Annotated in this window: 55 protein-coding genes and 4 pseudogenes (1 of these 59 running past the window's edge); 38 read left to right on the top strand and 21 right to left on the bottom strand. The window is 63.4% G+C overall.

The features are described from left to right. The 5 genes from J2T23_RS14600 to J2T23_RS14580 form a co-directional block, all read right to left on the bottom strand. On the bottom strand, positions 1-163 hold the beginning of the coding sequence (locus J2T23_RS14600) for an ABC transporter ATP-binding protein (RefSeq protein WP_141182806.1). It extends 548 nt beyond the left edge of the window; 163 of the gene's 711 nt are visible here — the first part of the coding sequence; the start codon lies at positions 161-163; its stop codon lies beyond the left edge, outside the window. Next, a complete protein-coding gene (locus J2T23_RS14595; RefSeq protein ID WP_141182807.1) occupies positions 150-932 on the bottom strand; it encodes an ABC transporter ATP-binding protein in 783 nt (260 codons plus the stop codon). The genes J2T23_RS14600 and J2T23_RS14595 overlap by 14 nt, the downstream gene beginning before the upstream one ends. A 134-nt stretch (positions 933-1,066) precedes the next feature. Next, the gene (locus tag J2T23_RS14590) at positions 1,067-1,354 is read right to left on the bottom strand and encodes a MoaD/ThiS family protein (RefSeq protein WP_141182808.1); all 288 of its coding nucleotides are present in this window, start codon (positions 1,352-1,354) and stop codon (positions 1,067-1,069) included. Next, complete coding sequence (locus J2T23_RS14585) at positions 1,347-2,456, bottom strand: WD40/YVTN/BNR-like repeat-containing protein (protein WP_307361070.1); 1,110 nt, start codon at positions 2,454-2,456, stop codon at positions 1,347-1,349. The genes J2T23_RS14590 and J2T23_RS14585 overlap by 8 nt, the downstream gene beginning before the upstream one ends. Before the next feature lie 71 nt (positions 2,457-2,527). Further along, positions 2,528-2,728, bottom strand: a complete 201-nt coding sequence (locus J2T23_RS14580; RefSeq protein ID WP_141158870.1) for a hypothetical protein — start codon at positions 2,726-2,728, stop codon at positions 2,528-2,530. Positions 2,729-3,008: 280 nt separating this feature from the next. On the opposite strand from J2T23_RS14580, the gene J2T23_RS14575 reads away from it, so the two are divergent. From J2T23_RS14575 to J2T23_RS14550, 6 genes are all read left to right on the top strand, one after another. After that, positions 3,009-3,815, top strand: a complete 807-nt coding sequence (locus tag J2T23_RS14575) for a hypothetical protein (RefSeq protein ID WP_307361066.1) — start codon at positions 3,009-3,011, stop codon at positions 3,813-3,815. Positions 3,816-3,923: 108 nt separating this feature from the next. Beyond that, positions 3,924-4,697, top strand: coding sequence for a class F sortase (locus J2T23_RS14570; RefSeq protein WP_307361063.1), 774 nt, complete (start codon positions 3,924-3,926; stop codon positions 4,695-4,697). Between the two features lie 81 nt (positions 4,698-4,778). Beyond that, complete coding sequence (locus J2T23_RS14565; protein ID WP_307361061.1) at positions 4,779-5,291, top strand: universal stress protein; 513 nt, start codon at positions 4,779-4,781, stop codon at positions 5,289-5,291. Between the two features lie 330 nt (positions 5,292-5,621). After that, entirely contained in the window at positions 5,622-5,936 is a 315-nt protein-coding gene (locus tag J2T23_RS14560; RefSeq protein WP_141183485.1) for a metal-sensitive transcriptional regulator, read from the top strand. A gap of 53 nt (positions 5,937-5,989) precedes the next feature. Next, on the top strand, positions 5,990-6,229 hold the full coding sequence (locus tag J2T23_RS14555) for a heavy-metal-associated domain-containing protein (RefSeq protein WP_141158866.1): 240 nt from the start codon (positions 5,990-5,992) through the stop codon (positions 6,227-6,229). A gap of 27 nt (positions 6,230-6,256) precedes the next feature. Beyond that, positions 6,257-8,533 (top strand): heavy metal translocating P-type ATPase, encoded by a 2,277-nt coding sequence (locus J2T23_RS14550; RefSeq protein ID WP_307361055.1) that lies wholly within the window; start codon positions 6,257-6,259, stop codon positions 8,531-8,533. Between the two features lie 23 nt (positions 8,534-8,556). On the opposite strand, the gene J2T23_RS14545 is transcribed toward J2T23_RS14550, so the two are convergent. Then, the gene (locus J2T23_RS14545; RefSeq protein ID WP_307361053.1) at positions 8,557-8,829 is read right to left on the bottom strand and encodes a DUF2277 domain-containing protein; all 273 of its coding nucleotides are present in this window, start codon (positions 8,827-8,829) and stop codon (positions 8,557-8,559) included. A gap of 212 nt (positions 8,830-9,041) precedes the next feature. On the opposite strand from J2T23_RS14545, the gene J2T23_RS14540 reads away from it, so the two are divergent. Next, positions 9,042-9,305, top strand: a complete 264-nt coding sequence (locus J2T23_RS14540; protein ID WP_307361051.1) for a WXG100 family type VII secretion target — start codon at positions 9,042-9,044, stop codon at positions 9,303-9,305. Positions 9,306-9,390: 85 nt separating this feature from the next. Here the strand turns inward: J2T23_RS14540 and J2T23_RS14535 are convergent, their stop codons facing one another. Then, on the bottom strand, positions 9,391-10,419 hold the full coding sequence (locus J2T23_RS14535) for an EamA family transporter (protein ID WP_307361048.1): 1,029 nt from the start codon (positions 10,417-10,419) through the stop codon (positions 9,391-9,393). A gap of 71 nt (positions 10,420-10,490) precedes the next feature. Between J2T23_RS14535 and J2T23_RS14530 the strand changes: the two genes are divergently transcribed. Then, positions 10,491-11,036 carry a CGNR zinc finger domain-containing protein gene (locus J2T23_RS14530; protein WP_141182815.1) on the top strand — a complete coding sequence of 182 codons (546 nt, stop codon included), beginning with the start codon at positions 10,491-10,493 and terminating at the stop codon, positions 11,034-11,036. A 38-nt stretch (positions 11,037-11,074) separates the two neighbouring features. Here the strand turns inward: J2T23_RS14530 and J2T23_RS14525 are convergent, their stop codons facing one another. The 3 genes from J2T23_RS14525 to J2T23_RS14515 form a co-directional block, all read right to left on the bottom strand. After that, entirely contained in the window at positions 11,075-11,431 is a 357-nt protein-coding gene (locus tag J2T23_RS14525) for a hypothetical protein (protein ID WP_307361046.1), read from the bottom strand. A 100-nt stretch (positions 11,432-11,531) separates the two neighbouring features. Then, a complete protein-coding gene (locus J2T23_RS14520; protein ID WP_307361044.1) occupies positions 11,532-12,122 on the bottom strand; it encodes a hypothetical protein in 591 nt (196 codons plus the stop codon). 69 nt (positions 12,123-12,191) lie between these two features. Further along, on the bottom strand, positions 12,192-13,544 hold the full coding sequence (locus J2T23_RS14515; protein ID WP_307361042.1) for an MATE family efflux transporter: 1,353 nt from the start codon (positions 13,542-13,544) through the stop codon (positions 12,192-12,194). A gap of 108 nt (positions 13,545-13,652) precedes the next feature. Between J2T23_RS14515 and J2T23_RS14510 the strand changes: the two genes are divergently transcribed. Further along, the gene (locus tag J2T23_RS14510) at positions 13,653-14,090 is read left to right on the top strand and encodes a DoxX family protein (protein ID WP_141158859.1); all 438 of its coding nucleotides are present in this window, start codon (positions 13,653-13,655) and stop codon (positions 14,088-14,090) included. 126 nt (positions 14,091-14,216) lie between these two features. Continuing rightward, the gene (locus J2T23_RS14505) at positions 14,217-15,233 is read left to right on the top strand and encodes an acyl-CoA thioesterase (RefSeq protein ID WP_141182819.1); all 1,017 of its coding nucleotides are present in this window, start codon (positions 14,217-14,219) and stop codon (positions 15,231-15,233) included. Here J2T23_RS14505 and dnaB read toward each other — a convergent pair. Then, entirely contained in the window at positions 15,230-16,612 is a 1,383-nt protein-coding gene (dnaB, locus tag J2T23_RS14500; protein ID WP_141158857.1) for a replicative DNA helicase, read from the bottom strand. The two genes, J2T23_RS14505 and dnaB, sit on opposite strands and share 4 nt — an antisense overlap. Positions 16,613-17,252: 640 nt before the next feature. On the opposite strand from dnaB, the gene J2T23_RS14495 reads away from it, so the two are divergent. From J2T23_RS14495 to J2T23_RS14485, 3 genes and pseudogenes are all read left to right on the top strand, one after another. After that, the gene (locus tag J2T23_RS14495) at positions 17,253-17,417 is read left to right on the top strand and encodes a hypothetical protein (protein ID WP_307361038.1); all 165 of its coding nucleotides are present in this window, start codon (positions 17,253-17,255) and stop codon (positions 17,415-17,417) included. A gap of 155 nt (positions 17,418-17,572) precedes the next feature. Continuing rightward, positions 17,573-18,139: a hypothetical protein gene (locus J2T23_RS14490; RefSeq protein ID WP_141183487.1), complete on the top strand. Its 567-nt coding sequence runs from the start codon at positions 17,573-17,575 to the stop codon at positions 18,137-18,139. A 46-nt stretch (positions 18,140-18,185) separates the two neighbouring features. Next, positions 18,186-19,082 (top strand): annotated as a pseudogene (locus tag J2T23_RS14485) (IS5 family transposase). A gap of 115 nt (positions 19,083-19,197) precedes the next feature. Here the strand turns inward: J2T23_RS14485 and J2T23_RS14480 are convergent. The 7 genes from J2T23_RS14480 to rpsF all read right to left on the bottom strand — a co-directional run bounded on the left by J2T23_RS14480 (position 19,198) and on the right by rpsF (position 25,059). Further along, positions 19,198-21,006: an Ig-like domain-containing protein gene (locus tag J2T23_RS14480; RefSeq protein ID WP_307361035.1), complete on the bottom strand. Its 1,809-nt coding sequence runs from the start codon at positions 21,004-21,006 to the stop codon at positions 19,198-19,200. A gap of 600 nt (positions 21,007-21,606) precedes the next feature. Further along, positions 21,607-22,233: an FMN reductase gene (locus J2T23_RS14475; protein WP_141183488.1), complete on the bottom strand. Its 627-nt coding sequence runs from the start codon at positions 22,231-22,233 to the stop codon at positions 21,607-21,609. A gap of 108 nt (positions 22,234-22,341) precedes the next feature. Beyond that, entirely contained in the window at positions 22,342-23,190 is an 849-nt protein-coding gene (locus J2T23_RS14470; RefSeq protein WP_141158854.1) for a PhzF family phenazine biosynthesis protein, read from the bottom strand. A gap of 80 nt (positions 23,191-23,270) precedes the next feature. Next, positions 23,271-23,723, bottom strand: coding sequence for a 50S ribosomal protein L9 (rplI, locus tag J2T23_RS14465; RefSeq protein ID WP_141158853.1), 453 nt, complete (start codon positions 23,721-23,723; stop codon positions 23,271-23,273). Positions 23,724-23,740: 17 nt separating this feature from the next. After that, the gene (gene rpsR, locus J2T23_RS14460; protein ID WP_003800144.1) at positions 23,741-23,980 is read right to left on the bottom strand and encodes a 30S ribosomal protein S18; all 240 of its coding nucleotides are present in this window, start codon (positions 23,978-23,980) and stop codon (positions 23,741-23,743) included. 124 nt (positions 23,981-24,104) lie between these two features. Next, on the bottom strand, positions 24,105-24,680 hold the full coding sequence (locus J2T23_RS14455) for a single-stranded DNA-binding protein (protein WP_141158852.1): 576 nt from the start codon (positions 24,678-24,680) through the stop codon (positions 24,105-24,107). 73 nt (positions 24,681-24,753) lie between these two features. Beyond that, on the bottom strand, positions 24,754-25,059 hold the full coding sequence (gene rpsF, locus J2T23_RS14450) for a 30S ribosomal protein S6 (RefSeq protein WP_015939036.1): 306 nt from the start codon (positions 25,057-25,059) through the stop codon (positions 24,754-24,756). Positions 25,060-25,341: 282 nt separating this feature from the next. Between rpsF and J2T23_RS14445 the strand changes: the two genes are divergently transcribed. The 8 genes from J2T23_RS14445 (at position 25,342) to J2T23_RS14410 (ending at position 33,031) form a co-directional block, all read left to right on the top strand. Then, entirely contained in the window at positions 25,342-26,130 is a 789-nt protein-coding gene (locus J2T23_RS14445) for a glycoside hydrolase family 16 protein (RefSeq protein WP_307361031.1), read from the top strand. 320 nt (positions 26,131-26,450) lie between these two features. Further along, positions 26,451-27,542, top strand: coding sequence for a hypothetical protein (locus tag J2T23_RS14440; protein WP_141182822.1), 1,092 nt, complete (start codon positions 26,451-26,453; stop codon positions 27,540-27,542). Positions 27,543-27,556: 14 nt separating this feature from the next. Continuing rightward, a complete protein-coding gene (locus J2T23_RS14435; RefSeq protein WP_307361029.1) occupies positions 27,557-28,375 on the top strand; it encodes a glycosyltransferase in 819 nt (272 codons plus the stop codon). Further along, positions 28,365-29,654: a lipopolysaccharide biosynthesis protein gene (locus J2T23_RS14430; RefSeq protein WP_141182824.1), complete on the top strand. Its 1,290-nt coding sequence runs from the start codon at positions 28,365-28,367 to the stop codon at positions 29,652-29,654. The genes J2T23_RS14435 and J2T23_RS14430 overlap by 11 nt, the downstream gene beginning before the upstream one ends. Next, the gene (locus J2T23_RS14425; protein WP_307361017.1) at positions 29,651-31,432 is read left to right on the top strand and encodes a glycosyltransferase; all 1,782 of its coding nucleotides are present in this window, start codon (positions 29,651-29,653) and stop codon (positions 31,430-31,432) included. Before J2T23_RS14430 ends, J2T23_RS14425 begins: the two co-directional genes overlap by 4 nt. Continuing rightward, complete coding sequence (locus J2T23_RS14420) at positions 31,429-31,770, top strand: hypothetical protein (protein ID WP_307361014.1); 342 nt, start codon at positions 31,429-31,431, stop codon at positions 31,768-31,770. Before J2T23_RS14425 ends, J2T23_RS14420 begins: the two co-directional genes overlap by 4 nt. Beyond that, complete coding sequence (locus J2T23_RS14415; RefSeq protein WP_307361012.1) at positions 31,767-31,973, top strand: hypothetical protein; 207 nt, start codon at positions 31,767-31,769, stop codon at positions 31,971-31,973. The genes J2T23_RS14420 and J2T23_RS14415 overlap by 4 nt, the downstream gene beginning before the upstream one ends. After that, on the top strand, positions 31,970-33,031 hold the full coding sequence (locus J2T23_RS14410) for a metallophosphoesterase family protein (protein WP_307361009.1): 1,062 nt from the start codon (positions 31,970-31,972) through the stop codon (positions 33,029-33,031). Before J2T23_RS14415 ends, J2T23_RS14410 begins: the two co-directional genes overlap by 4 nt. A 136-nt stretch (positions 33,032-33,167) precedes the next feature. On the opposite strand, the gene J2T23_RS14405 is transcribed toward J2T23_RS14410, so the two are convergent. Together J2T23_RS14405 and J2T23_RS14400 are read right to left on the bottom strand one after the other, a co-directional pair. Further along, the gene (locus tag J2T23_RS14405) at positions 33,168-34,154 is read right to left on the bottom strand and encodes a glycosyltransferase family 2 protein (RefSeq protein ID WP_307361006.1); all 987 of its coding nucleotides are present in this window, start codon (positions 34,152-34,154) and stop codon (positions 33,168-33,170) included. Between the two features lie 4 nt (positions 34,155-34,158). After that, entirely contained in the window at positions 34,159-34,971 is an 813-nt protein-coding gene (locus tag J2T23_RS14400) for a glycosyltransferase family 2 protein (protein ID WP_141182830.1), read from the bottom strand. Between the two features lie 550 nt (positions 34,972-35,521). On the opposite strand from J2T23_RS14400, the gene J2T23_RS14395 reads away from it, so the two are divergent. The 14 genes from J2T23_RS14395 to J2T23_RS14335 all read left to right on the top strand — a co-directional run bounded on the left by J2T23_RS14395 (position 35,522) and on the right by J2T23_RS14335 (position 52,901). After that, a complete protein-coding gene (locus tag J2T23_RS14395) occupies positions 35,522-38,209 on the top strand; it encodes a helix-turn-helix transcriptional regulator (RefSeq protein ID WP_307361002.1) in 2,688 nt (895 codons plus the stop codon). A 155-nt stretch (positions 38,210-38,364) separates the two neighbouring features. Further along, positions 38,365-39,960, top strand: a complete 1,596-nt coding sequence (locus J2T23_RS14390) for a sugar transferase (protein WP_307360999.1) — start codon at positions 38,365-38,367, stop codon at positions 39,958-39,960. A gap of 28 nt (positions 39,961-39,988) precedes the next feature. After that, positions 39,989-41,113 carry a Gfo/Idh/MocA family protein gene (locus tag J2T23_RS14385; RefSeq protein ID WP_141158840.1) on the top strand — a complete coding sequence of 375 codons (1,125 nt, stop codon included), beginning with the start codon at positions 39,989-39,991 and terminating at the stop codon, positions 41,111-41,113. Further along, positions 41,110-42,105 (top strand): NAD-dependent epimerase/dehydratase family protein, encoded by a 996-nt coding sequence (locus tag J2T23_RS14380; protein WP_307360996.1) that lies wholly within the window; start codon positions 41,110-41,112, stop codon positions 42,103-42,105. The genes J2T23_RS14385 and J2T23_RS14380 overlap by 4 nt, the downstream gene beginning before the upstream one ends. Then, positions 42,102-43,268, top strand: coding sequence for a DegT/DnrJ/EryC1/StrS family aminotransferase (locus J2T23_RS14375; RefSeq protein WP_307360993.1), 1,167 nt, complete (start codon positions 42,102-42,104; stop codon positions 43,266-43,268). The genes J2T23_RS14380 and J2T23_RS14375 overlap by 4 nt, the downstream gene beginning before the upstream one ends. Next, a complete protein-coding gene (locus J2T23_RS14370; protein ID WP_141158837.1) occupies positions 43,265-43,924 on the top strand; it encodes an acetyltransferase in 660 nt (219 codons plus the stop codon). The genes J2T23_RS14375 and J2T23_RS14370 overlap by 4 nt, the downstream gene beginning before the upstream one ends. Continuing rightward, positions 43,921-44,964, top strand: a complete 1,044-nt coding sequence (locus J2T23_RS14365; protein WP_307360991.1) for a glycosyltransferase family 2 protein — start codon at positions 43,921-43,923, stop codon at positions 44,962-44,964. The genes J2T23_RS14370 and J2T23_RS14365 overlap by 4 nt, the downstream gene beginning before the upstream one ends. After that, positions 44,961-46,043, top strand: a complete 1,083-nt coding sequence (locus J2T23_RS19895; RefSeq protein WP_370871462.1) for a glycosyltransferase — start codon at positions 44,961-44,963, stop codon at positions 46,041-46,043. Before J2T23_RS14365 ends, J2T23_RS19895 begins: the two co-directional genes overlap by 4 nt. Then, the gene (locus tag J2T23_RS14360) at positions 46,040-47,560 is read left to right on the top strand and encodes a lipopolysaccharide biosynthesis protein (protein WP_307360988.1); all 1,521 of its coding nucleotides are present in this window, start codon (positions 46,040-46,042) and stop codon (positions 47,558-47,560) included. Before J2T23_RS19895 ends, J2T23_RS14360 begins: the two co-directional genes overlap by 4 nt. Further along, complete coding sequence (locus tag J2T23_RS14355; RefSeq protein WP_307360986.1) at positions 47,535-48,641, top strand: DegT/DnrJ/EryC1/StrS family aminotransferase; 1,107 nt, start codon at positions 47,535-47,537, stop codon at positions 48,639-48,641. Before J2T23_RS14360 ends, J2T23_RS14355 begins: the two co-directional genes overlap by 26 nt. 3 nt (positions 48,642-48,644) lie before the next feature. Continuing rightward, positions 48,645-49,748, top strand: a complete 1,104-nt coding sequence (locus J2T23_RS14350; RefSeq protein ID WP_307360985.1) for a glycosyltransferase family 2 protein — start codon at positions 48,645-48,647, stop codon at positions 49,746-49,748. Next, positions 49,745-50,995, top strand: coding sequence for a rhamnosyltransferase WsaF family glycosyltransferase (locus J2T23_RS14345; protein ID WP_307360983.1), 1,251 nt, complete (start codon positions 49,745-49,747; stop codon positions 50,993-50,995). Before J2T23_RS14350 ends, J2T23_RS14345 begins: the two co-directional genes overlap by 4 nt. Beyond that, entirely contained in the window at positions 50,992-51,864 is an 873-nt protein-coding gene (locus J2T23_RS14340; RefSeq protein ID WP_307360981.1) for a glycosyltransferase, read from the top strand. Before J2T23_RS14345 ends, J2T23_RS14340 begins: the two co-directional genes overlap by 4 nt. A gap of 536 nt (positions 51,865-52,400) precedes the next feature. Then, a complete protein-coding gene (locus J2T23_RS14335; RefSeq protein WP_307360979.1) occupies positions 52,401-52,901 on the top strand; it encodes a glycosyltransferase family 4 protein in 501 nt (166 codons plus the stop codon). A gap of 254 nt (positions 52,902-53,155) precedes the next feature. Here J2T23_RS14335 and J2T23_RS14330 read toward each other — a convergent pair whose 3' ends face one another. After that, positions 53,156-54,445 carry an ISL3 family transposase gene (locus tag J2T23_RS14330; RefSeq protein ID WP_307360976.1) on the bottom strand — a complete coding sequence of 430 codons (1,290 nt, stop codon included), beginning with the start codon at positions 54,443-54,445 and terminating at the stop codon, positions 53,156-53,158. A gap of 214 nt (positions 54,446-54,659) precedes the next feature. On the opposite strand from J2T23_RS14330, the pseudogene J2T23_RS19945 reads away from it, so the two are divergent. From J2T23_RS19945 to J2T23_RS14315, 3 pseudogenes are all read left to right on the top strand, one after another. Next, a pseudogene (locus J2T23_RS19945) lies at positions 54,660-54,878 on the top strand (transposase family protein); the annotation flags it as partial. A gap of 154 nt (positions 54,879-55,032) precedes the next feature. Beyond that, positions 55,033-56,200 (top strand): annotated as a pseudogene (locus J2T23_RS19940) (IS30 family transposase). A 65-nt stretch (positions 56,201-56,265) separates the two neighbouring features. Beyond that, positions 56,266-56,671, top strand: a pseudogene (locus J2T23_RS14315) (helix-turn-helix domain-containing protein); the annotation flags it as partial. Positions 56,672-56,756: the final 85 nt, after the last annotated feature.

Genomic DNA, 56,756 nt, shown 5'->3' with positions numbered 1-56,756 from the left:
TCCGGACGCTGCCGCTGATGGCCCGGAGCGTGGTGGTTTTGCCCGCCCCGTTCGCGCCCAGGATCCCCACGGATCCGCCCTCCGGGACGCTGAGGGAGACCCCCTCCAGGACCTGCACGGGGCCGTAGGACGCTGTGACGCCGGTCAGTTCAAGCAGCGTCATCCGCGGCGTCCTTTCCGATGTAGGCCTCAATGACGCGGGGATCGGACTGGGCTTCCGCCGCGGTTCCCGACATCAGCTTCCGCCCGTGGTCCAGGACCACCACCTGGTCCGTCAGAGCGGAAATAAGTCCCATGTGGTGCTCCACGATGATGATGGTGAGGTCCTGCTCAGCGCGGAGGCGCTTCACGGTGGCGATGAGCTGTTCAACCTCCCCATGCGACAGGCCGGCTGCCGGTTCATCGAGAAGGAGCAACGTGGGCCTGGAAAGCAGCGCCCGCCACAGCTCGATGCCCTTGTGGAGCCCGTGGGACAGTTCGTCGGCAGGCACGTCCGCCGCCCATCCCAGCCCGGCGTTGGCCAGGAGGTCGAGTGCCTCGGCGCGGACGGCGCGCTCGGCGCGGACGGTGTACGGCATCCGCAGCGCCCACGAGACCGGGCCGCCTGGCAGCCGCGTGTGGCCCCCGAGGAGCACGTTCTGCAGGACTGTGGCATTCAGCTGGAGCGCCGGGTGCTGGAAGGTGCGGGCAAGTCCAAGGCGTGCCATCCGGGACGGGGCACTGCCGGACACCTCGGTCCCGTCGATGGAAACTGAACCGGAACTGGGCTTGTAGTGGCCGCTGATGCAATTGAACAGGGATGTCTTGCCGGCACCGTTCGGGCCCACCAGGCCGAAGATCACGCCGGGCTCGACGTCGAAACTGACGTCCTGCAGCACCTTGACCCCGCCGAAGTGCAGGCTGACGTCCTTGAGGCTCAGGCTCGCGGCCACCCTGTACCTTCCTGTTGCATCATCGCTAGGAATGGATGCAGTTGATCACCACTGCACGAAACCGACGCTACGGATCGCGGACGAAATTGTCAACGATTTTGCACTCGGTTTGCGCCAACGACTCCAGCCGCCGCTCAGCCGCCCGCAACAGACTGGATAACCAGCACTTCCTGGCCCGGCGCTACCTCGGTTTCCAGGCCCTGAAGCCGCCGCACCTCGTCACCGCCGACGTAGATGTTGACGAATCTGCGCAGCGCCCCGGTCTCGTCCCGGAGCCGGCGTCCCAGCACGGCATAGTCGGCGGCGACGGCATCGAGCAGGTGCCCCACCGTTACCGGCCCGTCGGCCGGTGTGGAGAGCACGGGTTGTCCGCCGGCCAGGGGTTGCAGGACACTGGGCAACAGCAGCGAAATCTCAGGCACTGGCTACCACTGCCGCCCGGACGCAGAGGACGTCCGGCAGGTGGGACGCTACCTCCGTGAACGTCTCCCCTTCATCGGCACTCGCGTAGACGGTCCCGCCCCGTGTGCCGAAGTAGACGCCGGCCGGTTCCGCCGTGTCCACCGAGGCAGCGTCCCTGAGCACACTGTTGTATTCCTGCTCGGGGAGGCCGGCGCTGAGCCCCGTCCAGGTGTTCCCGGCGTCGTCCGTGCGATGGACGGCGAGCTTTCCGTCCGGGGGGATGCGTTCGCCGTCGGCCTTCAGCGGTATCACCCAGGCGGTGCCGTCCCGGCGCGGATGCGTCAGCATGACGAAGCCGAAGTCGGCCGGTAGGCCCTCCGCGATGGAGTTCCAGCTGTCGGCATTGTCGTCGGTCCGGTAGACCCCGTGGTGGTTCTGTGCGTAGAGGCGTCCTTCGACGGCGGCATCCGCGGCGATCTTGTGCACGCATTGGCCGAACTCCGGGTTGGGATCCGGCATGAAGTAGGCCGAGATGCCCTTGTTGCGCGCTTCCCAGGACAACCCGCCGTCCAGCGAGCGGTACACACCTCCGGTGCTCATGGCGACGTGCACGGTTTCGCCCGCCGGGTCCACCACGATCGAATGTGCCGCCGCACCGCCGTAGCCTGCTCCCCACTCACTGCGGTGCGGGTGGTCCCACAGGCCTCGGTTCAACTCGAAGTGCTCGCCGCCGTCGGTCGATTTCCATACGGAGATGGGCTCCGCCCCCGCCCACACCACCCCGGGCCGGGACTCGGCGTCCGGGTAGATCTGCCATACGCGCTCCACGGCGGCGCCGGTGTCGCCCGGAAAGGTGATGGCGCCATGTTCCGGCTCGGACCAGGTGGCACCAAGGTCATCGGAGTGTGCAACGGTGGGTCCCCAGTGCGGGCTGCGGACTCCCACCAGAATCCTGGTGCGGCCCTCGCGGGTATCGATTCCGATGCTGGGGATTTCGGCCATGAGGAAGTGGGGGCCGCTGAAGGACCATTCCCGCCGGTCCCGGCTGGTGGCGAGCCACAGCCCTTTCTTGGTGCCGATTGCCAGGATGAAGGATTCTGCCGCCGTTGCCATGCGGACCATGCAACCACCGTCAGGGGCAACGCGCAACGGTTTTGAGCCCGCCACCGGTGGGACAGCGGGCGGACAAGGGGTTAGTCCACGAATTCCGACTGCGTTTCGATGAAGTCCCAGTCAGCGGCGGTCAGCACGGCGGCGGGATTGCCCGGATGCGGGCCGCCGGCTTCCGCAATCCCCTGGAGTACCGGAAGCGGCAGCTCCAGTGCGCGGAGGTTCTGCCGCAGCCACTCTTTGCTGGCCAGGTCCAGGTCCAGCCACCACATGTAGATTTCCACGATTCCCCCTCCCTGCTTCAGTTAAAACGGTAGGCGCGGCCCGCACTGCGGACAAGGTCCCGCCGCGGAAGCAGGTGGCGCTGGCCGGCTTTAGGGTACTGGCAGGTAACTTGGGCCGCCAGCCCCGCAGAAAGACGAGTACCCCCTACTGGCGACTGCCCCAGGCGGCGCCCCTAGCCTGAAATCTCAAAGCAAGCTGACCGTGCTGCTGGGGCATACGGCGCAACCGCTGGCCGTCCCCCGCCATGGTCCGTTTGACGCACACATATGGGGAGAAGACATGAAACGCACCTTAGCCACACTGGGGGTGGTTGGGCTCGGCCTGATCAGCCTCACAGCGCCTGCCATGGCGGGCTCTGACCAGGTGGTGGTCTGCCACTGGGACGGAACTGCGCTCAAACAAATTGGATTTAGCTCCAACGGTGTCGGCGGGCACGACCAGCACCCCGAGGACATCATTCCCCCCACCGACAAACTGCCGGCGGGCAAGAACTGGACTAACGCCGGGAAAATCCGTTACGTCAACGAATGCGGCGCGACGCTGCCGCCAGGCGAGGTGATCGACCCGCCCGTTGTCGTCGACCCTCCCGTTACCCCGCCGGTCGTAACCCCGCCCGCCGTGGTCGACCCTCCCGTTACCCCGCCGGTCGTAACCCCGCCCGCCGTGGTCGACCCTCCCGTTACCCCGCCGGTCGTAACCCCGCCCGTGGTCACGCCGCCTGCTGAGCAACCGCCAGCGGTGACTCCTCCGGCCAACGAGACGCCCGTCGTCGTGAACCAGCCTGTGGAACAACCCGCGGTGCAGCCACCGGCGGAAAACCCTGCCAAGCAAACACCGGCGCAGGAGTCACCCGCCGGCGTAGCCCCGGCAGCCGTACCGGCCAAGCAGGCCGCCGCGAAGCCTGCCCCGCAGGCCGCTCCGGCTGCAGCCCCGGTCAGCGTGGGAACCAACCAGGGCTACAACGCCCAGACGGCCGTTGGGGCTGACAGCACACCCGGCTGGCTTGCTGGCCTGGGAGCACTGGCCGCCGCAGGAGCGATGGTGGGGGTACGCCGTCGGCCACGTCCGCTGCACACCACCCGCTAGCCCACAATCCGCCACCCCGGTGGCTTAGAGACAAGGAAGGCGCCCTGCCAGTGCCCGGCAGGGCGCCTTCCTTCCTTCCTTTCCCCAGGCCACCCGTGAGGAGATGCCATGCCACAGGACCGACGCCGGCACGCTGCGCCCGGGCGGGGCCTCACGAGGTGGCAGTCCCGGCAGCGGTGGACCAAAGGCGACCTGGCCATCCTTGGCTGCGGCGTCCTCACCTTCCTGTCCTTCACGGCTGGCGCACCCCTCTTCCACGAGGCCCCCCTGCTGACGGTCCCCGGCATCCACGCGTCGGCTCCCGGCGTACGCGCCGCCGCTGCGCCTGCGGGGGCGGCAGCCCCGATGGCGGAGACTGGCATTCCGCAAGCCACCGGAACAGCGGCCGCCCAGCCCCAGCCCGTGGTGAATCCAGCGCCTGAAGCCGCCGTCCTGCCGCCGGCTGCCCAGCCGATCCACATCCGGTACCCGGCCGCCGCCTTCGATGTGCCCCTCCATCCGCTGGACCTGGACGGCGAAGCACAATCCAGCCGCACCATTGAGCCGCCCGCTACGAAGGACGGCTACTGGCTGTCAGCTTTCGGCACGCCGGGCAAGGGATCCGGCAACACCACGTACGTCATAGGCCACAGCTGGGAGGGTGCGGACGCTCCCTTTAACCATTTGAGCTCGGCGGCCGCCGTTGGTGACCGGTTTGATCTGGAAACCGCCGCCGGGTCCATCAGCTACCAGGTGGACAGCGTTACCACCTACCTGAAGTCCGGCCTCAAGGACAGCGCCGTCTGGGACATGGTGCCCAACCGCCTGGTCCTCATCAGCTGCTTTACCGAGGACCCGTGGGGCAAGAACGTTGTGGTCACCGCTTCCCCAGCTGCCCCGTAGCATCCGCCCGGCAACGCCTGAAACGTGCCCGGGCCTAACGTACCTGTTCACAAGGTCTTTGACTGGCGCACAATGGGCAGCATGACATGGGAAAACTTCGATGGAGCTCCCCTGCTGGTGGGCATCATGCCGAAACAGCACCCGGAGGTCATCCAGACTGCGGCCACCCTCGCTGCCCGGCTGGCGGCACCCCTGGTCTGTGCGTATGTAGACGAAGCCAGCTACCTGGTCGAGTGGGATCCGGCCCGTTCCGCCCACCGCCTGTCCCGGCACCCGGGAGTGGATGACGACATGCTGGCACTGACAACCGAGCTGAAAGCGCTGGTCCAGTCCACCCTGGACCAGCTGCCGGCGGGCGGTGGACCACCGGAGTGGTCCTTCCGCACCCTCACCGGCGACCCGGCCCGGGCACTCGGGCAGCTGGCCGCCGAAATGGACGCACCCTTGATCATTGTGGGTACCCCGGAACGGGGATTTAGCCATCGCCTCTCGGAAGCCCTCAGCGGCGCCGTGGGCACATGGCTCAGCCACCATCAGAGCCGGCCCGTGCTGGTGGTTCCCTACCGGATGCCCGCCCACGAGGACCGGCCGTGATGGGTGCTCCCGGGGGCAAAACCCCTTCTTCGGGGCCCCGCTAAAGTAAAGCGAAAGTAGTTATTCGGGGTGCTGGCGCGGTGCCGTACCAGCCAGTAGGCTGATTCAAGCAAGGCCGATCCACCTACCGTGGAAGCAGGAATTGCCCAAGAGCTGCTCCGGAGTGCGTATCCCCCAATAACGCCCTCCGGAGCTTTTTTGTGCCCCGAGGGGGTGCCATCGGCACCTCTAAATTACCCCCGGGGGTACTTGTGCATATACCCCCAAGGGGTATATGTTGACTGTATGAACGCTACCGGGGAAGCCATTGCGGCCGCCGAACATCCGGCTATGGAGGAAGGCGCTGCCCCTCAGCACGGGTACACGGGAAACAAGGACGCCTACCTCCGCCGCCTGAAGCGCATCGAAGGCCAGGTGCGGGGCATAGCCCGGATGGTGGACGAGGACAAATACTGCATCGACATCCTGACCCAGGTTGCCGCCGTCACCAAGGCCCTGCACGCCGTCAGCCTGGGGCTGGTCGAGGAACACATCGGCCACTGTGTGGTGGGGGCCGCCTCCGAACCAGACCCCGACGTACGGGCAGAAGCCATCGATGCCAAGGTCAAGGAAGCTGCCGACGCAATCGGCCGCCTGCTTCGCTGACGCCACCACCATCCCAACCCGGCCACCGCCGGCACCACAAGAAGGAGCAAGCCATGAGCACCACCGCCCCCACCACCACGACCATCAGCGTCTCCGGCATGACCTGCGGACACTGCGTATCGGCCGTCAGCGAAGAACTCGAAGCCCTTGAGGGCGTTGAAGCAGTGAACGTGGACCTGAACGCCGGCGGCATCTCCACCGTGACCATCACCTCCGGCAAGGAACTGTCCCCCGCGGAAATCGGCGAAGCCGTGGCCGAGGCCGGCTACCTGGTGGTTGCCAACGAAGCCTGATCACCCTCCCACTACCGGAAAGCTGCCATGAGCCACCAGGAACTGCTGCACCCACCGGGCACCCGCGTCGTCGAACTCGACATCGAAGGGATGACCTGTGCGTCCTGCGTCAACCGGGTGGAAAAGAAGCTCGGCAAACTCGACGGCGTGGCTGCAACGGTCAACCTGCCCCTGGAGTCCGCGTACGTCACGGTCCCTGCAGGCATCACCGACGAGCAACTGGTGGAGACCGTCAACGCGGCCGGCTACCAGGCGAAGGTGCGCCGGCAGCAGCCGACGGGCGGCGAAAATACAGCTGCTGAACCTGCCGCAATGCCCGCCGCCGAGCTCCGTCCGCGGCTCATCCTGGCAGCCATCCTGACGGTTCCGGTATTCCTGGTCAGCATGGTCCCGGCGTTCCAGTTCCCCAACTGGGGGTGGGTTGCGGCGGCTTTGGCCCTTCCAGTCGTCACGTGGGCGGCGTGGCCCTTCCACCGCGCAGCGGCCGTCAATGCACGGCACCTGGCATCCACCATGGACACCCTGGTATCGCTTGGGGTGGCAGCGGCCTACCTGTTTTCGGCCTGGCAGCTGCTGGCAGATCCGCGCATGACCGAACACCCTGGCATGGAGGGCATGGCCGGCGGCCTGTACTTCGAGGTGGCGGCCGTCGTCACCACCTTCCTGCTCCTGGGCCGGTACCTGGAGGCCAATGCCAAGCAGAAGGCCGGCGATGCCCTCAAGGCCCTGCTGAATTTGGGTGCCAAGGATGCCACGGTCCTGCGCGACGGCACAGAGCAGAAGATTTCCGCCGACCTGCTCCAGGTGGGCGACCTCCTGGTGGTCCGGCCAGGAGAGAAAATCGCCACAGACGGCGTGGTGGTGGACGGCGCCTCGGCCGTTGACGCGTCCCTGGTCACGGGTGAATCAGTCCCCGTCGAGGTAGGCCCGGACAGCCGCGTGACAGGTGCCACCATCAACACGTCCGGCCGCCTGCTGGTCAGGGCTACCCGGGTGGGCGCCGAAACCACCCTTGCCCAGATGGCGCGGCTGGTGTCACAAGCCCAGACCGGGAAGGCGCCCATCGCCCGGCTCGCAGACCGGATCAGCAGCGTCTTCGTGCCGGTGGTCCTGGCGCTGGCGGTGCTGACATTCGTACTCTGGCTGCTCTTCGCCGGGCCGGCCGCGGACGGGGACCACCTGCGGCAGGCGTTCACCGCCGCCGTCGCCGTCCTGGTCATTGCCTGCCCCTGCGCACTGGGCCTGGCCACGCCCGTCGGCCTGCTCACCGGTACCGGCCGCGGCGCGCAGCTGGGCATCCTGATCAAGGGCCCGCAGGTCCTTGAGGACACCCGCACCGTGGACACCATCCTCCTGGACAAGACCGGTACGGTCACCACTGGCGTCCTGGCCGTGGATGCCGCGGCAGCATTTCCAGGCTTCCAGGACCGGGACGTCCTTCGGCTTGCAGGCGCCGTCGAGGCCGCCTCGGAGCACCCGGTGGCCCGCGCCATCGCAGCAGCAGCCGCGTCAGCGTCCGCAGGCAAAGCGGGCGACGCCGGCACGTTGCCGGCCGTGCCGGGGTTCAGTTCCGCCCCGGGCGGCGGAGTGTCGGGAACCGTTGAGGGCAGGGCCGTGATGGCAGGGCGGAGCGGTTGGCTGGAGCAGAACGGGATCGTCCTGGACGCCCGCCGGCAGGCCATGCTCGCATCCGCTGAGCAGGGCGGAGCGACAGCCATCTGCGTCGCCGTGGACGGGAAGGCTGCTGGATTCATCAGCCTCCGGGACACTGTCAAGGAAGGTTCCGCCGCCGCCGTCGAACGGTTGAAGGCGTTGGGCCTGCGGCCCATCCTGTTGACCGGCGACAACGCCGCGGTCGCCGCCCGGGTGGCTGCCGTCGTCGGGATTGCTCCGGACGATGTCTACGCCGGCGTCCTGCCCGAAGGAAAAGTCGAGGCAGTCCGCAAGCTCCAGGCCGGCGGCGCCACGGTGGCCATGGCCGGGGACGGCGTCAACGACGCCGCTGCTTTGGCGCAGGCCGACCTCGGAATTGCGATGGGTTCGGGCACGGATGTGGCCATCGAGGCCGCGGACCTGACGGTGATGGGCAACGACCTGGCCCAGGTGGCGCAGGCCATTGAGCTGTCCAGGAAGACGCTGGGCACCATCAAGACGAACCTGTTCTGGGCGTTCTTCTACAACGCGGTGGGCATCCCGGTGGCCGCCCTGGGGCTGCTCAATCCGATGATCGCCGGCGCGGCCATGGCGGCCAGCTCGGTACTGGTGGTGGCCAACTCGCTGCGGCTGCGAAGTTTCGGCAAGTAGCCCCGGCGGCTGGCCCCCCGCGGTCAGGCCGCGCCGAAACGCACTGCGGAACGCGCCTTGGCCTTGGCCGCTTCCGCGTCCCGGTCCTTGGGCCGCGCCTGCGTTACCAGCGAATCCAGCAGGTGCTGTGTGATGTGGGCGATCTCATGGACGGCGTCGTCAAAGGCCTCCTGGTTGGCCTTTGACGGCTTGGTGCTTCCGCTGATCTTGCGGACGTACTGCAGCGCAGCCGCATGCACCTCCTCGGATGAGGCATGCGGTTCGAAGTTATGGAGGGTTCGGATATTCCGGCACATAACGCCATGCTAGGCTCTTCCAACGCCTGGGATCGACCCTTTTTTCATGGTCTTCACCCGGCGTCCATGGGGAGCCCGGCATGGGCAGGGCTGCCCATCGACACTGTTTGGGGGCCGGGATAGGTTCTAGGCAATGGATCTTCCGGATGAGCCGGGGGGCCGCTGGGGATGCCGATCTTGTTCGGATCCACACACCTAACAAGGAGAAACTGATGGCTATTTGGGGTGCAGACGTTGAGCAGCTTCGCCAGCTCGGCAGCAAGCTTCAGGCAGGTGCGTCCGAGATCGAGACGCAGAAGTCCACTCTCACGAAGGTTCTGAGCAGCACCAACTGGGAAGGTCCGGACGCCACCAAGTTCCGCAACGAGTGGTCCGGTACCCACACCGCCATGCTGACCAAGATTGCCGAGGCACTGAAGGAAGCCGGCTCACAGGCCAAGCGCAACGCCGAAGAGCAGAGCCAGGCCTCCCACTAGGCTTTACCGCCGCCCGGCGGGGGCAGGGACACCATGCGGTGTCCCTGCCCTTTCTTTTTTGCGGCCGACGACGGCGCGCACGTGATTAGGGGACGGGCTCGACGTCGTTCGCGTGCTCCAGCGGCGACGCCTGGACTTTCATACCCGCGGCGCGTGCGGAGGCGCGAAGCTCGTCAAGCCGGACCAGGACCACACCGCCAACGATCAGGACTCCCCCGAGGAGCTGGATGGCACCGGGAAGTTCCCCAAGCAGCAGCCACGCCCACAGCACGGCAAACAGGACCTCGGTGAGCGACACGAAGGATGCAACCTTGGAGCCGAGCGCCCTGGCGGCCATGATGCCCGAGGTGTAGGCGAGTACCGTGGCCAGCACCACCAGCCCGGCAAGGGACACCCACCACGGGGTGGTCCAGGGCCCAAGGGTGGTGTCCGCGGCGCTGAAGGCCATGGGCAGCAGGCCGGTGGCGGCTGCAAGCCACATCACGGCAGCGCCCGTCATGAGTCCCCCTGACGCCAGCACGATGGGAGGCAAGGTGTCGTTTTCCTTGGCGGTGATGAAGAAGTAGATGGCCAGGCAAACGGCGGCCGCCATACCCCAAAGAACCCCCACCAGATCCACCTTGACGGCGCCCGTGAGGTCCAGGACCAGCACCAGGCCGGCCAAGGAGAGGAGTGTCCCGCCGGAGGTCAGCAGCCGGGGGCGCCGGCGGCTCGCGGCCCAGAGCCACAGGACGATGAGCACCGGGGCCAGGTACTCCAGCAGGAGTGCCACGCCCACGGACAAACGTGCCACAGCGTTGAAGTAGAACAACTGGCAGGCCGCCACGCCAATAAGCCCGAACAGCACGATGGTGAGCCAATTGTCCCTCAGCTGGTGCCAGCGCCCCTTGAGCGCGACGGCGGCCGGCAGTGCAAGGATCAGGGCCGCACCCGTCAAGCGGGCGGTGACGGCAGCTCCCGGCGACCAGCCGGTCTCCAGCAGTGACTTGGCAAAGGATCCGGACAGCCCGAAGACAGCGGAGGAGAACAGCGCAATCCCGAGCCCGGATGCCAGGAAGCCTCGGCGTCCGGCGGGCAGCTCCGTGGTGGGGATGTGGTCTTTGGCGGCAGGCACCGTCGCCTCCTGTCAGGAGTAAAGTGGGGTAATGCCCATGACATTACGCCCGGGCACTGTAAGGAGTCAACATGGTTTTCGCCCCTGACACGGAAGTGGCGCTGCGTACGGTGGTGAACCTCATCAACACGGCGGCGAATGGCAGGGAGGGACTGGCCACCCTCGAGGACCTCGATGCCTTCCTGGCCGCTGAGGGGTTTTCGGGCGGCCGGCGCCGGGATAACGCGGAACTGGAGAGCGTCCTGGAACTGCGCCGTGAACTGGCGGCAGTGTGGACGGCGGATGAGGACGCGGCGGTCGACACCGTCAACCGGCTGCTGCGGGATGCGAATGCGCTTCCCCAGCTCATGAAGCACGACGGTTGGGACTGGCACCTGCACGCCACGGCACCGGATGCTCCCTTGGCGGACCGGATGAGCACCGAGGCAGCCATGGCCCTCGCGGACGTGATCCGCGGCAAGGAAATGGACAGGATGCGCACGTGCGAATCAGAAGACTGCGATGCCGCCGTGCTGGACCTGAGCCGCAACCGGTCCAAGAGGTATTGCGACACCGGAAACTGCGCCAACCGGGCACATGTGGCCGCGTATCGGGCCAGGCAGGCGGCAGCGAATTAGCGGGCTGAGGCTGCCTGTGGGCTTTGGCGCAGGTGTGCCTAGGGCTGGGGCGTGCTGTCGGTGCCGTCGCCGGATGCCGGCGGGTTCTGGCGGCCGGGACCTCCATGGGGGGATGCCTTGGGCGCCGAACTCAGGTTGACGCCCGATCCCTTGCCCAGGTGTTCGGCGTTCTCCTTGTAGCTCATGGACAGCATTGCGGCGATGACCAGGGTCACGATGAAGGCGATGCCGGCGGCGGTGAAGGCGAGGTCGAAGCGGGGCGCGCGGGCGCTTCCCCCGGAGGCGAAAATCAGCACCGCAACGAAGGCGACGACGGCCCAGAACGCCGAAAACATCAGCGGCCCCTTCACCGAGGTCCGCAGCTTGCGCGGTTTTCCTTGATGCTGGTCAGCCACGGTGGTTCCTCCCTGCAGGCGGCGTACGGCCACCTGGTTTACGAATTGCGGTGTCGCACCCCGGAATTTCTACAGAAAGTAGAAGGGCGCTCCTCCTAGTTTACGGCTTTCCTGCGCCGGTGCTGGCATCGTGCCGGAGGGTCAGGCCGGACAGGACCCACAGGACGCCGGAAATAATGGCCCCTCCCCCGGCAACACCCAGCAGGGCATGGGCCCCGAGGTTGACGAAGAACGGCAGCAGGATGGCGGTGCCGATCCCGATGATGCCCGACGCGATCCAGTCCCGGGCCAGCACGTGGCGCCCCCGGCGCTGAAGGCCGCAGGCAAGCTCAAATACACCGGCCACGCCCAGCCCCAGCGCGGCAATGACTGCGAACAAGAGGTCACTGTGCAGCAGGACCACCGCAAAACCAGCCCCGGCCAGGACGGCGCCAGCGGCGGAAAGCAGCTTTCCAGGGGCGGAATTCCGGGCGAAACCCACCGCCGGGACACTCCGGAGGGACAGTACACCCGTCGCCAATAGGTAGAGGCCTCCGGCCCAGCCCATGACCTCCACGGAAGGCGAAGTCCAAAACACCGTCACTGCGCCGAACACCAGGGCAGCCGCCGAGCGCAGCAGGACCGGCTTCCAGAGGTCGGTACGGGGGGCAGTTCCCTGGGCAGCATCCGCGGGGATGGAAGATTGCGTCACCGGTCCAGTTTAGTGGGGGCTGATGGAAGGTCGAACCGGGCGCTGTTGCCCGGTTTGCCTGCAGTCAATTCAGGCGGAGCCCAGCACCATCCAGCGGTCGGACCGGGCGCGCACGCCCAGGGTGAGTGCCCGCGCGGCCATGTATCCCACGCCGAAAGCGGCCCACAGCCACCCCAGCCCTGCGGCGCCGGTTGCACCGGAGAGTGCCACCCAGGCGAGCAGCGGCACGTAGATGGCGATGTTCACCAGCCCTGCGAGGGCGAGGTAGCGGGCGTCCCCCGCGCCGATCAGCACACCATCGAGCACAAAAACGTAGCCGGCGATGGGCTGTCCGGCGGCCAGGACCCAGAGCGCAACGGTGAGGACTGACTGCACGTGGGGGTCCGTCGTGAACAGGGCTCCCGCCCAGGGGGCAACCGCGGCCAGCAGCAGGCCTGTCACTACGCCAAACCCGGCGCCCCACCTGATCATGGTCCCGGTCAGCAGGCGCGCCCTGGCGGCATTGGAGGCACCGAGTTCCTTGCCGATGAGCGCCTGCGCAGCGATGGCCAGGGCATCCAAAGCGAACGCCAGGAAGGAAAAGATGGTCATGGCCAACTGATGGGCGGCAAGGTTGACTTCACCCTGGGCCGTTACCACCAGCACGGTGGCCAGTATTGCGGCCCGCAGGCTGAGCGTGCGCAGCATGAGCCAGGATCCAACCCGCGTCATGCTGCGGATGCCCCGCCAGCTGGGCAGCAGGCTGACTCCGTGCCGTACGGCGTTCCGGCGGACCATCGCCACGTAAACCGCAGCCATGGCCCACTGGGCAAGGCTGGTGCCGATCGCCGAACCGGTTACCGACAAGCCCAGCCCGTAGACAAGCCACAGGTTCAGCAGCGCGTTGACGCCGAATCCGGCCGTGGCCACCACCAGCGGGGTCCGGGTGTCCTGCAGGCCGCGCAGGACACCCGTGCCGGCGAAAATCAGCAGCATGGCCACCAGTCCCGGCATGGACCAGCGGAAGTAGTCGATGGCAAAGGTGCGGACACTGCCCTCCGCGCCCAGTAGGTCGATCAGCGGTTCGGCCGCAGCGAAGCCGGCGGCGGCGAGCAGCACGCCCAGGAGCGTGGCCAGCCACACGCCGTCGCGCCCTGCCGCGAGGGCCTTGCCGAGCTGTCCGTCCCCGATCGCGCGGGCCACGGCGGGCGTCGTCGAGTAAGCCAGGAAGACCATGAGCCCGACGGCGGTCTGCAGCACCGCTGATGCCAGCCCCACGCCTGCGAGCTGGGCGACACCAAGGTGCCCCACAATCGCGGAGTCGGCCAGCAGGAACAGGGGTTCAGCCACCAGCGCCCCGAACGCAGGGATGGCGAGGCGAAGAATTTCACGGGCAGGCCCGCGCCTTCCGGAGACGGCGGCAAGGGCAGGTTGTTGGGGCACGCTGCCAGCCTAACCGGGCCGCACGCGGGACCCTTCAAGGCATGACAAAGACCACAAGTATGACGAATTAGTTGACACTACAACTATTAATCCGGGACAGTGGAACCCATGAACAAGTCTGCACTGACCACCACTGCCCTGGCCGCCCTACGAATCATCCTCGGCTTCCTCTTCGCGGCCCATGGCTGGCAGAAGTTCAATGAATGGACCATCGCCGGCACCCAGGCGTCCTTCGCCAAGATGGGCGTCCCGGCCGCCGACGTCATGGCCCCCGCGATCGCCGTCCTCGAACTGGCAGGCGGCATTGCCCTGATCCTGGGAATCCTGACACGGGTCGTGGCCGCCCTCCTCGTGGTGGACATGCTGGGCGCCCTGTTCCTGGTACATGCCCCCGCCGGTATCTTCGCGGCAAACGGAGGCTACGAACTCGTCCTCCTGCTGGCAGCGGCATCCTTCGCCCTGGCCCTTACCGGAGCCGGCCGGCTGTCCGTGGACCGCGCCCTCTTCGGCCGCCGTCCGGAATCCCGGCTGGCAGTCCTCGCGTAGCCCCTCCCCACGCCACGAACGGCGGCAGGCCACCCAAGGTGCCTGCCGCCGTCGGACTTTAAGCTGCGCTTCGCATTGTTGCAGCGCCAACCGGCCGGTAACCGGGGCCGCCAGTAGGATCGCAGCATGACTGAGACCGGCCGCCCCAACTCCGTGACCCTCCGCTTCCTCGCCGCCCCCACCGACGTGGGCCACAGCGGCTCGGTGGATGCCGGCACAGTCCTTGAGTGGGTGGACAAGGCCGCCTACGCCGCCGCGGTGGGGTGGGCCAAGTCCTACTGCGTGACCGCCTACGTGGGAAACATCCATTTCGCCGATCCCGTCAACAGCGGCGACATGGTGGAAGTGGAGGCCACCATCGTTTACACCGGCCGCTCCTCCATGCACATCCACACCGTGGTCTCCTCCGGCGACCCCAAAGGCGGCCCGGCCACGATGCGGAGCCAGTGCATGGTGATCTTTGTAGCGGTCGGCGAAGACGGCAGGCCGATCCCGGTTCAGCAGTTCCAGCCCTCCACCCCAGCCGAGATTGAGCAGCGGGACCACGCCTTGGCCAGGATCAAGGTCCGGGAACAGATTGTGGAAGCCATGAACCGGCAGGAATATACAGACGCCGGCACGGCCGAGCGTGTGACGCTGAGGTTCATGGCAGCCCCCACCGACGTGAACTGGGGCGGGAAGGTCCACGGCGGCATCGTCATGAAATGGATCGACGAAGCAGCCTACGTCTGCGCCTCCCGCTACTGCGGCAGGGATACCGTGGCCGTATTCTCCGGCGGCGTCCGCTTCTACCGGCCCCTGCTGATCGGGCACGTGGTGGAAGTGGAAGCCCGCCTGGTCTACACCGGGACCAAGGGCATGCACATCGCCGTCCATGTCCGCTCCGGCGACCCCAAGGGCCGGGAGCTGGATCTCACTACCTACTGCCTCACCGTGATGGTGGCGCGCGACGACGAAGGCAACTCGGTGCCGGTTCCCGCGTGGGTGCCGGTCAGCGAGGAGGACAAGCGGCTGCATGCCCACGCCCGCGAACTCCTGGAGATCCGGGGTACGGCGCCCGGCAACCGCCTGCCGAACCACCTGCTGGCCGCCGCAGGGCCTGCCGGCAGCGCCGCGGCCCGCTCCGGAAACGAAGGGGACTAGAAGCCTCCACCGCCAGCGTCGCCCGCCATGTTCGCAAAGCGGGAGTAGTGGCCCTGGAAGGCGACCACAATGTCCTTGGTGGGGCCGTTACGGTGCTTGGCCACCAGGATGTCCGCCTCACCGGCCCGGGGTGATTCCTTGTCGTAAACATCTTCGCGGTGGAGCAGGATCACCATGTCGGCATCCTGCTCGATGGACCCGGACTCACGGAGGTCCGAGACCATGGGGCGCTTGTCCTGGCGCTGCTCCGATCCACGGTTCAGCTGGGACAGGGCAATGACGGGAACCTGGAGTTCCTTGGCGAGGAGCTTCAGCGCCCGGGAGAACTCGGAAACTTCCTGCTGGCGGGATTCCACCTTCTTGCCCGAGCTCATAAGCTGCAGGTAGTCGAGGATCACCAGCTTGAGGTCGTGCTGCTGCTTCAGGCGGCGGCACTTGGCACGGATTTCCATCAGGGACATGTTGGGGCTGTCATCGATGAACAGCGGGGCATCGTTCATGCGGCCCATGGTGGTGGCGATCTTGGACCACTGCTCGTCCTTGATGGTTCCCTTACGGAGGTCCTGGAGCCCAATGGTGGCTTCGGCTGACAACAGGCGCATGGCGATCTCGTTCCGGCCCATTTCCAGGGAGAACATCACCGTGGCGAGGTTGTTCTTGATGGCCGCGGACCGGGCGAAGTCCAGGGCGAACGTCGACTTGCCAACGGCGGGGCGCGCGGCGATGACGATCATCTGGCCGGGGTGCAGCCCGTGGGTCAACTCGTCGAGTTCGTAGAAACCTGTGGGGACACCGGTCATGCCCTCCCCGCGGTGGCCGGACGCCTCAATTTCGTCCACCGTGGACTCCATGACGTCCTTCAGCACCACGTAATCCTCCGCGGTGCGGCGTTCGGCCACGGCGTAAACCTCGGCCTGGGCCTGGTTGACCAGGTCCTCCACCTCGCCGTCGGACCCATAGCCCAGCTGGACAATCTTGGTGCCGGCGTTGACCAGGCGGCGAAGCACCGCCCGTTCGGCCACGATCTCGGCATAATAGCCGGCGTTGGCGGCAGTGGGGACGGTCTGGATCAATTCGTGGAGGTAGGCGGGCCCACCGATCCTGTTGATCTCGGCCCGCTTGGTCAGTTCATCGGACACGGTAACCGCATCTGCAGGCTCGCCGCGGCCATAGAGGTCGATGATGGCCTCATAGATGGTCTCGTGCGCCGGGCGGTAAAAATCCTGGCCGCGGAGGATCTCGACAACATCCGCGATGGCATCCTTGGACAGCATCATTCCGCCCAGGACTGACTGCTCGGCCGCGATGTCCTGTGGCGGCTTCCGGCTCGCGTCCGATCCACGGGTTGCCTCGACAGGGTCCAGATGCGCGATTGACAAAGCTGCCGTCCTCCATTTGTACCGGGTGTGCAGTCCGGTGATCCATCCTGTTCGTGGCTCCGATATCCGATCCGCCACGCGTCCAGGTCTACCCGCAGGCCCTGACAATCACGTGCCGGAGTTCCGGAAACCAACTCCGGACCGGAGTTATCCCCAATATCCACAGCTTTTCCACAAAAAGGTGTGGAGGAAGCATGGAGGAGGTCCCAGTGGCCAGAACAGGGATCCTGTTTCGGCCCCGGAGAACAGGTACCCCGCTACGCTAACTGGCATGGCGGCCGCCGCAAAGCCAGCATGCCGCACACCCTGTGGATAACCTGTGCAGTATGCGGCATAGCTTGTGCACAGCCTGTGGGGAAGTCTGTGGATACAAAGTTTTTTTCGCCCTCTTTATGCCCCTGAACTGGGAAAACACTGCCACCAGCATGTGGAGTAAATATTTCTTCCGCGGAATTTCATCCACAGGCACTGAGTGGGATCCCAGAGATGGAAGGTGCGGAACGGCCCCGGAAGAGCCCGGGCCCCTGTCCGTGGCGCTCCTCATATTCCAGTGCGGGGGTTTGACTGGCGCCTGCGCGGCCCTGTATGCGGAAGAGTGAATATTGCTGTGGATAAACCCGATCTGGATTAGGCTCTAGGTATGGGCGATCTCCTGCTGGTGCTGTTGCCGGCGATTGTTTTGGTGGCCCTCCTATGGGGAGTCGCCACCGCGCTGCGGCCGCGCGATCCGGGCTTGTCGGAGGCCGCAAAGTACCAGCGCGAGCTTGCCGAGCGGTCGGCACGCCACTACGCGGCCCAGGTCTAGGCGGCCACTGCCGCCCGGGACCGCTTGGCCGCCGCTACCCACCCCAGCCAAAACGCCCAGCAGCACAACCAGCAGCAGGAGTATATCCGTGCGGCCCGCCAGCAAAGCGAACGCACCTGGCAAAGGCCAGGAACAACAGAGAACGGCACGTGAAAATGGAATCCCTGGCGGTCCCGGTCCTTATCCTGCTCGCGGTTGTTACTGGCGTCATACTGGCGTACCGCGCCTTCCGCACCCGGAAGTCAACGCGCGGCACAGCCCCGGCCCAGGCCGCTGCCTCGTCGCAGGAATTGGCCCGCGCGGCTGCGGGCCGCTTGTCCGAGGACCAACACCGGCGGCTCTATGCCCTGATCGCCCAAGGGCAGGCCATGGCCGCCATCAAGCTCTACTACGAGGCCACCGGCGAGGGACTGCGGGCCTCCCGCGACGCTGTCGGCGCCATGGCGGCCCACCCCCAGCCTTACCGGGCCCAGGAACCGGTGCAGGTCCCGGAGGAGGACGACGACGAGCCAGAGCGGTTCCCGTACCGCTACCGGGCGATCGCGAGCAAAGGTGACGTCACCCGGGAAGTAAGCAGCAACATGCTTAACGACGAAATTTTCGGAAGGATCCGGACGCTGGCCCGGAGCGGAGAAACGGAGGCGGCAGCCACCGCGCTGACGCGGCACTCGGATATCTCGCTCAAGCAGGCCCGGGAGTTCATCGCGCTGCTGGACGACTAGGGCGTGTCTCCTAAACCCTGCTTGGCTTAGCCGGGATGCTTGAGGGGTGTCTCGTACTTCTGTTTTGACTGATGGGCAGTGGGCCCGCATCCAGCCGTTGTTGCCGTCCTCTGATGGTCGTCGGGGTCGTCCTTTTCGGGACGACCGGCGCGTGGTCGAGGGCATCATTTACCGGTATCGGTGCGGGATCGCCTGGCGGGATGTACCCGAAGAGTTCGGTCCTTGGCAGACCATTTGGAAGCGTCACCGCCGCTATAGCGGTGACGGAACGTGGGACAGCATCCTGGCTGCACTGCTGACGGTCGCGGACTCTCAGGGTGAAGTGGATTGGTCGGTCTCGGTCGACTCGACGGTGAACCGTGCCCACCAGCACGGCACTAACCTTCCCCGCACCACAGGGGGCCAGCTCGAATTACATGAATCTGTTTGCTGAACCGGAAGATCACGCCATTGGCCGTTCCCGCGGCGGACTGAGCACCAAGATCCACGCTCTGGTGGACGGCAAAGGCCGACCTTTGGTCCTGCTGGTCGCGCCGGGCCAGGGTGGCGACGCTCCAATGTTCGCCCACCTGATGAACCAGTTGAAGATCCACCGGGTGGGTCCGGGAAGGCCCCGAACCCGCCCGGACCGGGTCCGCGGTGACAAGGCCTACTCTTCAAGAGCGATCCGGACCCACCTTCGCGACCGCGGCATTACCGCAGTCATCCCGCAACCGTCCGACCAGATCGGCCACCGGAAGCGAAGAGGTTCCACCGGTGGCCGACCACCCGCCTTCGACAAAGAGGACTAAAAGGCCGCAACGTCGTCGAACGCAACTTCAACACCTTCAAACAGTGGCGTGCCCTGGCAACCCGCTACGACAAACTCGCACTCACCTACCGCGGCGGAGCTGTCCTCCGAGCAATCAGCATCTGGCTGGCAGCTTTAGGAGACACGCCCTAGGCGCGGATTACAAACTAACCCTTGAGCCCCCGGCGGGAGGCAGCACACAAGGAGAGGGCCGGGGCCCGCATCGTTTTCGAATGCAGCCCGGCCCTCTTTTGCCGTGTTTGCCCGCCTACTGGAAGGTGAGGACGAGCTTGGGTGCTACGGCGCTGCCGGCCTCCCTGGAATTGAGGTCCAGGCCATCACTGCTGCTCGTATCGAACCCCAGCGAGAGCTGGCTTCCCAGGTCCCCGGCCAATCCGGCAGCCGTGAGCGGGACGCTGTAGCTGGTGTTGGTCGCGGTCGGCCCTAAGGTTCCAATAGTCGTTCCCAGCGCGGGGCGGCTGTTATAGGTCACCCCGGTCTCGGTCCAGCCGTCGTCAGCCACCAGCTTGACGTTCTGCTTGCCAGTCGAGCCGCTCCCGGCGCTGACCAGCTGCAACGTGGCGCTTTGGATCGTCTTGCCTGCGTAGGGCGTGAGGTCGAACTTCAGGTATGCAACTTCCACCGGACTGTTATCAACCCCCAGCATGGCGGACGTTCCATAGTTTGTTCCTGCAGCCCCGCCCGACGCGTAGGTGTCGGCTGTTGCGGTGAGCGTCACGGTCTGCGCCGTTCCGCCACCCCCCGAAGCCGGAGCAGTGGTGAATGTCCACGTCCTGTCCGCTGCCAAGGCGTTGCCGGCACTGTCCTTCACCCCGCCGCTGCCGCCCTTGACGGTTGCCGTGTAGACCGTCCCCGCGGCCAGGTCCGCATTCGGATTCAACGTTGCCACGTTATTCGCGCTGTCGTAGGCCACAACGGCCGGTACGGGCGTCGACGATCCCGCCTGCAGCGTGAAGGTACTTGACGTCACCGTCGAGGCGTTCATTGCTTCGGAAAAGGTGGCCGTCACGTTGGCCGCGGCCGCCACACCGGTGCTACCCGGGGCCGGGGACGTAGCCGTCACCGTTGGTGCGGTCGTATCAGCTGGAGGTGGGGTCCCACCACTCCCGCCACTGCCGTCGTAGAAATGCCAGTACCGGCTTGTGGCGTTCACGTCGGCGAGTACCAGGAGACCGCTGTTGGCCGTGCCACGTGCGGAACTGTTCAGGTTCTGCTTGGTGGACGTCACGTTGTGGACATACTGGTCGGCGTCAACGATGCGGGCCGTCTTGGTGGTAGTGAAGCTGATCTTGTTCAGCGGCGTGGACTTCTCGTAGATTGCGCCGCCCGAGCTTGTACAGACACCCGCGTTCGTCGTTCCGCTGGGTTTCGGGTACGTGGCGAAGGTCCGCAGCATCTGCGTACTTTCGTCAATCAGGACGATCACGCGGTTGGGACATTCCGCCACCGTTGCGATCGTCGTCGCGGACCAGGCGGACGTCGAAGTATCAAGGGCCAGCAGCTGGATCAAAGGCTGGGACGCTGACGTGAAGGATGTCTTGATAGCAGCGAAAACGCGGTCAGAGGAGGCATCCAGCCACTTCAGGTTCATGTGGTCGTCGCCGCTGCGCTGCCCCTTCACCGCCGCTACAGGGGTGGTCCAGGACGAGTTCGCGTCCCCGTCAGCATGAACACTCCAGTACATGCCGTCCGTTGCGTCCCCGACCTGCCGGCTCCACATCACGCCGACCTTGTTTCCACCAAATGCGATTACAGCCGAGTTGTCGTCCACGGACACGTTACTCAACGCCGCGGGGTGCTGAAAAGGTGTCCCCCAGTTTACGCCCGCAGTGTCTGTGACGTTCAGGAAAATCCGGTTTCCCTGCTGCCACGTGGCCCACACGCGGCCCGTGGAATCCTTGTCTATGGACAGGGTTTCGGTCTTCTGGTTATTGATCTGCGTGGACCCAAGGCTGGTGTAAGTCTTTGTGCTCGTGTTGTAGCTGTAGCGGCGCATCGTCGTGGGGAAGTTTGGCTCGGCCGGCAGCCCGTCATTGACGAACTTAAAGCTCGCCACATACAACGTCTTTCCGTCCCATAGCACGTCGTGATGGGTGTTCGCCCGGGACTCCGTTACCACACCGGTGCTGGACCAGGCGTTGGTCGCGGGGTTGAACCGGAAAATCCTAAAGCTGGAACTTCCGGCATCCCAAAGGTTCCCCCACCAGATCCCATCGTTAAACCACAGCGAATTCGACTGCCGCTTGGTACCAGTCGGTGTCCCGGTCCCTGAATGGGACGGGCCCTCCACCCCCACATCACCGGTAGCAGCGGAAGCGGCCAACGGCGCCACCAGACCTCCAAGCACAAGCAGTAGCGCCGTCAGCAGTGCGGGAAGCCCCAGCCGGGGTTGACGCATACGGCGCCCCTCGGGACCGGCATCTCCCCATTTAAAAAAGGGCCGGGAAGCCCCGGCACCCCGATCATGCTCGTCCACTTTGGATATTGGATGGTCCATCAACGTCACTCCCCGGTGTCGAAAACTCCGCCAATCCCCAGTTTGTTCAGTGTTGGCGGTGGAACCATCAATAGCAATCCCCGGACGGCCCCCTAAAACCCGTGGCCCGGGTCCCCTAACCCCGAACCACGGGGTCCGGCACCCGGGCGGACGCGTGTGTCAGCGGCCCCCGGAAATGCCCGCCAGCAGCTGCTCGAACGGCAAGGACTCCAGCGGGACTTCCTCCCGGCCCGGCTGCGGACCGTCAAGCAGGCGCGTGAACTCGCCGGCTGCACGTTCGATGCGGTCCGCGAGGGATCCCCCACCCTCCTCTGCGGTTCCCCAGTCCTGCGGTCCTGCGAAGACTCCGGTGGCTGCCATACGCGTCCGGAGGTAGCTGAACAGTGGCCGCATTGCGTAATCCAGGACCATTTGGTGCCGGTCCGTTCCGCCGGTGGCGCCCAACAGGACGGCCTTTCCGTCGAGTGACTTGGGATCAAGGACGTCGATAAAGGACTTGAAAAGGCCGCTGTAGGAGGCACTGAACACGGGAGTGACCGCAATGATCCCGTCGGACGCCTTCACACCCTCGATGACGTCCGCCAGGCGGGGCGCGGCGTAGCCGGTAACGAAGTTGTTGGCGATGTCCACGGCCAGGTCGCGGAGCTCGACGACGTCCACGGCCACCTCATAACCGGCTGCTTCCAGCTGTCGCGTGGCGGCGACCGAAAGCTGGTCAGCCAGCAGCCGACTCGACGAAGGTACGCCAAGCCCTGCGGAGAGGACGGTGATGCGGCGGGTTTCCATGGCATTCTCCTGGTGTTTGTTCAGTTCATCATACATGCGTATGCATCTATACCTATGAACTGTTGCGCGCAGCGGAGTATTCCCGGGCGAGCCTTGCCGGGCGCCGGATCAGAGCAGGACGGTGCCCCGGATACAGGTAGTGGACTCGCCGCCGACCCAGACGTCTCCGTCCTCCGTACTCACGTGGATGCGCCCGTCCCGTCCCAGGACGGTCCCCTGCGAGGCCACATACTGCTCCGGCGCCCTGCCGCTTCCCACCAGCCACTGGGCGGCACCGGCGTTAAAGCTGCCGGTGACGGGATCCTCTACCGTTCCAGCACCCGGCAGGAACGTGCGGACTTCAAAGTCGGTTCCGGCTCCGGGATGGTATGGCCCTATGACGCCGATCTTCAGGTCGCCCATGGCAGCCTGGTCCGGTTCCAGGGCCAGCACCTGCTCTGCGGATTCCAGCAGGACGCCAATCCATTCCGGGCCGTTCACCAGCCAGCACGCGTCAACGATGTCCCCGGCAGACACCCGCAGGGCGGCGGCCAGTTGCCGGCGGACCGGGTCCTCCACAGGGCCGAAACGTGTCAGGGGCGGCGCTGCGAAAGCCAGCCTGCCGCCGTCGAGCTTTATCCGGACCAGCCCCGCGGCGCATTCCTGCACCACGTGGCCGCCGGACTTCGGCACCCCTCCGCTCTCCAGCCAGGAATGCGCAGAGCCCAGCGTCGGATGGCCTGCAAAGGGAAACTCCTCGGCCCCGGTGAAGATCCGGACCCTGTAGTCCGCCCGCGGATCCCGGGGAGGCAGGAGGAAGGTGGTTTCCGAGAGGTTGGTCCAGTTGGCGAAGTGCTGCATGGTTGCCGCGTCCAGGCCCTGGGCATCAAGCACGACGGCGAGCGGGTTGCCGCGGTAGGCCTGGCCGGCGAAGACATCCACCTGGTGAAATGGGCGATGGCGGGGGTTCGGGTTCACCGGAGCAGGCTACCACCGGAAAACGAAAGACCCCCGCTGCCGGAGTCCGGCAGCGGGGGTCTTGGCGTGAGGCGGGGAAATTACTTTCCTGCCACCACGTCCAGTTCGATCACAGCGGCAACGTCAGCGTGGAGGCGGACGTTGGCCTGGTAGGTGCCAACCGACTTGATGTGGGCGGGCAGTTCAACCTTGCGCTTGTCGATCTTGCCAAGGCCTGCGGCCTCAACAGCGTCAGCAACGTCGCCCTGCTTGACGGTGCCGAACAGGCGGCCGGACTCGCCGGCCTTGACGACCAGCTTGACCGGCTTGGCGGACAGTGCAGCGGCCTGCTTCTGAGCATCTTCCAGGGAAGCGTGCTCGCGGGCGGCACGGGCAGCCTTGATGGACTCAACCTGCTTCTCGCCACCCTTCGACCAGGTCAGGGCGAAGTTGCGGGGCAGCAGGTAGTTACGTGCGTAACCGTCCTTGACCTCGACAACATCGCCAGCAGCACCGAGACCGGTGACCTCGTGGGTCAGAATGAGCTTTGCCATGTTAGTTAATCCCTTCCTTAGCCGCGGCCAGCGCCGGAGTAAGGCAGCAGAGCAACTTCGCGGGCGTTCTTGATTGCCTGGGCGATCTTGCGCTGTTCCTGCACCGTGACGCCAGTAACGCGACGGGCGCGGATCTTGCCGCGGTCGGAGATGAACTTGCGCAGCAATGCTACGTCCTTGTAGTCGATGACAGTGATGTCAGCGGCCTTCAAGGGGTTGGACTTTGGTTTGGGCTTACGGAGTTCAGCCTTAGCCATCGTGGAGCTCCTATTCTATGGAGCCCGTGGATATTGATCCACGGGATGGTGGTGGTCCGACGGCGGCAGTGCCCGGGTGCATCTTGCACCTTGGCAGCCCCAGCGCCGGGCCGTTGTTTAGGTTTTAGAAGGGAGGTTCGGAATCGGGGCCGTTGCCCCAGCCGCCTGCATTGGACACACCGGGCGTAGCCCAGGGATCGTCCTGTGCAGCCTGCTGATTGCCGCCGCCCCAGCCTCCACCGGAGTTGCCGCCCTGGTTTCCACCAGAGTTGCCGCCTCCGAAGCCACCGCCGCTGTTGCCGCCACCAAAGCCGCCGCCACCCTGTCCGCCGGAGCGCTGGGTACGGTTGACCTTGGCGTTGGCGTAGCGCAGGCTGGGGCCGATTTCGTCGACCTCAAGCTCGATAACGGTGCGCTTTTCGCCTTCTTTTGTTTCGTAGGAGCGGCTCTTCAGGCGGCCGGTAACGATGACGCGCATGCCCTTGGTCAGGGACTCGGCGACATTCTCGGCTGCTTCACGCCAAACAGCGGCGCGGAGGAACAGGGTCTCCCCGTCCTTCCACTCGTTGGACTGGCGATCAAAGGTGCGGGGGGTGGAAGCGATGGTGAAGTTCGCTACTGCCGAACCTGACGGTGTGAACCGCAATTCCGGGTCATTGGTGAGATTACCGATGACCGTAATGGTGGTCTCGCCTGCCATCTACTGCCTCCTTGTTCGATCCTGGGTGAAGAGTGCGTTTCCTGCGGGGTAAAGAATGAAGAATGGTGCTGAATTACTCAGCAACAACCTTCTGCTCTTCGGGGCGGGTGATCTTGGTGCGCATGATGGTCTCGTTAAGAGACAGCTGGCGGTCAAGTTCCTTGGCGGTCTCCGGCTTTGCGGTGAAGTTCACCACGGCGTAGATACCTTCGGACTTCTTCTTGATGTCGTAAGCCAGGCGACGACGGCCCCAGATGTCAACCTTCTCGATGGTTCCACCATCGTTGGTGATGACGTTCAGGAACTTCTGAAGCGACGGCTCAACGGTACGCTCTTCGACCTCGGGGTCGATGATTACCATCAATTCGTAAGGACGCATATGTGAACCCACCTCCTTTGGGCTAAGCGGTTACGGCATTTCCGTAACAGGAGGTTCATTTGCGATTCCGCGCAATGCCCGGCCACCGGAACGGAGGCAGGACGCAGCACAGACTTCAATATCCTAGTGCATTTGGACTCGATAGGCGATTCACGCTTGACCCAAGGCTAGCCCGCATGGATGCGGGACGGGGCCGGGCATGGCGGCTATGTGGAAAACGGGGGCGGCCAGGCGGAAGCAACTCCATAGGCACCGTACAAGTTGGGCCCTATCATCTGACGTATGCATCGACAGTTGATCGCCAGCTGCGTGGCGGCAATGTTCTTGTCCGGCTGTTCCTCCCCTCCTGCGCAGCCGGCAGCCAACGGGGCGGATCAGGGCTCCGATCCGGTAGCGGTTACACCGGTGGCGGACTCGGCCGCCGCGATGCTGCACTGGGGTGCACCGATTGCCGGTGACGAATTCAACTACACCGGCGAACCAGACGCTTTGAAATGGTCGGTCTACGACAGTTCCGGCCATGCGGGCAATGGCGTCCGCAGCCCCGGGCAGGTGACGGTTGATGGTTCCCAAATGGTGATCACCGGAACACCTGATGGCATTTCCGCCGGCATGAGTGCCAAGTTTGGCCGGCAGAAGTACGGCCGCTGGGAGGTCCGGGCTGCCGGTTCAGGTGACGATGCCTACCACATGGTGGCGATCCTGTGGCCGGACAGTGGGAACTGGCCGTGTGACGGCGAAGTCGACTACATGGAGACCACGGGCAACTGGGGATTGATCAATTTCTTCCACCACTATGGGTGCTCGAACTCGAAGACGTCCGTATCAAAGACCCTGGACCTGACCCAGTTCCACAACTATGCCGTCGACTGGACTCCCGACGCCATCGTGGGCTACGTCGACGGCGTGAAGTGGTTTGAAGACCGCGATCCCGCGCACCAGCCTCCAGGTTCGATGCACCAGACACTTCAACTGGACTGGTTCCCTGACAACGTCACCGCCGATGGCCCTGGTGAGCTGCGGGTTGACTGGGTCCGCGTCTACCCGGCTGAAGGCAGTCCCCGCCTCTAGGAGCCACCCGGATGCGTGCGCATCGCTGGAATAGGTACCCCCTATACCCAGTACTCCGCTGACCCCAACCCCTAACGTACCTAACACGGCCCTGGGCGCTGTCCCGCCACCCCTATTCCCCACGTACGCGCGGATTTCCCCACGTAGGGCCCGGTACAAAAGCGAGTACCTACTACCGGTGTTTACCTAGCGGACCTACCCTACGCTCGATTCTGCCGGCGGAGTCGCACGCCGGGGTTTTCGATTCCGCATAGGGGCACTGGCGGGCTTGAACCCAGGTACGGAAACCACGGCTGACACCAATCAGACAGGGGAGGACCATGAGCAACAGGCGAGCGAAGGCACTGCACTTCGACATTCATGGCCGCGTCACGATCAACGTGGACGCGACGGCACCGGCGGCGAAGCAGCTTCAGAGCATGCTGGCATGTTTCGCCTCGGATACGGAACGGCAGGCCGAGATCGTCGTTGACGACCAACCAGAGCCGATGCCGGATGCCGGCCATGTTGAGCACGAATTGGCATATACGGACAACAGCGTGCAGTTCCAGGCCGACCGGGTCCAGGTGGTGAGGGACGCAGACCATTGGCGGATCCACGGGCCCGGTGAACTCCTGACCACGGTTGTACCTGTCCTGGACGCCGCCATGGTCGCCCGCGGAGCTGCAATGATCCACGCAGCAACCATGGCGTACCGTGGCCACGCGATCGCACTGCCCGCGGCGGGAGGTACCGGCAAGACGAGTACCGCCGCAAAACTGATGCGGCGCGAGGGATGGTCGTTCATGGGAGACGACTGGGCGTTCCTTGCAGAGGACGCCACGCTGCTCGGCTACGCGAAGCCGATGTTCATCAAGCCACACCACCGGGCCATCTACCCGCACCTGTTCGAGGGCGCACGGAAACCCCTCGTTCCTTCGAGGTTCTCCGAACCTGTGGGCCGGCTGACCACGCTGGTGCACCCCTTCGTAATCCGCTATCCGCGGCTGGCAGACTTCTCCCGGCGCTGGTCGCCGGAGCACCGCATGGTTACCCCGGAGGCTGCATTCCCGGGGCGGGAAGTAACCACCAAGGCTCCACTCGCAGCCTCGATCTACATCGAACGCTATGACGGCGCACGGTCCAGGATCCTTGAGAAGACGAGCGACTGGATGGTCGACCGGATGATCGGCAACTTCCACATCGAAATGGCAGGTTTCTCGCAGCGTGTGGTGACGGGCCTGGCGGCCACGTCCGTGGTCCCGTGGCGGGAGCATTTCGCGGCCAAGGGGCTGGTCCTGAACAAGGCGCTGGACGGGCGTCCCTGCCACCTTCTGCAGGTGCCGGCCGCTTATTCGGCGGACCAGGCGTCGGACGACATTGTCCGGCATCTTGAGGAGCTGTTGCCTTCAGTCCTCGACGAGCAAGTCTGAAAGGGGGTAAGACGGTGGCCCACAGCACAGCAGACGTGACGGCGGTTGTTCCGGCCCGCAATGCGGAGCATCTACTCCCAGGCTGCCTGGAAGCCCTGCGCCAGTCCGGTGTAGCCGAGATTATCGTGGTGGACGGCCTGTCCACCGACCGGACTGTCGAGATCGCCCGTGAAGCGGGTGCCCGGGTGCTGAGTGACGAAGGCCGGGGCCTTCCCTGGGCCCGTACCCTTGGGGTCCGCAGCAGCACCACGCATTGGGTCCTTCTCGTGGACGCGGACGTCGTGTTCGGAGCGACCGGCGTGGCTGACCTGCTCATTGAATTCGTGGAGGACGGGTACGACGCCCTCCAGGCGGGCCTGGAAAGCGTTGCCGGCCCGGGCTACTGGGGGCAGGCACTGGCGCATCACCACCGCACAGGCCGCAGCCGCAACTGGTTCGGGCTTGTGGCGACGCTGGTGGACCGGGACCTGATGTTGAACCTGGGGTTCGACGATTCGTTCAAGTCGGGCGAGGACATCGAACTGCGGTGGCGCATGAGGCAGTCGGGGATGAAGACTGGCGTGTCGCAGCGGGTCTTCGTTGAACACAGGTTTGCCGCGGACGACTTCGACTTCGCGCTGGACCAGTTCCTCATGGACGGCACGGGCCTGGGACGCATGGTCCGCAAGCACGGCTGGCGTGGGGCCCGGCTGGCTCTGCTGCCCGCAGCGGCGGCAGCCCGCGGGAGCGTAATGAGCCTCGCCGCCGGCCAGCCACAATGGGTGCGCTACTACATCGCCTTCTGCTGGTACAACTATGCGGGAATGGCTAGGGGTTTAGGTCGTGACGGCTGAGCGGGAGATTGCCCCAACGGAGGCCGCATCGGCCCTCCGGCGGCACTCTCCCCTGCGCAGCTCCATCGGCCTGGTCATCGCCAAGGGGGCGCAGACCGGTACCGGCTTCGCGTTCTGGATCCTGGCAGCGCATGCCACCTTTGACCGGGAGGTCGGGCTCACCACGGCCGCCGTCTCGGCGGTGATGATCTGCACCCAGCTGGCTGTGCTGGGCACCGGATCCGCCGTGATCGTGTCGGTGGGCCGGGGCGAGCCGCCCGCCCGGGTGCTGGACGCGGCCTTTGGCATCGTGGGAATAGCAGGCACCGTCCTGGCGCTCGGCTACCTCGTGCTGGAGACTTTCGTGGCGCCCGACTCGGACTCACTCTCGGTTCTCTTCTGGCTCACCTTCATCGTGGCCGCCGTCACCGGGACCATGTGCACGGTACTGGACCAGGCGCTCGTGGCGCTGGGGCGCGGCGGCAGCGCGACGATGAGGTACACGGTGGGCGGCGTGGCTTCCCTCGCGGCCACAGCCCTTGTCGCCTGGCAGGCCCACGGCGCCTCCGCCGACGTCCTGCTGGCCTGCTGGACCTTGGGCTCGGCCGTGTCATGCATGATCGGTGCCTTCCAGCTGCGGAAACTGGTCGGATACAAGCCACGCCCCACCCTGCACCCCGCACGCCACCGGCCGCTGCTGATGCTGGGGATCCCGAACCAGCTCCTTACCCTCACCGAACGCGCCCCAGGACTCGTACTGCCGCTCCTGCTCGCGCACCTGGTATCGCCCGAGGTCGCGGCCTACTGGTATCCGGCATGGATGATGGCATGGGCCGCTTACACCGCTCCAATGCTGATAGGCATCGTCCAATTCTCCGAGGGAGTGCGTGACCCGGACCGCCTGGCGACCACCACCTGGGCCAGTTTCCGATGGTCGCTGGTCATTGGAAGCCTGGCCGCCGTCGTACTGATTGTCTTCGCCCACCCCCTTCTCCACCTCCTCGGGGACAGGTACGCAAACGCGTCCACCGTCGCCCTGCGGCTGCTGGCTGCCGGACTCGTGGCCTACGCAGTGTTGCAGGCCTACAACTCCGTCTGCCGCGTCCTGGGACTCTACACAGAAGCCATCGTGGTCGGCGTAGTGCTCGGAACCGCGCTCTGCGTCTCGGCTCTGTGGGCCGCTGAGAGCGGCTCAAGCGCCATGGCCCTTGCGTGGATGGTGGTGCTTTACGTCGGGGCCGTCGCGGTGGGACTCCGACTGCTCGCAATTCTCCGCCGCGCCAAAAAGGAGGCGTCATGACCAGCACGCTGAAGCAACCGAGCCGGATCCGATCACACCCGTGGCATGCCCGTGACATCTGGTGCGCCGTAGCAGGCGCCGTCTCACTGGCTCTGGCAGTGGGCAGTGCCGCCACGGTGGCAGTTCCCGTCCACAGCGACCTTGGGCTTGTGGCTGTGTTGCCCTATCCCTTCTGGGTGGGCGTTCTGATTGTCAACGTAGCCTTCGTCGTGGCGTTGCGGGGAGATGCCACCGGGCCCGCGCGCCGGCCGGTCATGCTGTGGCTCATCGCAGTCCTCGTGCTGATGCTCTTCGGCGCTGCCGCGTTCGTCACGGATGTCCCGCGCGGCGAAGTTGCTTTCCGCCACCTTGGCATCGCCGACGCTCTTTCAACCTCCGGCGGCGTCGACCCGAACATCGATGCTTACTTCAATTGGCCCGGCTTCTTTGCGCTCCTGGCGACCGTGCTCCGGGCAACCGGTATTGATCCGGTAACCGTTGCCCTGTGGGCACCGGTGTTCAACATGGGCTTGTGGCTCACCGCCGTTGGCGTGCTGACCCGCTACCTGACGAAGGATCCGCGCCGGCGTTGGCTGGTGCTCTGGATTTTTTGCCTCGGCAACTGGCAGGACCAGGACTATCTGTCTCCCCAAGCCTTCGGTTTCTTCCTGTACTTGGTGGTAATCGTGCTGCTCATCGGCCCCCTTGCCGCCAAGGCTCCCGCTTTCCGTGGTTTCGGGCGTGCCAATCTCAAGTCATGGTGGCTGGCGCGGACGCCAGAAGACGATCGCCCCGGGCACCGGGTCGCCGCCCTCGTGGTCACCCTCCTGCTGATCGCCGTCATCTGCGCAAGCCATCAACTGACGCCATTCCTGGTATTGATCGCCGTCACGGCCCTTACCCTCAGTGGTCGGGTGTGGCCCGGCAGGCTGCCGCTCATTGCCGGCATCCTCCTTATGCTGTGGCTCGTCTATCCTGCAAGCACCTACCTTTCCGGCCACCCACCCCTGGCGGACGCCGGACTGCAGACCGCCATCGAAGCGAACGTCGTCGACCGCACGACGGGTTCGGCGGGACACCTGCTGGTGGTCCAGATCCGGATAGCGCTCACACTCATCCTTTGGGCCCTCGCGGCGATCGGATCGGTCCGGGACTGGCGCCGGGGACGCCTTGATATCCGGGTGGTCCTCCTGGCCGTCACTCCCCTGTTGCTCTTCCCCGTGCAGGCCTACGGCGGAGAAATGCTCATCCGCGTCTCGCTGTTTGCGCTGCCGTTCATTGCCATGCAGGCAAGCTCGGTCCTGCTCCCCACCACGGGCAGTGTTCGTTTTTCGACCCGCAACACGGTGGTACTGGTGCCGGCCTGTGTCCTGCTCGCTGTTATGACAGTGACCGGCAGGTTCGGCAACGCACAGTACGACGTGTTCGCGGACGATGAGATCGCCGCTGTCCAGGCCGTGGACAATCTCGCCCCGCCCGGTTCCGCGATCATCGCGGCAGCCCATCCAACACCTTGGCGCAGCCAGGACTACCTGGACCACCGGTACCGGACCATCGAGGACCTTTGTCCCTCCGACTTGTCGGCGGCAACGTGCGGCCCGCTGGTTTACCGGTACGCAAGGCACAACCCCGGCGGCGGCTACCTGCTTCTCATGACCTCCGCGGAATCAAGCCTTGTACTGCAGGGCCAAACCACCCCACAGAGCTTCGAGGAGTTGGAGAATTGGCTGAAGTCACAAGACGGCGTAGACATCGCGTTCAGCAACAGCGACGCCCGAGTGTACCGGGTGGCGCCATGAACGCCCGTGCAATAAGCCGGCCCACTATGGCGATCGGGCTCACGGCCTTGGTCCTCTCCGCGGTGTCCCTCCTTGGGCTGCCAACCCCGATCCAGGCGGTCACCGCACTGCTTGTGCTCGTCCTGCTCCCGGGACAGGCACTTACCCGGCTCATGCGGATCAGCGATCTCGGCCTGGGCGCACTGCTCGTCCTGGCACTCGGCCTTGCCAGCCTTACCGCGGTATCAACAGCGATGTTCTACCTCTCCGTCTGGTCCTGGCAGGCCTGTGTCGTCACCATGGGGGCCATAACCATCCTTGCTTGCATTGCCCGCGCACGGCAGGAGGCCGCGTCATGATCGATATAGCCGGATTGGTTGCCGCTGCGGTTCTGCTGTTTGCCCTCATCGGGCTGGAGGTACGGCATACCGCGTCAGCCTCGGGACAGCCGGCAAGCCTGCGGCTCTTCAACCGGGCCGTGAACATCAGGATCGCAGTCGGTGCCCTATGGCTACTGGTGGTTATCCTCCTTTTCCCGCGGGTCCTGGGGCTGCTGACGTGAACCACGCGGCGCGATGGATACTCCTCAGCGATCTCCACCTGGACGGGTCGGACAGCGACCCCCGGCACCCAGGGAAGGTCCTGCCGGAGTTCCTGCGCCGCGAGGTGTCCGAAACCCAGCCACCAGGCCTGGAGCAGCACATCATCTTCGTTGGTGACACGTTTGAGCTCGTCAGGCTGGACGAGGAGCAGAGCCTGGCACGGCTCGAGTCCATCTTCAAGCGCCATCCCGAAACGTTGGGGGCGCTGCAGGCGTGCGCTGCAGCCGGCGTGCGGCTGCATTTCGTCTGCGGCAACCATGACGTGGAGCTGGCGCGGCCCCCGGTGGCCGCGCGGTTGTCAGCGCTGCTGTCACCAGGTGATCCCACACGGGTCAGCGTGCACCCGTGGCTCCTTTACTTCCCCGGGGTGCTCGTGGTTGAACACGGGCACCTCCATCATGCCCTGCACCGGATACCCGAGGTGCTCCGGACTGCAGTCAACGGCACCGACGAGGTGGACCTGCCCCCGCTGGCGGCCTGGCATGCGAACCCAACGGCATCACGGCTTAGCCGCGCCGGAGCAGTGGCACGGGCCTGCGTAGCCTCGGAACGGGCGGAACGCCGGGTCCGGAGGCCTGCCTACGACGAACTGCTGCAGACCGAATCGCTGCGGCTCGCGCTCGACGGGACGGCAGTGCGTGAACTTGCGCGCCTCTCCCGATTCCGGACCGTGTCAGCACTGCCCGTGACCGCCACCCGCATGGTGCTTGCTGCCGCCGGGCGCAACATCCATGGCGGCGACCAGCCGCCCGCGGCCGCAGCCCGGGTCGCAGGGATCCTCGAAACGTACGGCTCCCGCGTGGCCTGGTATGTCTCGGCCCATACGCACCGTGCCCTTGAAACGACGCTCGAGGGTTCTCCAACCCGGTACATCAACACCGGGACCTGGTCCTCCGATGTCCGCGGCTTTGGGCCCGACCAGGCGGACCGCCAGGCGTTCCCCTACGCCGTTATTGACGTTGCCGACGACGGGTCCACCGAAGGTGGGCTGCGCTACTGGCGTCCGGTGGCCGGCTAGGAGCCCTGGACGGCTTCGTCTCCCTTGCACCCTTGCGGAAGCAACGGCCAGCTGGCACAAAGCACAAAACCGAAGGGCCTGGGTCCGGTTCTCCACCGTACCCAGGCCCTTGCGGCTCAGGACTCCTATCCGGGTGTCACTGGACCTGCCGCCATGGTGCGCCCTGGAGCTCGAGCTCAGCCAGTTGCGTGGTTGACCCGTGGGCAATCCGGCGTCCACGGAGGTAGCCGGCGGAAGTGAAGGCCAGTACGGCGAGGACAGATCCTGCCCTGCCCAGTCCCTGGGGATTGGCTCCCCGGCTCCAGTCGCGGATTCCGGAGAACACCGCACGCGGCAAGGTGCTGCGGACGTACCGCCGTTCGGGCCCCAGGGCCCGCTTCTGCCCGACGATGTGGCTGACCTGTGCTTTGGAAATTCCTTCCGACCAGGACCGTGAGAGCATGTAGCGCACGCTGCCCCTCTCGGCCGGTACATGGTGCCTGACGAGGGCCGCGGGTTCGTAAACGATGCGGGCGCCGGGGGATCCCATTGTTGACCGGATGCAAATCTCGGTCTCCTCGCAGCCGAGGGGCAACGTGCCCTTCCGGCCAAGTGCTTGGTTGAACCCACCCACTTGGCGCAGCACCTCAAGCCTGAACGACATATTTGCGCCGATGACATTCCGGACTTCGGAGGCCACACGGGGCAACCCTCGGTGGCTGCATCCCACGATCCAGTCCAGTTCCTCCCCGAAGTAACCGGGCCTGCCGGTTTCCCACAGTGGAACAACCTTCCCGCCCACGGCCAGGACGTCGGGATCGTCATACAGCGCCACCAGGCGTTCAAGCCAGTCCGGTGCCGCCTCGGCGTCGTCGTCAAGGAACGCAACGATGTCGGACTCAGCGAGCCCGACGCCCGTGTTGCGGGCCCCTGACAGGCCTGGCAGGCCGGTGCTTTCCACAATGGTGACGTCGTCGACGATCTCGATGAGCTTTTCATGCAGGTCCTGGTTGTGATCGATGACAACCAGGACCTGGTCAGGGGTGAGGGTCTGGTTGCGCACGGATTCAATGACGTCCAGCAGCATGCCCCACCGTTCGGAGGTGTAGGCGCAGATCACCACTGTCACGGACAGGGGCTTCATGCGGTCAAGCATGCTGGCTCACCACCGGCGTGAGGACGCTGTGCGGATCCACTGGCAGCCGCGGGAAGCGGACATTTGAATAGGTGTATTTCACGCGGCGGAGGGCCTCCGGGCGGGCGCCCGCGGTTGGGGCTTCCCACACCGTGCATTCACGGGCCAGCGTGTGCAGGACCCGCCAGCCGTCGCGGAACGTCTGGAGGTTGGATGCCCCCGAGATCCGGTCCAGCTCCAGGCTGGGAACTTCCGCGATCCGCAGGCCCGCCTTGGCAGCGCGGACAATGAGTTCGGTCTCGATTTCGAAGCCGTCGGACTGCAGTTCCAGCACCTCCAGGCATTCCCGCCGGAAAGCGATGTATCCATAGCAAAGGTCCGAATAGTTGCTGTGCAGGACAGCATTGGCGAGTCCGGTCAGGGCCCTGTTGCCGGCCTTCCGCAAACGGGTGAGGTCCTCGGAGCCGCCGCCGGTGACGTGGCGGGACCCTTTGACGAAATCGAAATCGTGCTGGAGCGGTGCGACGAACCAGCCGATTTCCCGCGGATCCATGCTCCCGTCAGCGTCCAGCATCACGATAATATCGCCGGAAGCCGCCGCGAAGCCGGCGCGAAGGGCCACGCCCTTTCCCTTTCGGGTTTCGTTTACCACCACCACGTCAGGGCGTACTGCCTTCGCCACTTCAACGGTGTTGTCCTGTGAGCGGCCGTCCACGATGATCACCTCATCGACGTAGGATGGCATCCTGCGCAGAACCCAAGGTATGTTCTTTTCTTCGTTCAGCGTAGGGATAATCACGCTGATTGATGCTTGCGGAGATAACATTCCCGGCTCGGAAAAAAGAGCTGGAAGTTGGGGCGAAATTGACAATTGCCTCACCACTTCATGACAGTTCGGATTCTTGACAATGCCGCCGGGAGTTACCCGGCGGCACCAACGCTTAATCCGGTCATGGTCTGGTCGCTGTCCCCCAGCAACCCACCGCCAATCCTCTGGCCGTTTCAGGAAGACTATCCCCTACCTAATGCAGGTATCACGAGTAGTAGGTACTCACTTTTCACCTACCGTTTACCCCCTGTTAGGCAAGTAAGGGGCTCTGGGTTTTCGGATTTCGTTAGGTATAGGGGATTGCCCTGGAGCGGGAATCGGAGGGCGGGGGGTTCATCCTTCCGGTATGGGGCAACGTTCGCCACGGAGTCCCTTGACCAAGCGCAGGCGCCAATCTTGATGGAATCCAGCGGGAACGTTGTGGTAAGGCTGCTGGTTGCGGGCTATATTCGCAGGTACCGGCAGAATCCGCACTGGGGAGCGGACGGCCGGGACGTGATCCGGCAGTGCAAGAATGCGGTCTCCTTCTTCGACGAATGGGGACACCATGCCACTTATTGGCCGAAGCAAAGAACTGGACCGCATCCTCTCAGTTATTCGCGGGCCCAAGGACACTGCACTGGCGGTGATCGGCCGCAAAGGGACAGGCAAAACAGCCCTTTTGTCGGCAATCCGCATGCTCTCCGATTACCGCACCGTCTTCCTGTCCGCCACTGCCGCTGAATCGGACTGGCCACTGTCCGGGCTTACTGCACTCTTGAATGACATGGACGATCCCGTCCTGAACCGGATCGCTGACGAGCTGCTCCGCGACAACACCGGCGCCACGAGCGTGCCGGCAGTTTCAAGCATGCTGCTCAACGGCCTGCACCAGCGCTCGTCATCGCGGACCGTCGTCGTGCTCGATGATGTCGACCAGCTGGATCCCAGCAGCCAGGCGGTCATCGGCTTTGTGGCCAGGCGTTTGGTGGGTACGGATACCGTCCTTTTTGTCAGCATGCGGGAGGACTTGCCCGAGAGCCCCTTCAGCGGGCTCGCTGCCCTGCGCCTCGGTCCGCTGGGCTACAGCGACACTGTGCGGATGCTGGAGAGCATGCCCGCCAAGAGGACCACGACGGCGGCTGCCCACGCGGTTGCCGCAGCCGCCGGCGGCAACCCGCTCGCCGCCGTCGACCTTTACACCCGGTTGCTGGAGAGGCACACCGCAGGCAAATATGCGCTGCCCGTCCCGCTGCCCTCCGGGGGCAGCTTTGACGCGGAGTGCGCGTCGGTTGTGGGCGGTCTGACCCCCGGCGCCCGTAACGTGCTTGATCTCCTGTCCCTTTCCTTCCGCAGCGACATCTCGACGATCGAGAAGATCGACCGGGACGTGTGGACAAGCGTTGACGAACTGCTGGCTGCCGGCCTGGTGAAGCGAACAGGTCCCCACCTGGGGATCGGTGACCAGATGCTGCGGGGATATGTCTTCGCGGCCATGACGCCGGCCGTCCGCACGGCCAACCATCGGGCCCTGGCAGAAGCAGCAAGTGACACCGATCCGTATGCCCGCAGGTGGCACATGAGTTTTACCGCACTGGAACGGCAAACCCCGTTCCAGCTGCTCCGTCACGCCGTTGACCTGGTTCGCAACGGTGAAGTGAGTTTTGCCGTGGAGTACATCGAGCGGGCGCTCACCATAAACCCCTGGGAAGCGGAAACGGCGGCCCGGCTGACCAGCGTTGCAGAAATGCTGTTCAACCGGGGTGAGTTTGTTTACGCCCGCCGGTACCTGGAGTGGGCCCAGCGGGTAACGCGCAATCCCGCACTGATCCTGCGGTTGACCGGTCTCTCCTTTGAGATCCAGTTCGCCCAAGGGGCTGCCGTGCGTTCCAGCATGGTGCTCCGGCTGGTGAAGGAATTTGGCCAGCACGATCCGGCCTACGCTGCGAGCCTGCTGTCCATCGGCGCCTTGTACTATGCGGAGAGATGGGAACTGGAGGAGGCCTCGGAGCTCCTGCGCCACGGCAAAGAATTCCGCGGGTCCGCGTCGGCGCATTGCCTTGGCATCGCTGAGCGCGCCGAGCTATTGATTGAGTCGATTGGCGGCGGAACTGCCGGCCTTGGCCGGCGGCAGGAACAAACGGGCGCCGCCCGGGCCGCCGGGCTTTTGATGCATGGCAGGGCCCTCACCTACGCCGAACACTATGAAGGCGCCCACGAAACTTTCGCCCTGCTCAGGAGTTCCGACGAACCAGGCCACGTTAACTGGCAGGAAACCGCAGCGTTCATGGCAGTGGACAATGCAATCCGTGCCGGTAACGTGCGCGCGGCGGTCCGGCTGATTGACGAACTTGAACTTTCCGAGCCCGAACTCAAGTACCACCGCGGAACGCGCCACCTTTTCCGGGTTTGGCGGGCACATTCCCTCGGCGACGACGCCCAGGCCCGGGCGTATGCCGCCGAGGCACTTCGCTATGCGGGTGCGGACAGCCACCCGGCCATTACGGCACAGCTTGCCGCCTGCCAAGGCCAGTTCGCGCTGCTGCGTGGCGACCTGGCCGAGTCCGTTGCCCAGTTGTCCCGGGCCGCCGAAATCGGCATGCGGTTCGGCAACCCCACGCTCCTGCGCTGTGAGGCGGACCTTGTTGAAGTACTGGTCCGGCTCGGCCGGCACCAGGAGGCCACGCAGGCACTTCTGCGCCTTGAGAGCCGCTCGGTGGGGCTCCGGTCACCGTGGCTGATGATGGCTGTGGCCCGTAGCCGTGCCCTTCTCGCGGACGGCGAGCAGTCACTGCAGCTTTTCAGCCAGGCACTGGACAGCAGGAACGGGCACACACTTGAAAGGGCAAGGACCCTTGCCTGCTATGCGGAGCGGTTGCACGCCTTTGGCAGGCTGCGGGACGCACGGGATGCGTTGTTGCGGGCCAAGGTGATGTTCGACGAAGCCGGCGCGGACGCGTGGACCCAGCATGTGGACGCCCTCCTCCTGGATGAACGCATGGAGCCTGCACGCCCGCAGGGCAACCCGGCCATGCTGTTGCTTGCGGACCATGAGCGGTCGTTGGCGAAGATGGTGGCACGGGGCATGCGCAACAAGGAAATTGCTGCCACCTTGTATGTCTCCGTGCGCACGGTCGAAGTGCGCCTCACCGCCATCTACCGAAAGCTCGGCGTTGAGTCCAGGGCCCAGTTGACAGCACTCGCCGCAGGCAAGGGATCCGCGGCCGCTGAACCCTACGTCCTGCCCGTCCTATAGGCCTAAAGTCCTGCAATTTGCAGGTACCCGCAGTTTCCACACCCTTGCACTGAGGTACCCACAAAGGCCTTCCCGATTCACCCTCAACCGCGTCAGTCCAGGGCTAGTTTTGCTTCACGGCCAGAGAACAGGCAGCTGTGTTGGAAAGGGGCACGATGGCGGAAATACCAGTAGCCAAAACCCGGCAGGCTGCCTTTGTCTGGCCCGTTGCTCCCGCTGCTGCACAGCGGGTGGCAACACCGCAGCCGGCGGCAGCGGACACCGCAGGAACCCGGTTCCCGCTGCCGCCGGCTGCATCCACTGGTTTTGAAGGGAAAGCCCGGCCCCGTAAGGCAACCGCAGCCTGGATCTCCCGGCACGTCAATCTCCTGCGGGGCGCTGACGCCGGCATGGTCATGGGCGCCGTATACGCCGGTTTCCTCCTCTCCGAGGAAGGTTTCTCGCCTGTAGGTCCAAGGGACGGTGGCGCAGCGGCCGCGGCAGCAGCACTCACGGTCATCTGGCTGGCGGCGCTGGAGGCGTACCACACCAGGGATCCCAAGGTTCTCGGCATTGGCGCGGACGAATACAAGCGGGTGGCTTCAGCCACCCTGCGTATTTTTGGTCTGATGGCCCTCGCGGCGGTGGTGTTCTCCGTTCACGGCGCAACCGCGTTCGTCACGGTGTCACTGCCGGTGGGACTGGTGGCACTGACCGCCAACCGGTGGGTATTCCGCAAACGGCTGGCGGCGGAAAAGCTTCACGGCCGGCACCTCTCGCGGGCCGTTGTGGTTGGCGAACCGGAGGACGTCAGGTACGTCATACAGCAAGTGTCCCGGCGGTCAGGGGCGGTATACGAAATCCTGGGGGCCTGCCTTCCGGGGGCCCGGAAGGGAACGGGGCTCCGGGTGGAAGGTTGCTTGGTGCCGGTGCTCTCGTCGACGGATGCAATCGCCCGGACCGTCCGCTTGGTGGACGCGGACTCGGTCATCGTTGCCGGTCCGCTGCCGGGGGGAAACAAGTTCATCCGTGAGCTGGGCTGGAAACTTGAGGAGTCCTCCACGGAGCTGATCCTGGCGGCCACGTTGACCAACGTCGCCGGCCCGCGGATCCACTGGCGCCCGGTGGATGGGCTGCCCCTCATGCATGTGGATATTCCGCAGTACAGCGGCGCAAAGCACGCCTTGAAGCGGATCATGGACGTCATTGGCGCACTGGCCGCGCTCCTGGTGCTCTCGCCGGTGCTCCTGGTGCTGGCCGCGGTGGTCCGGCTGGACAGTCCCGGGCCCATCCTCTTCCGGCAGGACCGGATTGGCAAGGACGGCAAAGTGTTCGGAATGTTCAAATTCCGCTCCATGGTGTCCGACGCCGAGGCGCAGCTCGCTTCCCTGGACCAACAGAACCAGGGTTCCGGGGTGCTCTTCAAAATGAAGGATGACCCCAGGGTCACGCGCTGCGGACGCTGGATGCGCAAGTACTCCCTGGACGAACTTCCGCAGCTCTGGAACGTGGTCCTGGGGAACATGAGCATGGTGGGCCCGCGGCCCCCGCTGGACCGCGAAGTCAGCGGGTATGAACGGCACACCCACCGCCGTCTCCTGATCAAGCCTGGCATCACCGGCCTCTGGCAGGTCAACGGCCGTTCGGATCTTTCCTGGGAGGAATCGGTCCGGCTGGACCTCTACTACGTCGAAAACTGGTCCATTGCAGGAGACCTGCTGATCCTTTGGCGGACATTCCGGGCCGTCGTCAGGCCGTCCGGCGCCTACTAGCACAACCACAAAATGGGAAGTCAATCACATGAGAGTATTCGCCACTCACACCCACGCCCCTGACCAACCGCGGCCTGCGCGGAAACTCCGTATCGCCGTCGTCGGTGCCGGCTACTGGGGGCCAAACCTGGCCCGCAACCTGCAGGCCAGTCCCGACTGGGACCTGGTGGCAATCTGCGACCTTGACATTGAGCGCGCACGGAAACTGGCTGCCACGCTCGGGGACATCCCGTGCGTGGAGTCCATGGATGAGTTGCTGGACTTTTGCGAAGTGGATGCGGTGGCCATTGCGACGCCGGCCCGCACCCACCATGGTGCGGTGATGACAGCGCTTCGCGCCGGCAAGCATGTGCTGGTGGAAAAGCCGCTGGCGGACAGCAGGGAACACGGGCTGGAAATGGTAGCCGAGGCCAGGGCAAACGGGCTGGTACTGATGGCGGACCACACCTACTGCTACACGCCGGCCGTCCTGAAGATGCAGGAACTGGTGCAGTCCGGCTCGCTCGGGGAAATCCTGTTCGTGGACTCCACCCGGATCAACCTGGGCCTCGTCCAGCCTGATGTGGACGTCTTCTGGGACCTGGCGCCGCATGACCTTGCCATCCTTGACTTTGTCCTGCCGGGCGGGCTGAATCCATCAGAGGTTTCCGCGTTCGGCGCGGACCCGCTGGGCACGGGCCGGGACTGCGTGGGGCACCTGAATTTCCGGCTTCCCAATGATGCCACCGCCCACGTCCACGTGAACTGGCTGAGCCCCACCAAAATCCGCCAGATGGTTATTGGCGGGTCCCTCCGCACCCTGGTCTGGGACGACCTCAACCCGCAGCAGCGGCTCAGCGTCTATGACCGCGGTGTCAGCCTGGACCGCCAGCCCAGATCGGTGGGCGAGAAAGCCTCCACCGCAGTTTCCTACCGCCTGGGCGACACCTGGTCCCCCGCATTGCCGGAACGGGAGGCCCTGAGCCTGGTGGTACAGGAACTTGCGTCCTGCATCCGGCACGGCCAGGAGGCCAGGACAGGCGGCAGCTCCGGGCTGCGGGTGCTGTCAGTCCTTGAGGCGGTCACCCGCAGCCTGGGGATGGATGGCCAGGCGGCACCGGTGGCAGGCTCCGCCATGGCAGGAACCGGCACCGGAATGGAGGGGGCACGGTGAGCGCCTTGGAAGGCGCCACCGTACTGGTGACCGGCGGCGCCGGGACCATCGGATCCACCCTGGTGGATTCCCTGCTTGAGGTCGGGGTCAGCCGGATCGACGTGCTGGACAATCTGGTCCGGGGCCGGCTGGACAACCTGTCCGGCGCCTTGGCGACCGGGCAGGTCGAACTGGTTCGGGGTGCCATCCAGGACCGGGACCTGGTGCATGACCTCACCAGGGGCAAGGATCTGGTGTTCCACCAGGCCGCAATCCGCATCACCCAGTGCGCCGAGGAACCACGGTTGGCCCTGGAAGTGCTGGTGGACGGTACGTTCAACGTCCTGGAGGCCGCCGCGGAGCACAAGGTGGACAAGCTGGTGGCGGCATCGAGTGCCTCCGTGTACGGGATGGCCGAGGAATTCCCTACTCCCGAACGGCATCATCATGCCAATAACGACACCTTCTATGGCGCAGCCAAGTCGTTCAACGAAGGCATGGCCCGCAGCTTCCGCGCCATGGCCGGCCTGGACTATGTGCTGCTCCGCTACTTCAACGTGTACGGGCCACGGATGGACGTCCACGGCCTGTACACCGAGGTCCTGGTGCGGTGGATGGAGCGGATCATGGACGGCCAGCCGCCGCTGATTTTTGGCGACGGCCTCCAGACCATGGATTTCGTCCACACCGCTGACGTGGCCCGGGCCAACGTCCTGGCGGCCGCCAGCGGCGTCAGCGAGGGCATCTACAACGTGGCCAGCGGCACCGAAACCAGTTTGCTGGAGATGGCGCAGGCGCTGCTGCGGGTCATGGGCTCCGGCCTTGAGGTGGAGCATGGGCCGGAGCGGCAGGTCAATGGCGTGGCCCGGCGGCTTGCCGATACGTCCGCTGCCGCACGCGATTTAGGCTTCAAGGCCGAGGTGGAACTCGAAGAAGGACTCCGGCAACTGGTCAGCTGGTGGATGCCGCTGCGCGAGGAGATTGCCGCTGCACGCACGGTTGGTGCCCGATGACTGCCGAGCCGGTCTTGGCCCGGATCAACGTGATGAAGCCTTGGCTTGGGGACGAGGAAGCCCGTGCCCTGGCCGACGTGGTGGCATCCGGCTGGGTGGCTCAGGGACCCAAGGTGAAGGAGTTTGAGTCCCGCTTCGCCGAATCCCAGGGTGTCCGGCACGGCGTGGCCACCTCCAGTTGCACCACCGCCCTTCACCTCGCCTTGGTGGTGGCGGGGATCGGGCCCGGGGACGACGTCGTCGTTCCGTCCTTGTCCTTCATCGCCACGGCGAATGCCGTCACCTACGTCGGTGCCCGGCCGGTATTCTGCGACGTCGACCCCGTGACCGGGAACGTGACCGCGGAAACCATCTATGCTGCACTCACCCTGGATACACGGGCCGTGATTGTGGTGGACCAGGGCGGCGTGCCCCTGGACATGGATCCAATCCGCAGCCTGTGCGACCGCCACGAGATCACCGTGATCGAAGACGCCGCCTGCGCCGTGGGGTCGACTTACAGGGGCCGGCCGGTGGGTGTGGACGCGGATGTCGCGGTGTGGTCCTTCCATCCACGGAAGATCCTCACCACCGGGGAGGGCGGGATGCTCACCACCAACCGGGCAGACTGGGCTGCCCGGGCCAGGACGCTGCGGGAGCACTCCATGAGCGTCTCCGCAGCGGACCGGCACGGATCCCTGCTGGCACCGCCGGAGGACTACCTGGAGGTTGGTTTCAACTACCGGATGACGGACCTGCAGGCCGCCGTCGGCATCGTCCAACTGGGCCGGCTGGCTGCCGTGCTGGCACGTCGCCGGGACATCGCGGCACGGTATGTGGCCGGACTCACCGGGGTGCCCGGCCTGCGTTTGGTGTCCGACCCGCCCTACGGCACAACGAACTTCCAGTCCTTCTGGGTGGAGGTCCTGCCCAGTTTCGGAACCACGCGGGACGGGCTGCTCGAAAAGCTGGCGGAAGCCGGGATCTCTGCGCGGCGCGGCATCATGGCGGCGCACCGGCAGCCCGCGTACCGGTGGCGCGACTCGGGCGGAGGCCTCCTGCAGCACACGGAGCGGCTCAATGACAGGACATTGATCCTGCCGGTGTACCACGAGTTGGACGACGGCGGCCTGGACAGGATCATCGGTGCCATCCGGGCTTCGGCAGCGGGGACGCGCACATGAGTGAGCTGATCCTGATAGCTGCCAGCGGCCTGGCCCGTGAAGTCCTGGCGATGGTGCGCAGCAGCGGCCAGTACGACGTCGTCGGCCTGCTCGATGACGATAAGGAAATGGCGGGTGTCAGCGTGGACGGCGCCCCGGTGCTGGGAACCATCGATGACGCCGCCAAATACACCCACGCGTTCATCCTGGTGTGCATCGGTTCGGGCAGGGCGCGTGAATCCGTGGTGGAGCGGCTGACGGCGCTGGGGCTCACCGAGGCGCGCTACGCCACCGCCATCGACCCTTCGGTCCTGTGCCCGGAGGGGTGCCGGGTGGGCAGGGGCAGCATCCTGCTCCGCAACGTCACGCTTACTGCCTCGGTCACGCTGGGTTCGCACGTGGTTGCGATGCCTTCAGTGACATTCACGCACGACGACGACGTGGCGGACTTTGCGACGTTCGCGGCGGGGGTGTCGCTGGGCGGCGGAGTACGGATCGGCCGGGCGGCATACCTGGGCATGAACGCCAGCGTCCGCGAACGGACCTCGGTGGGGGCATACGCGACCGTGGGGATGGGGGCTGCTGTCTTGAGCAACGTCCCTGACGGGCAGACGTGGGTTGGGGTGCCGGCACACGAGATTGATGGCGAAAGCTTCCGGATTGGAGGGATGTCATGAGTAAAACAGCTTTGCCACGTGTTTCAGTGGCAGTTGCTTCGTACAACTACGCACGCTATCTGGAGCCGTGCGTCCGCAGCGCGCTATCTCAACGACATGTGGATCTCGAAGTCATCATCGTGGACGATGCCTCGACTGACGAAAGCGTCAAGGTTGCGCAAAAGCTGGCCGATGAGGACGCGCGAGTCCAGCTTATTGTGCACCGGGAAAACGAGGGGCATATCGCCACATTCAATGAAGCCTTGCGGCGGACGACTGGAGATTTCGTCGTCAAGTTGGATTCGGACGACATGTTGACACCTGGTGCGCTGCATAGGGGGGCCCAAGTCCTTCGAGATTACCCCACAGTAGGCATGGTGTATGGCAATCCACTTACCTTTGAGGATCAGCTTCCTGCTGCCAACACTGTTTCGACAGGCCTTTCCGTTTGGAACGGCCATCGCTGGCTCCGGCGCCGTTGCACATTGGCAACCAACTGCATTATGCAACCGGAAACGATGGTTCGCAGAAGTGTGCTTCACAGAACTGGTGGGCACCGGGCCAACGTTCCTGCGGCCCATGATCTGAACTTGTGGTTGCGCATTGCAGCCATCTCAGACGTTGCCCGTATCCGGGGAGCCGATCAAGGCTACTACCGGGTCCACTCGGCCAGCCTCTTGCGAACGTCCTTTGCTGGGTACTTGTCCGATCTACGCCAGCGGTTAGCCGCCTTTGACGACTTCTATGAGACGTGCGATTCACGGCTCTTTAGCCAGCTAAAGGGCGAAAGCCTCCAGGCTAGAACCCATCGGCGGCTGGCCCAGCAAGCCGTCCTATATGCAAAGCGAAACTACTTCACTCTTGAGGAGGCGGACCGCTCCGCGTATGTAACGTTCGCTCTGGATACATCGCCCAAAATCGTCGAATCAGCACTTTGGCAGGGGTTCCGGCAGCGAGAGCGCATGGACCACCTAGGTAGCTCAAGCCCCGATCCGCTGGAGCGCGTGTACCGCATACAGGATGCGCTGACGTGGCGCTGGTGGCGGAGGTTCGGAGTATGAACACCACCTTTAGAACGGCCGCAACACAGTTGGCATCAGTCGGAATTGTCGTTCCCTGTCATAACTACGCAAGGTATCTTCCTCAGTGTCTTGACTCAGTTCTTTCGCAAGACGGTGTCAAATTGCAGGTCCTCGTCGTAGACGATGCATCCTCTGACGGAAGCTCAGACATAGCGGCCAGCTATGCGCGACGGGATGAGCGAGTACGCGTCATTGTTCACGGTAGCAACAAAGGTCACATCCATACTTATAACCAGGGTCTCTCCCTTGTAGAGGGTGACTATCTCGTTCTTCTTTCTGCAGATGATGCATTGGCTCCGGGGAGCCTGAAGCGGGCCACAGACATTCTGCAAAATAAACCAAGGGTGGGCTTTTCTTATGGCCCTGTCCAGGTGTTTAGTGACCAGCTTCCCGAAGCGCCAAGATTTCAAAAATCAGGCCGAGTTAGAATCTGGTCCGGACCCCGATGGCTGCAACGTCGTAGCAGACTAATGGTGAACTGCGTAGTGTCTCCAGAAGTGGTTATGCGCCGGGAAATGTACGAAAGCGCTGGCCCATACAATCCCAGCCTTCCTCATACAGGGGACATGGCCCTGTGGATGAGGGCTGCCGCACGAGGCGATGTCGCATTCCTTCATGGCCCACCGGCAGCCTATTACAGACGGCACGCAGGCAACATGCATCGAGACGTTTTTCGCTCAGGCAGCGTTGAAGGAATGCTTGTCGATCTCCGGCAGCGCCGGATGACAGCTGACGCCGTCTTCGCCGACATGCAGGGTAAACAGTCAGTGAAACTCCACGATACGGCCCGAATCTCCTTGGCGCGCGAAGCTCTCCGGGCAGCATCCCGCGCCTACACATGGGGGCTTACCGAAGAGTGGCCGGTTAGCGACCTTGTGGATTTTGCAGCCGGGACATGGCCCTGGTATAAAGACCTGTCACAATTCTCGGCACTCAAACGCAGAATCTCTCGCGGCCCGGAGGCAGCCCGACATTACCCCCCTTATGTCGCCACCGAGAAGTTCCTCGAAATACAGGACCGGTGGCTGGTCGCTCGGCAGAAGTGGACTGGTTCATGAGCGCCGAAGGCAGTACTGCTGCGAGTATCCCAGCAGGTGCCGTCAGGCGTTCGCTTGCATGGTTGACTATTGCAAACATCATCGCCAAGAGTTCACAGTTTGTCATCGGAATTCTGGTGGCCAGGATACTTTCTCCGCATGATTTCGGTATCTTTGCCGTCGCCCTAGTCGTATTCTCCGTTGTCATAAATATCAGTGAACTCGGCGTTGGTACGGCCGTGATTCGCGAACACGATGATATTAAAGAAGTGGCACCGACCGCAGTTACGCTGTCCATAATTAGCAGCGGCGCCCTGGCTATTCTTATGTATGGGACTGCCCCTGCTATCGCAACTTCTCTTGGCTCGCCAGAAACTGCTAAAGCTATAGAAATACTGTCACTGGTAGTTCTGCTAGCAGGTCCGAATGCTGTCCCGTCAGCTCTTCTGACACGCGACTTTTTGCAAGGACGCCGATTCTTTATCGACATCGCAAACTTCGCGGTGGCAAATACCTTACTGATTATATTGGCCCTATCGGGTTGGGGCGTCCTCGCGTTCGCCTGGTCGCGCGTCGCGGGCCAGGTGGCAACTGTAATCATGTTGCACGTTCTTTCACGACATCGGTATTGGCCTGGGTTTAACCTCCAACAAGCAAGGAAGTTGCTCTTCTTCGGTCTTCCCCTCGTCAGTTCAAGCCTAGTGGGCTACACGATTTCAAGCGTGTCCACCATCGTGTTGGGGAAACTGTCAGGGGCCACCTCCCTTGGGAGTTACACGCTCGCCAATAACATCACCAATTGGCCGCTCGGCCTATTTTCGGGGCTGATCGACTCTTTGGGACTACCCGTCTTCTCGCGCATTCACAAGGACAAGATGTCCCTTAGCATTTACCTAAATAATGCTTCGCGAGTGACATCAGCCGCCTTTTTTTACATCACTACCATGTGCGTGGCATTAGCTAATCCACTAGTAAGCGCCCTCTATGGACCAAAATGGGAGGGGGCAGGCTTGATTCTTGCATTTTTCGCAATATTCGGTAGCGTTCGAGTTTTAATCGCCCTATATACAGTTGTACTTATCGCCTGTAATGCTCCAAAGCGCCTTTTTTGGATTCAGGTAACTTGGCTGGCTGCACTTACACCTGCGGTGTTCCTATCCGTCAATGTTGCGGGAGCAGTAGGTGCGGCTATAGCAAATGTCGGAGTGTCATTGATCGTAATCCTGCCATTAACGCTTTGGAACGTACAGCGCGGAACGGGAATAAGCGCGATCAGCATCTTTACACCAACAGTACCTCCGCTGTTGGCCGCCGTTGCGGCCGGCCTGGTCGCTGCCGCGGTTTCTTCAAGCAGCACAGACCCTTTAGGCGCACTGATCGGTGGGGGCTGCGCTGGCACTGCACTCTATGTGGGGATTTTGGCCAACTGGGGTCGTCGACTGCTTCGTGAAAGTGGCCGGCTGTTTGTAAGTGGTTCCAAGGCAGACAAGAAAGAGTTTGAGGACAGGAAATATGATTCAACCAGTTCCGCTCCTTGATTTGTACGAGCAACAGCAGAAAGTTGCTGAAACAATTCGCGTGGGCTTTGAAGAAGTCATTGAGGCAAGCGCCTTCATTGCCGGTGTTCAGGTGGCAGAGTTTGAACAGAGGTGGTCCGATTATTGCGGCGCCCGGTTCGCCGCTGGCGTAGCAAATGGTACGGATGCGGTTGAGTTGGCACTTCGTGCGGTCGGAGTCGGGCGAGGTGATGAGGTACTTGTGCCCGCGAATACCTTTGTCGCAACAGCCGCCGCAGTTCTTCGCACCGGAGCAACGCTCGTTTTGGCGGATTGCGAGCAAGAATTTCTGCTCGGTCCCGTAACAACTGACCGTGCTGTGACTGTGAAGACCAAGGCAGCGATCGGCGTGCACCTGTTCGGTCAGGCAGCACCGATGGAGACCATCAGAAGCGCTTTACCCGAAAAGACAATCCTGATTGAGGACATGGCCCAGGCCCAAGGTGCGCGCAGACACGGAAGGAGGGTCGGTGGACTCGCTACAGCAGCTGCAACTAGTTTCTATCCAGGTAAGAACCTGGGCGCATACGGTGATGCAGGTGCGATAACAACCAACTCAGAAGGGGTTGCCGCGCGCTTGCGAAGACTTCGCAACCATGGAGGGGAACATCGCTACGAACACATCGAACTGGGCTTCAATTCCCGTTTGGACACACTCCAGGCGGTGGTACTAAACGCCAAGCTGGCATGGCTCGACGTGTGGAACCAACAACGCCGCAAGGCCGCCGAAACTTACGACGAGTTGCTCGGCAGCGTCGACAACATCAAACTGCCACGAACCTTGGTGGGCAATGAGCATGTCTTCCATCTCTATGTTGTACGAGTGAAGGAACGCGACCGAGTGCTGCGCGAGCTGAAAGCCAAGGGCATAGAGGCCGGCGTTCACTATCCACTACCCATTCATCTGCTTCCAGCCTACTCGTTCCTGAACTACCGCCGAGGCAGTTTTCCGGAGGCCGAAGCTGCCTGCAACGAAATTATTTCCTTGCCGCTATTCCCTGGTCTAACTTTGGTCCAACAAGAGCGAGTAGCTGAGGCTCTCATCGGTGCGGTAGGCAAGTAAGCCATGGATCTGTGTACTGAGAGAATAAAGCAAAAAGTGAATGCAAAGCCCGCATTCACGCGTCCCTACACGCCGACTGTTACTGTCGTTATAACTTGCTACAACTATGGTCGATACCTTTCCGACTCGATATCGAGCTGCTTGAAGCAGGCCGACGTGAAATTGGAGGTGATCATTGTCGATGATTCCTCCACCGACGGCAGCTTACATACCGCCAGCACCTTCGCTGCAACGAATAAGAATGTCCGTGTTATCTCTAACCCCAGTAATGTCGGAGCTGTAGAAAGTTTCAATATCGGTGCTAGGGAAGCTGCTGGCGAGTTCTTGGTCCGTCTGGACGCAGATGACCTCTTGACCCCCGGATCACTTTCCCGCGCCACGCTTCTTGCCCAAACATTCAAGAGCGTTGGTCTGGTCTACGGCCATCCCCTACATTTTAAAGGGGAACTCCCGCGCGTGACCCGTGCCAAGACCAAAGGTTGGACGATTTGGCCTGGTCGTACATGGCTTGAGCTCGCCTGCAATTCTGGCAAGAACGTTATCACTTCGCCCGAAGTTCTTATGCGTACGGCCGTAGTTCGCGAAATCGGCTACCAGGCCCCACTGCGCCATGCCCATGATATGGAACTCTGGCTGCGCCTTTCAGCTTTCGCAGACGTCGGCTACGTGCGAGGGGCGGACCAGGCACTGCACCGTGAACATGATGAGAGCATGTCCGCACGAGAAGTGGATGGAGTAACCGACCTTGGAGAACGTCTGAAGGCCTTTGAGACGCTCTTCCTAAATTCGGAGCACGAAATTCCTGGATCCGTGGAGTTACTGCAAATCGCCAAAGACACGCTGGTTGCTGAAGTCTTACAAGTGGCGCGTCTTGAAGTCGATCGCGGCCAACACGATCAAGGCCTATTTAGGAGTTACCTGAGCTTTGCGAAGGAAGTTTGCCCAGAGATAACTAACTCGCCTGAATGGCAGCACCTCGCCGGCAACAACTCGCCACGCAGTGGCCTTTTACGGCAGCTTTCCTCAATCCGTCGACGGGCCACTGGGCGGCTCAGACAAGAACTCCACTGGCACTGTTGGCGCAGGAATGGAGTGTATGTCAGGTGACACGAGCAAAGGCAGAATCCGTTAATTTCATGGCTCCTTTCACGGTGCTGAGGCGCCCCGATCTCGGCAAGCGCCTGGCGCGCCGGCTGGTGCGTGAATTGAGCAGAGACTTCAGCTTGGAGCAACTGGACTTCCCCCTGCTTGAGCGGGATATCTCAGATTCTCTGGCGATGCCATCAGCAATAAAATCCATCACCAAAGCCACGGACGTACTCGATCTTGCCTGGATATGTACTCCGCCGAGTCCAGGCAGCGGAGGCCATACCACCTTGTTCAGGATGGTTCACGGCATGGAGAAGCGCGGGCACAGATGCACCATCCTGCTGTACAACCGTCACGGCTCCGATCCCCAAAAATACATTTCCCTGATTCGGCAGTACTGGCCGGAGCTTTCTGCAAACATAGCAGTTGTTCCTGACCAAATAATTGGGTACCACGCATGCGTGGCAAGCTCGTGGGAGACTGCCCATGTACTCGCTGCTCGCGGTGCAGCGATAAGCAGGCGGTTGTATTTCGTTCAAGATTACGAGCCCTACTTCTACCCGCGTGGGAGCATGTACGCGTTGGCTGAAGATACGTACAGATTTGGCTTTCAGCACATTGCGCTAGGCAACATGACCACCGCGCTACTTAGGCGCGAAGCAGGCGTAACGCCGGTCACTGTCCCTTTCGGCTGTGACGTTGATACCTACAAGCTCGAAAACCACGGTCATAGGAACGGAATAGCATTCTTTGCGCGACCCGAAACGGACCGACGAGGATACCTAACCGCCAGGCTTGCACTGAAGGAATTCAACTTTCGCCACCCAGAGCAACTGATCACGGTTTATGGAGATAGGGTATCCGATCTAGATTTCCCCCACCACCATGCTGGTCATCTATCCCCCTTAGAATTGAATAGGCTTTACAACCGCTGCTTGGCAGGGCTGGCCATGTCATACACCAATATCTCTCTTGTTGCGGAAGAAATGCTGGCCAGTGGAGCTCGCGTAGTTGTAAATGCTTCATCCCTCGCCAGCGTTGATGCCACGAACAGCCACATTATTTGGGGTCCTCCAACTCCGACGGGTATCGCCAGCGCCCTGTCTACGGCCGTGTGCTCCCCGTTGTCGAACACTGAACGCACGAATATGGCTCGCAGTGTTCGGAAGGGCTGGCAGCATACGCAAGATCTCGTGGCGACCGCGATCGAGGCAACCTGCAGGGAAGGTCAGACTGAGGTGGAATCCATGAAAGGGTCACCATGACTCAAGAAAATGAGACGCTCGAGAAAAGGTGTCACATGTTCGCTCACTTTGTTCTCACACGGTTTAATGTTAGGAACTCATACCATTTAACTGAGCCCTCGGATGCGTGGTTAATTGACCGGTTGGCCTTGTTTAAGAAGTTTTGTATTCCGAGCCTTTCACGCCAGTCAGAAAAGGAGTTCGAGTGGCTTGTGTTTGTTGACTCTAAGAGCCCATTGTGGTTTTTAGCCGAAATGGAATCCCTAGCCGTTGAGACATTTGAAATGGTACTGGTGGATGGGGCATTCGATTGCGCTTATGTCTCCTCCGCTATTGCGTCTCGAACGGGGCGCCCTTATATAATCACGACTCGCGTGGATAATGATGATGCGGTTGCCCGGGATTTTGTCGAAGTCATACAGTCGTGCTTTACAAACCAGGCGTTCGAGTTCATCAATTTAGTTCACGGCGCCCAGTTCGCACAGCGGAAAACCTACCTTCGGCCTTATACAAAAAACCCCTTTATCAGTCTAATTGAGCGCCCGGACAGCAGTGCGCCGTCAACTGTCTTCGTGACCCACCACTATAGGGTGCAGGAGAAGGGAACTATACGCAACATCCGCACCTCGCACCCAATGTGGTTGCAAGTCGTGCACGGAGGAAACATATTGAATGAGGTTGTCGGCCTCCGTATCCCTGGGACAACCATTTCCCGACATTTTGAGTGCGAGCTCTCCTTCCAAGATGGTTTCCTAGATCTATCTTTGGGCTTTCTCGGCGGCCTGGGTCGTATCGCCATTCGGTTCATGCGCAAGCCGGCACGCGTTATAGAAGCGGTTAAGGTATTGCGTGCATTTCATCCGAGTCAGTCTGGTGGTTCATTCTCATGACCACCCTTCGAAACGCTCACGTGGTATATACGTCCGAGCTTGATCCGTCCCGCTGGGTTGTCCGCCATGCCCATGGGGAAGTCCCAGGAAAGTTTCCGTATGGCCTCGAACGGCTGGGCGAACATGGGTTATCAGTCCTTCCGGAGGTCGTGCAGCGAGCCGGCCGCAACCCAGCTAGGTGGATAGGGCTTGCAGACCCCCGCCTCTGGAGACAACAGACCGCCAATAAGTCGAGCTCAGTTATCGCGTGGGATGAATCGTCCGTCGTGCCGATGCTAATAAGGCACGGAAGAAGTGATCAGCGACTGGTCGGAGGCCTAATTTGGGTAACCGATGCCGTTGCTACCGGGAGGAATTCTCTCCGCACGGAAATACTCAAGAGGGTTTATCGGCGGTTGGATGATATTTGGGTCTTGTCTAGAGGGCAGTTGCCAATCCTGCAGGATTGGTTGGGCCTGGAAGCAGATCGGCTCCATTTCATACCTCTCGGCATAGACCCGGCATTCTTCCCTGCATCCCCAATTCCGAAACGACCCATGATTTTGAGTCTTGGAAACGACAGGGACCGTGATCCCCGTACACTCTTCGAAGCCCTGCGGATGTTGCTGCAACATCTGCCGGGTACGCGGGTGGTAGTACAGTCACGATCCAATCTGGATGCACCGCCTGGTGTTGAAGTCTTCTCCTCGCTAAGCGGTCCAAGGGTTCGCGACCTGTATCGCGAGGCGAGCGTAGTTGTAGTGGCCACCAAGCAGAACCTTCACGTTTCTGGGATGACCACCGTTCTTGAAGCGATGTCCAGCGGCAGGCCAGTGGTTCTTAGTGGAACACCAGGAGCAGAAGACTACGTCAAGCACGGGGAAACAGGCTATCTGGTAGCCCCGGGGCAGAGTTCCTTCCTGGCCAATGCAATTCTCGATATTTTGAGTCAGCAACACCTCTTAGAACGAATGGGAGCTGCCGCAGCAGCGCACGTCCGTGCCTCGCACACCGAGGCAACGATGACACGCGCGCTGGCCGAAGTTCTACGACAATAGTTCGCACCCGCTTGCATACAAAATTCTCCGTATGTCAACACTCTCGTGATCTGCTCGTCGTGGGCACGATCAACTGGTCTGCCCCAGGATCGTTACGTCGATGAAGAATAGACGCACGCCTTAGATTTACCAGAAATTTCACGCAAGCGGCGCTCGGAGAATGCCGTGCCCAAGCATTCCGGTTTAGATCTACGGGCTCTTCGCGTTTGGTGGCTCTTCGCGGTTCGTGGGGAAATTGATCCCTGGGATGAGTGTCATGCCGCCGTCCGGACGGCACTTCTCAAGAGAATAACCGATTTGTAATTGGCTGCATTGCGGTACCCACGGGCGGTTCGCTTGATGTTCTTGATCGCCGTGTTGTTGGCTTCGACCTTTCCGGTAGTGGCCCCGGTGATGATGAGCACCTCGATCTCTTTCCACCACCGGCAGACAGTGCGGTAGAGCCTGTTCGTCTCGGGCCTGGCTGCTGCCTTCACCAGTTCTTCGAGCTTTGTTTTCGCTGCGGCGGCGTCGTCCAGGGAGCCGGTGCGCAGCAGGACCCGGAGCTGTTCTTTGACCTTCCAGACCGCCCGGAGGGTGCCGGTCGGGTCGTCGACGGCGAAGACTTCCTCAAGCCGGAGAGCGGCCCGCCAGCTGAGTGTGTCGCCGCCGCGCAGCAGGAGCATGCGGTGGGCCCAGGCCTTGTCGATGGCACGTCCGCGTCGGCCCTTGACCTGCTGCGAGAGGTTCTGCCGCGTCTCCGTCATCGCCTGGTTGGCCAGCGAGATCAGGTGGAAGTGGTCGACCGCGACGGCGGTACGCGGAAGCCACATCCGCAACGCTTTCCTGAACGCCGCCGAGGGGTCGATCGCGACAACCTGCACAGCCAGACGCCAGTCCAGAGGCCGGGCAAACAGCCATTCCCCGACGCCCTTGTGGTCACGACCGTCCACGACGCCCAGGACCTGGCCGGTGTCCAGATCCACGATGGTGGTCATCCACGGCTCGAACCGTGTCCACGCCTTCGTTGCGGGGTCCTGGAAATAGCGCACGGACCGGAACCGATGCTCATCAATGCCCAGCATCCGCGGGCTGAGTTTGTCCACGTCCGGCAGCTTCAGCAGGCATGCTTCGGTGACGGCGGCACGGACCATCCACCAGGACACGGCGAAGCCGGCAGCTGTCTCAGAGACGGGCCGCCCGGAGCGGATCACGGCATCCACGAGCTGGTCCCTGAGCCGGCTCGTGGACCGGGAACGGCGCGGGACCTGGGGCGTTGATTCAAAGAACGACAGCCGGTCGCACGCCGGTTCCTCGCAGTACCAGCGGTACTTGGACCAGAGCACGTCCACCGGCCCGGCGACGGGAATATCGCGGAGCCGCTGAAGGCGGCGTTCCTTCCGGCGGGAGGCAATGACCCCGCAGCTCGGGCAGCCAGGAAGTTCGTCAGTTTCGACGATGACCTGCCGCCGGCCAGCGGTGATGGAGGTGGAAATGACGTGGTAGTCGGGCAGGTTGAAGAGGATGGTGGCAGCATCGGCTGCGACCCCGGTAGGCTCAATCACGGCTCGTGGTCCTGTTCCAGGTTGAATGCTTAGACACACTCATCCCAGCAGGGCCACGGGCCCCTTTGACTTCAACGACACGAACTCATTCCCCACGAACCGCGAAGAGCCCGTTTGGTGGTGAAACAGGTTCCGTGTCTTGAAAGCTGAAGGGTTCGTAGCCCTGCTGTGATGGATGTTCTCTACGCATTCATCAAGTCAGGAGCTACGAGCCTTGATCGCGCCTACTTCCCCGCGCCCCGATACTGCCACCGCCATTTTCAACCTGCCCGATTACCGAGTCACCGATACTGAGGTCCTTGCCTTCGGGCAGCGCCGGGTCAGTATCGAAACCACGGCCTTGGCCGGCTGCCCCTCGTGTGGAGTGATCAGCACCCGCGTTCATTCCCGACGGCCCCAACGCCTGCGAGACATCCCCGTCGCTGGCCCTGTCAGCGATGGTCGAAAAGTGAGCCGTTTCGCGGGCTTGGCAGTGGTCGTTGCAACACCTGAGCTTTTAGGAGTTGCAGTTAGCAGAGTTGAAAAGACCAAGAAGATCGCGGGGCGCCCCTCCGAAAAACGCTGCACGGGCTCACTATGATCAGCTGATGAAACAGGGAATGGGCAACTCTGAGGCTTGTCGGATTGTGGGAATCAGCCGGAGTTCAGCCACTCGGTGCCGCCACGGCCACTCCGTTGTTTTGAAGTCCGGAGACATCAAGAGGGTCGCTCCGATCTCGCATCAAAGGCCGGTCGTGATCTCGTCCCGATTTCTCTCCGAGGCAGAACGAATCACGATCGCGGACCTCCTGCATGCCGGGCGAAGCGTCCGCACTATCGCTGCGGAACTGGGCCGGAGTCCGTCGACCGTGAGCCGAGAGATCCGCCGGAATATCCACAACCGTCTGGCAACTACCGCCCGCGGACGGCCCAGCGCACTGCCGAAAGTAGACGGAGCCGCCAACGGACCTGGAAGATCGCCGCCCACCCGGAGCTGCGGGAATTCGTGCGCAAACACCTGAAGCAACGTTGGAGTCCCCGCCAGATCAGCAACCGCCTGCGCACGGAGTTCCCCGGAAGACCGGAAATGCACGTGGTTCCGGAGAGCGTCTACCAGGCCCTGTATGGGCGTGGATGTTTGGAATTGGCCGTAGATCCCGCAGTCTCCCTGCGCAGCGGACGGACGGGCCGTCGGCCCCGTCGTCGGAAGGAGCACCGGACCAAGCGCTTCCCGGACATAGTGATGATCCGAGACAGGCCTGCAGAGGTGACCGGCAGATTAGTACCAGGGCATTTGGGAAGGCGACCTAATCATTGGAAGAGGCGGCCGGTCCGCCATCGCCACACTGGTCGAACGGACCACCCGCTTCATCATCCTCGTGCACCTGGCAGGTAATCGCGGAGCTGAGAACGTGCGGGATCGATTGACAGAAGCCATGCGACCGCTCCCGGCTCATCTAAGCCGATCCCTGACATGGGATCAGGGCACTGAAATGGCTTGCCACCAGGACTTCACGCAACAAACACTCATCCCGGTGTTCTTCTGCGACCCCGCAAGCCAGTGGCAACGCGGATCGAACGAGAACACCAATGGCTTGCTGGACTGGTCCATTGCTCCGCCAATACTTTCCAAAAGGGACAGACCTCAGCGTCCATAGACGCGAACACCTCAGTGCTGTCGCCGCCGAACTCAACCAGCGACCACGCCAAATCCTCGGATGGCAGACCCCCATGGAGCACCTCATTAGACTGGCCTCACCACCCACCGAACCATAAATTGTTGCAACGACCGCTGAACTCCGCCGCCGTCACAATGGCTCAGTTTTCGACCGTCACCGACAGGCCCGGTCGAAGTGGTCTGGGCCAAGCGGAGATTCTTCTGCGACGAGTACCTGTGCCCGCGCAGGACATTCACCGAGGAAACCGCCCAAAGTCCCGGGCCGGGCACGGTCCACCCGCCGACTCCGCGACGCCCTCGTGGCCGCCGTCATCGGATCCGGACGGGCAGCCACCGAGGCCGCCTCCTCGTTCGGTGTCTCCTGGTGGCTGGTCCAGCGAGCCTTGGACTCCGCGGCGCTGACGCTGCCCAATGTCGACGCCCTGGCACCGCGGATGCTCGGCATCGATGAACACCGCTACCGGTCCGTGCGGTTCTTCCACGACCCTGCCACCAAGGCCTGGAAACGCTACGAACCGTGGATGACGACCATCGTCGATCTCGACACCGGACAACTCCTAGGTGTACTGAGTCAGGACGTTGGTTACATGGTGAATAGGTGAAGACCTCTTAGGTTGGTGGTTACCACACACAGCCAACGACTAAGAGGTCTTC

Origin of the sequence: Pseudarthrobacter niigatensis, from assembly GCF_030812615.1 — a bacterium.
GTDB lineage: Bacteria > Actinomycetota > Actinomycetes > Actinomycetales > Micrococcaceae > Arthrobacter > Arthrobacter niigatensis.
Note: the sequence above shows the minus strand (reverse complement) of the source record. Positions and strands in the feature narration are given on the sequence as shown.

Coding starts and splice junctions, on each gene's coding strand:
- J2T23_RS14585 (WP_307361070.1), bottom strand. CDS start 2,456: ATGGTCCGCATGGCAACGGCGGCAGAATCCTTCATCCTGGCAATCGGC.
- J2T23_RS14575 (WP_307361066.1), top strand. CDS start 3,009: ATGAAACGCACCTTAGCCACACTGGGGGTGGTTGGGCTCGGCCTGATC.
- J2T23_RS14570 (WP_307361063.1), top strand. CDS start 3,924: ATGCCACAGGACCGACGCCGGCACGCTGCGCCCGGGCGGGGCCTCACG.
- J2T23_RS14565 (WP_307361061.1), top strand. CDS start 4,779: ATGACATGGGAAAACTTCGATGGAGCTCCCCTGCTGGTGGGCATCATG.
- J2T23_RS14560 (WP_141183485.1), top strand. CDS start 5,622: ATGGAGGAAGGCGCTGCCCCTCAGCACGGGTACACGGGAAACAAGGAC.
- J2T23_RS14555 (WP_141158866.1), top strand. CDS start 5,990: ATGAGCACCACCGCCCCCACCACCACGACCATCAGCGTCTCCGGCATG.
- J2T23_RS14550 (WP_307361055.1), top strand. CDS start 6,257: ATGAGCCACCAGGAACTGCTGCACCCACCGGGCACCCGCGTCGTCGAA.
- J2T23_RS14545 (WP_307361053.1), bottom strand. CDS start 8,829: ATGTGCCGGAATATCCGAACCCTCCATAACTTCGAACCGCATGCCTCA.
- J2T23_RS14540 (WP_307361051.1), top strand. CDS start 9,042: ATGGCTATTTGGGGTGCAGACGTTGAGCAGCTTCGCCAGCTCGGCAGC.
- J2T23_RS14530 (WP_141182815.1), top strand. CDS start 10,491: ATGGTTTTCGCCCCTGACACGGAAGTGGCGCTGCGTACGGTGGTGAAC.
- J2T23_RS14510 (WP_141158859.1), top strand. CDS start 13,653: ATGAACAAGTCTGCACTGACCACCACTGCCCTGGCCGCCCTACGAATC.
- J2T23_RS14505 (WP_141182819.1), top strand. CDS start 14,217: ATGACTGAGACCGGCCGCCCCAACTCCGTGACCCTCCGCTTCCTCGCC.
- J2T23_RS14495 (WP_307361038.1), top strand. CDS start 17,253: ATGGGCGATCTCCTGCTGGTGCTGTTGCCGGCGATTGTTTTGGTGGCC.
- J2T23_RS14490 (WP_141183487.1), top strand. CDS start 17,573: ATGGAATCCCTGGCGGTCCCGGTCCTTATCCTGCTCGCGGTTGTTACT.
- J2T23_RS14475 (WP_141183488.1), bottom strand. CDS start 22,233: ATGGAAACCCGCCGCATCACCGTCCTCTCCGCAGGGCTTGGCGTACCT.
- rplI (WP_141158853.1), bottom strand. CDS start 23,723: ATGGCAAAGCTCATTCTGACCCACGAGGTCACCGGTCTCGGTGCTGCT.
- rpsR (WP_003800144.1), bottom strand. CDS start 23,980: ATGGCTAAGGCTGAACTCCGTAAGCCCAAACCAAAGTCCAACCCCTTG.
- J2T23_RS14455 (WP_141158852.1), bottom strand. CDS start 24,680: ATGGCAGGCGAGACCACCATTACGGTCATCGGTAATCTCACCAATGAC.
- rpsF (WP_015939036.1), bottom strand. CDS start 25,059: ATGCGTCCTTACGAATTGATGGTAATCATCGACCCCGAGGTCGAAGAG.
- J2T23_RS14445 (WP_307361031.1), top strand. CDS start 25,342: ATGCATCGACAGTTGATCGCCAGCTGCGTGGCGGCAATGTTCTTGTCC.
- J2T23_RS14440 (WP_141182822.1), top strand. CDS start 26,451: ATGAGCAACAGGCGAGCGAAGGCACTGCACTTCGACATTCATGGCCGC.
- J2T23_RS14425 (WP_307361017.1), top strand. CDS start 29,651: ATGACCAGCACGCTGAAGCAACCGAGCCGGATCCGATCACACCCGTGG.
- J2T23_RS14420 (WP_307361014.1), top strand. CDS start 31,429: ATGAACGCCCGTGCAATAAGCCGGCCCACTATGGCGATCGGGCTCACG.
- J2T23_RS14415 (WP_307361012.1), top strand. CDS start 31,767: ATGATCGATATAGCCGGATTGGTTGCCGCTGCGGTTCTGCTGTTTGCC.
- J2T23_RS14405 (WP_307361006.1), bottom strand. CDS start 34,154: ATGAAGCCCCTGTCCGTGACAGTGGTGATCTGCGCCTACACCTCCGAA.
- J2T23_RS14400 (WP_141182830.1), bottom strand. CDS start 34,971: ATGTTATCTCCGCAAGCATCAATCAGCGTGATTATCCCTACGCTGAAC.
- J2T23_RS14395 (WP_307361002.1), top strand. CDS start 35,522: ATGCCACTTATTGGCCGAAGCAAAGAACTGGACCGCATCCTCTCAGTT.
- J2T23_RS14390 (WP_307360999.1), top strand. CDS start 38,365: ATGGCGGAAATACCAGTAGCCAAAACCCGGCAGGCTGCCTTTGTCTGG.
- J2T23_RS14385 (WP_141158840.1), top strand. CDS start 39,989: ATGAGAGTATTCGCCACTCACACCCACGCCCCTGACCAACCGCGGCCT.
- J2T23_RS14375 (WP_307360993.1), top strand. CDS start 42,102: ATGACTGCCGAGCCGGTCTTGGCCCGGATCAACGTGATGAAGCCTTGG.
- J2T23_RS14370 (WP_141158837.1), top strand. CDS start 43,265: ATGAGTGAGCTGATCCTGATAGCTGCCAGCGGCCTGGCCCGTGAAGTC.
- J2T23_RS14365 (WP_307360991.1), top strand. CDS start 43,921: ATGAGTAAAACAGCTTTGCCACGTGTTTCAGTGGCAGTTGCTTCGTAC.
- J2T23_RS19895 (WP_370871462.1), top strand. CDS start 44,961: ATGAACACCACCTTTAGAACGGCCGCAACACAGTTGGCATCAGTCGGA.
- J2T23_RS14360 (WP_307360988.1), top strand. CDS start 46,040: ATGAGCGCCGAAGGCAGTACTGCTGCGAGTATCCCAGCAGGTGCCGTC.
- J2T23_RS14355 (WP_307360986.1), top strand. CDS start 47,535: ATGATTCAACCAGTTCCGCTCCTTGATTTGTACGAGCAACAGCAGAAA.
- J2T23_RS14350 (WP_307360985.1), top strand. CDS start 48,645: ATGGATCTGTGTACTGAGAGAATAAAGCAAAAAGTGAATGCAAAGCCC.
- J2T23_RS14340 (WP_307360981.1), top strand. CDS start 50,992: ATGACTCAAGAAAATGAGACGCTCGAGAAAAGGTGTCACATGTTCGCT.
- J2T23_RS14335 (WP_307360979.1), top strand. CDS start 52,401: ATGATTTTGAGTCTTGGAAACGACAGGGACCGTGATCCCCGTACACTC.